This window comes from Alicyclobacillus fodiniaquatilis, from assembly GCF_042678105.1.
Classification (GTDB): Bacteria; Bacillota; Bacilli; order Alicyclobacillales; family Alicyclobacillaceae; genus Alicyclobacillus; species Alicyclobacillus fodiniaquatilis.
In genome coordinates, this window is record NZ_JBHUCX010000085.1 from 1 (window position 1) to 41,380 (window position 41,380).

Genomic DNA, 41,380 nt, shown 5'->3' on the forward strand with positions numbered 1-41,380 from the left:
ACTTTCTGAGCTGTTCTTTTGAAACCTTAGTCACTCTTATGTCCTCCCAATCTCATACTCCCTTTTGGGGATTGGGAGTTTACACAAAATATTTTACACACTCAAATCTGTGCCAGAATCGGTGCTGCGAATGTTCGAAGGAAAGGCATCCAAATGATTTTCAAGGCCATACCAGAACACTTTTCCACCGCACAATGTCGACATTTCTTTAAGCCAGGGATCTTCAAAGCGAAGCGCAGCAACCCCCTCCAAAGTGATCGACTGAAGTAGTTCTGCTTTCGCTAAAGCAATTTCTCTTTGACTGCCAAGCAGTTCAATGTGGCTGTGTCCAATGTTCGTAATCACGCCAGCTGTAGGTTTGGCAATGTTGCAGAGTTCCCTAATCTGTCCTCTCCCTCTCATGCCCATTTCCAAAACCATCGAGCGGTGTTCAGAGGTGCGACGTAGCATGGTCAGCGGTAAACCGAGTTCTGTATTTTGATTGGCTTCAGTTGCGAGACAAGAACCACCTGTATCCAAAACTGTGCGAAGCATTTCCTTCGTCGTTGTTTTTCCATTGCTGCCAGTCACGCCAACGACGAATCCGTGAATCCTGGTCATTTATGATACGTTGTCGTCGGCGCCCGTGCCCACTGTTACATGCCACAACCGATATACCTGACGCTTCAACTCAGTACTTATCTCCCTCGTCGCAAACAAGATTTCAAATGGACTCTATGCTACATACACCCCACTTCATCTTACTGCGTATTGCGCTTCATTTCGCATAGCCTTCTAAAGAAGGAATTTCATTTAATGATGCGAATGAATATCCAAAGGTGGTATATACATGTACCATCTCTCTTCATACAGTAAATGGTCACGCTAGGTTTCATTTGCGCGCCAAAAAAATCGCAAAATTCAAAAACGGATGCATAGAAACTAGCATATACAGCGTGATCGAGCAATCCAAAACTGCGTCATCCTACGAGGTGTTGTGGACATGTCTGTCATTAAAACGTTGTTGATTACCGGAGAGAACAACCACGATTGGCGACGAACATCTTCATTTTGTAAAAATTTGCTGGAGCGTACTGGTTTTTTTCAAGTAGATGTCACAGAAAACCCTGCGCGCGATCTCGCCGATACAGCATCCCTGAGCAATTATCATTTATTCTTCCTGGATTACAATGGCCCCGACTGGGGAGAACCAGCGAAATCCAACCTGGAAGCTGCAGTGCATGATGGTGCAGGGCTGGTTGTATTGCACGCGGCAAATAACGCATTTCCCGATTGGGTGGCGTATGAAAAAATGATTGGCCTCGCTTGGCGTGAGGGTGCAGGGCATGGAGAATTTCACAAGTTTAAAGTGGAAATCACGGAACACGACCATCCGGTTACACAAGGGCTGCAGGATTTTGAGACATGGGATGAATTGTATCATGGCTTGATGCACATGCATCAAGCGCCCTATCAGGTCTTGGCCCGTGCATATTCGGATCCAAAAACCGGTGGCACTGGTCAAGACGAACCCATCATCATTGTGCTCGAATATGGTCGCGGACGTGTTTTTCATTTGATGCTGGGCCATGTTTGGCCAGGGGATGCGAACGGCAGTTACAGAGGCGCTAGTCTCATTGCCCTGGAAAATGAGGGTTTTCAAAGTGCGCTTAAACGCGGTTGTGCGTGGGCGGCGACAGGGGCTATACGCGACGAACAGCGATGAATCCCAAAGGAGGATTTCTGTCTGATGTACAAAGTGGGTGTGATTGGGTTAGGCCATATTGCTGCGATGTATGAAACACCGGAAAGCAAAAATCCCTATTGTCATGTGGGCGGAATATTGAAAAGTAGTAAAGTCAAACTGACCAAAGTGGCGGATATGTCCGAGGAGGCGCGCGTAAAATTTCGCAGCGTCTGGGGAGACTGTTTTTCAGATCTTCAGTATTACGATAGCAGCCAAAAGATGCTGGACAGCAAAGACTTGGATATCATTGCCGTCTGTGTTCGTGGACCGCATCATTTTCAAGTGATGATGGAAGCGCTTGCTGCCAGCCCAAAGGCGGTTTTTCTGGAGAAACCGCCGAGTTGTTCGCTCGCCGAGATGGATGAGATGATGCGCATGGCCGCGGCGAAAAACATCCCGATTACCGTTTCTTATTCTCGTCACTGGAATCTTCATATGCTCAAGATGCAAGAACTCGTGAAAAAAGGATTGATTGGTCAAGTGAAGACCGTTATCGGCTACTGCGGTGGTACAGTGCTGTCTTTTGCCAGCCACACAACCGATTTAATTTGTCAGTTTGCCGGTTACTGCCCTTCTACGGTGTATGCAAGTGGAGAAATTCTGGATCAAGCGCCTGCAGGATTTGAGAGCGAGCCGTCCTTAACCCACATGGTCATTCATTTTGAGAACGGTGTGACGGGCATTCAGGTCGGCGCGAATGGCGAACATGGCGCTTTTTACTGTGAGGTTTTTGGAACAAAAGGCAGTTTGCGCGTTGGCATGTATACGGATACCGTTGTACGGACGACCAATGGGGAACTCGTCGATTTGACCCCATATCACATTTCGGAACGAGAAAGTGTGTTTACAACCGCCTATGATCAAATCGCCAATCACTTGAACGGCGGTCCGCTCCCAGATTGCACAAACGATGATTTTGTCACTGTCAACGAAATTGGATTCGCGGCGATTGAAAGCATTTATACAGGTAAAGTTGTGGAACTGCCCAACCGGGATCGCACACGGAAAATCTTTGCGAATGGTTGATGATGATTCGCACCGGATGGTTTGCGGCTTTTTGCCATTGGTATCAGTGAACGAAAATGGCAGTCATCGATATGGTCAACCCATCATCAATGACTGCCTAAACGTCCACTTATGCTGAACAAGAAGTAATGGTTCGAATCTGCGCTCGAATCGCATCATTTCCGCTCTGCAAGACTCTTCCACATCTTGTAGAAAAGACTGCTTGACGGGTTTTCTACTGCATAACCACGACGGTTATTTGCAGCTTGATCAAGCCTTGCCTGGTAGACGAATTTCATCGCGTTCGTATCAAATTGTTCCATTGTGCAACACCTCTTTCTTCTTGTTGGCTACATTATACGGCTGTGTAACCAGCAATGGTTGGAGGTGAAACGCTTGCATTGTGAACTTTTCTCCCTGTAAACCGCTTGCATTGTGAACATAGAATATGTAATCGTTTCCAATATGCGATCCGCTCGTGCGAGAACCGGACAGCTTTGATGGGCCAATGTAGTATACGGAAACCTACTCTCATATCAGTGTGTGACTTCTCGCCAATTCATTCAGTTCGTTTACAATGTTTTCTTCAACATCTGTGTCCATTGGCATGATTTTGTTTGCAAACGGCGCTACATCATCGTGATGTCCAACCATCACTGCATGCTTTGCATTTTGGAACATGGTGAGATCATTCGCATCGTTACCGAAAGCGATAAATTCCCCTTCTCTGACACCGTGCATTTGTAACGCTTGCCACTTATGCACCCCTTTTGGGCTGATATCTATGACATGCTCGTGTCGGTGTTGATGGATAACAACGTCCAGCTCACGCAATTGTTTTACAACGTCTTCCGTACTGTCCACTGTCAGCAGTAGAATTTTGACAACCGTTTGCAAGGCTTCCACGGGCATGCAGGTGGCTAATTTGGCAGGATCGACATTTTGTAAAATTGGATGGTCTTTTGGACCTGTATAGGCATAATCCCAGTCCCCATCGATTAAATAGGTAGCATGATGGTTTTTGATGATAGACAGAATCGTTTTTATCTGTTCGTCAGCAAATGCTTGCCGGAACACGATATTTCCGTGATTAGCAAGGAGCGAGCCATTGCCGCCGACAAGAGGAAAGGCGTGAAATCGCTGCGGAAGTACAGGCAGCATGTCGCGAATGGGCCGAGCTGAAGCGAAGATGACTTCATGCCCGGCTTCTTTCAACGCATCCAATTGGTTGGCTATCTGTTCGGAAACAGGCTGCCCTTTAAAACAAATTGTGCCATCCAAATCAAAAACAAAAACCATGATTGGCCTCCGATGTTTTTCCAGTGTTCAGGATTTCTATTTTACCACAACCGAGCTAGCTACCAGGGCAGTCACAGCTATCGGAAATCTCAAAGAGCAGATTCCTCAATCTCGAATCCTAAGTCTTGAATCATCTGCCAATCTGCATCTGGCAATTGCCCTTTTGTCGTGAGATAATCACCGACAAAAATCGAGTTTGCGGCATATAGACCGAGCGGTTGCAGGCTGCGCAGGTTCACTTCGCGGCCACCGGCAATCCGAATCTCTTTGGTCGGATTGACAAAACGCATCATTGCGAGGATTTTCAAGCATGTATTTGGCGTTAATTCACTTCTGCCCGCCATCGGTGTGCCCTCAATCGGATTTAAGAAATTACAGGGAATGGAGTCTACGTCAAGTGATTTTAGCGAAAAAGCCATTTCCACCCGCCCCTCCCCCGTTTCGCCCATGCCAAAAATGACACCGGAACAAGGAGAAATCTGTACACCCTTCGCCTGCTCCAGGGTATCTACGCGATCACGATAGGTATGTGTAGTACAGATATTTTGGTAGTTATCGCGGTCTGTATTCAAATTGTGGTTATAGCGATGAACGCCTGCATCTGCTAATTTTTTTGCGTGTTCTGGACTTAGGAAGCCGAGGCAGCAGCAAATTTTCAAATCACTCGTAGCGCGAAGCTCGCGAACAGCGGCTGCGACTTGTTCCACTTCGCGATTGGATGGCCTTCTCCCTGACATCACGATGCAATATGTACCTGCTTTACGGCGCTGGGCTTCTTCCGCGCCTGCCAAAATGGTCTCTTTTGAAAGCAGTGGGTATTTTTCAATCGAAGCGCTTGAAATCGCCGACTGCGAACAATAAAAGCAGTCCTCTGGACACATGCCCGACTTCGCATTCACAATCATGTTCAATTTCATCTTTGTGCCGAAATGCTTGCGTCGAATGACGAATGCTGCATTCATGAGTTCAAGGATGCGAAAATCTGGTTCCTGCAATATCGCGAATGCTTCTTCTTTAGATATCTCATATCCTTGTGTAACCTGTTCGGCGAGCGCGAACCAATCCTGATTTGTGGTTGTTTGCGAAATAGGTCATCCCTCCAGCATGATTGTTAACCTATATTATATAACAGGTTAACAATAGGAGCTAGAAGAGATATCGTTAACAAAACGCAAAAATCGCATGATAATACACTTGTTGGAATTCATTTGCTTTCCCCTACGCTAAGGCACTTATCCGCCCTTGAAAACAAGATAAATACGATTGCCATGGAAATTGAGAAATATCAGATATACGGATAATAATGCGTGAGGAATTGATGCAATCGGCAATTTTTTCTTCAACTTAACTGTAACTTATCACAGAGAGCTTGCGTCTATACATTCGTTAACAGTAACAAAGGAGGCCATTGGCTGCTTATGCAACACACCATTATTGTGGCTGGAGCATTCGTTTTGGCAATGGTAGGAGTCGTTGGTTGCAGTGCTAGTACACAAGGATCGATTCATCTTGCCGCACAGAATAGTACAACAAATACAACTGCAGACTCGAATAATACATCATTAAAAAACACTACTAGTATGATGACTAATAACGATTCGACAACGAAAAATACAACAGCAACGAATACTACTTCAACTGAAACTCCGAATAATACGACCACGACATCAACGACTAAAACGGGTGGAAATGGAGCAACGACAGTTTCCTCTGCAACAGACAGTGTCTATGTATTTTCTCAGGCTACTTTGGAAGAGATGTATGCTGCACTATACGTGCGAACAGTAGGACCAGTCGTTATTCCTAGCAATGTTTCGCAAAATGCACTTTCATACGCCCCTAAGGTCTCACTAAAAATGCTTCAATATGCCCCAGCCAGCGAACAGAGTTTGGATCAACAACTTATACAACAAATTCAAAATTGGAATAACCACAAAGAAATGAAATTGTTACCATCATTGCCTGGGTATCAACTAAATTTCTATAGTCATCCTACGGGTAGTCCTATGCATTTTTGGGATACTAAAAATTGGCCTCAGTGGACTAGTCCAGTACTAAAATAGTAAGAGTAGAGTGATCCGCCCCACGCTTATTACGGATGGATTTATCAGTATAAAGACGCTCCGAGACATCCATTCGCTTACATATACGTCGCCTAAAAAAAGCTTTTGAGGATACTGACATACTGCTGTCAGTATCCGTTTGGAAAATGAGGATGAACACATGAGAGAGGCATGAAAGTGCGACCTTTCTTAACTTCTATATGAATGGGTGGAATACAATCGTGAGTATTGCAAATTGGCAAGTTGATCCGGACCACAGTTGTGTTGAGTTTTCCGTGACACATTTAATGATCAATAGAATCAAAGGGGTATTCGAGCGTTTTCAAGCGAATCTGCGTTTTGATCCCGATGACTTCGCAACCACAGTGATTCAAGCTTCGATTGACGCAGATAGTATGACAACTCGTCAACCACAACGGGATGCACACCTGAAAAGCGAGGAATTCTTTCATGTCACAAAGTATCCTGACATTACGTTTCAGAGTATCGGGTGCGCTCAAGTTGGCGAACGTCAATGTGAACTGACAGGCAATCTCACACTACATGGGATTACAAGGCTCATCACATTTCATACTACTTTTGGCGGACTCAACAAAGATCCTCGCGGGCGAGAACGTGCTGGATTTCTGTCAAAAGCTTCAATTGATCGGAGTGATTTTGGTTTGTCATTTAATTCACCTTTGGAAACGGGTGGTATCGTTGTGGCAAATGAAGTGAAGATAGCGCTGTACATTGAGGCAATCAAAGTAGAATAACAATCATCGCTTGGAAGCGGATCGAGCCAGTTTGATTCAATGAGAAAGACCACCAACGGTGGCCTTTCTCGCTGTTCTGTAATTTGAATCGGCACGTTGGTGCCGCGCCATCCGCGATGCCTCGATTCGATTGACTGGCATTTTCATGATTCTGCTGGGATGCATCACGCATGGCGGTCTATCCTATGCAAAGCTGTCGGTGAAGTTAAATTCTCCGTTGACTTTCACTACCTTAATATCAGGTATCGAGCCCCAATCGAGATAGGTATTGCCCTCGTGGACAACGCCTTGTACCGTTTGCCCGTCAATGGAGAATTTACCGTTACCGAGATACTTATGTGGTATGCCACACTTTAACAAAACGGTCCACAGTAGGTACGTCGAATTTTGAACCGAGATGGCCGGAAAGGCCTTTCCGTTCACATCTACATTGAGATGTGGATATGCCTTCGGCGTCACATCTTGTGCGGCAGTTTCTGCAACACTTACATATTTCTTGTACGATCCGTTCGTGTAAGCGCGCCACGGTTCCCAATTCGTTCCGTGTTCACTGATGGTGTACGCCATTTTTGCGCTAAAGCTGGGGTTCAACAGTGCTGATGGGTCGGCTTCGTCATGGATTTCATTGATTTGCCATAGACCAATCGACGTATCACCTGGACTTGTTGCAGCAGGGTCAAACGTCGATTCGCCGCCAGCCACCGCGACGGCGGTTACCAGACTGTGACCACGGAAACCCGCCTCGTAGGCATACTGTGCGACTTGATTTGGAGATAAAAAAGCCATCGGTTCACCCTTTCTTTATCCTGTCTTCATATGGTGAGATAAACTGCTATAATTGCACAACTGTGCTGTCACGGTATAATGTACGAATCGAATCCGCCCATTTTGAGGGTGGCAGGCGTTTTAGTTTCTTAAAATTTTTTAGTGTGCAATCAACATAAAAAAGCGCCCCGAAGGACGACTGATGGAGGGTTATCTTAACTTTCCGAGTGACATCCGGATCACCTTTGGCAAATGATCATCTATCTTCGTTTTGCTTCCTTTGTTCGACTTCAGCTTTCATTTGCTCCTGAATTCGCTGAATTTCTTGAGTATGCTTCCCAATGTCCGCCAACAATGAAGCTTGATGCTTTATGCCTTCGTCGACTAAAAAGGCAGCCGCCTCTGATTGATTCTGAACAAAACCAGCGGTCACGAGTTCGTTTAAGTAATACAGGGCTTCATCAGAAATACGGACACTGACGATATGTTTTCGCCCCTTTGCATCTGGTGTTTTTTCACCTACTTGTTGTATCGCTTCGCTCAACATTTCTTCGGTGAAAATGCCGTTTTCAACAAAACCTTTTAAAATCTGATGTTGTATCGAGATCCCATCTTGCAACCAAACCATTGCTTCATCTGGAATCTTTGGGAACAACGAAAATGCTTGGTCATCATCCACTGAAATCATCCCTTTGCGCATCATGGTGATCCCACTTTACGCATCATTCCACTTCATCGTGTATGTCCATATCGATGGCAGTAAAGCAAAAAGACAGCCAGCCAAGGCCGACTGTCTTTTTCCATCGTAAACTCAGAAATCTGCTGATCCGTTCTAAAATTACCAGTCCGCCACAGCACCATCATCATCGTGAAACCAGCGCGGCGTATCCCATTCGCCATCATACTGTTTTTCCCGCAGAGCTTCCTCATCCACTTCGATGCCCAGTCCTGGTCCATCGGGGATGACAATATAGCCATTCTCGACGACAAACGGTTGTTTGATATATCCTTCACCGAGATGGACATGTTCCTGCGCCAGGAAATTGGCGACTGTCGCGCTCACGTTCAAACTGGCTGCCAGGTTGATGGGCCCCAACGGGTTGTGCGGCGCAAAAGCGGCAAAGTGCGCTTCGGCGATGGCCGCGATATTGCGCGCCTCCGAAATGCCGCCGCAATGCGCCAAATCTGGCTGGACAATGGCCGCAGCTTGTTTTGCCAGCAATTCGCGGAAAGCCCATTTCGTGAACAAGCGTTCACCGGATGCGACAGGAATAGAGGTCGATCGCGCAATTCGCGCCATCTCGTCCACATTTTCTGGCAGACAAGGTTCCTCAATAAACAGCGGATCCAACCGCTCCAATTGTTTGGCGATCTTAATGGCGAGCGCAGGTTGGATGCGTCCGTGAAAATCCACCGCAAAGTCATTCTCTGGGCCAATCGCCTCGCGAATCGCTTCAAAGCGTTCCAGTTCGCGATGTATCCAGGCGGGTGACTCCAAAAAATGCGCTTTGTTGCCGATACTTGTTTTGACGGCCGTAAATCCAGACGCAACGGCCTTTTTAGCGCTTTCATAGGCTTCATCTGGCGTCGCGCCGCCGACATGGCCATACATGCGTATCCGATGCCTGACCGCGCCGCCCAAGAGTTGTGACACAGGCGCGTTTAGAGATTTGCCAAGAATGTCCCAAAGCGCTTGATCGATCCCGCTGATGGCGCTTGTCAACACGGGCCCGCCGTGATAAAAAGTGCCGCGATACATCGCTTGCCAAAGATGTTGAATCCGTCGGGGGTCTTCGCCAATCAGGTGCGGCTCCAACTCCTTGATGGCCATCTCGACTGTGCGGGATCTCCCTTCGACAATCGCTTCACCCCAGCCTACAATCTCTTCGTCCGTCGATACTTTTAAAAAAGACCAACGAGGTTTGACGTGCAGCACTTCTAGTTTGGTAATCTTCATAGGGTTTTTCCTCCTGCATTTTGCGCGTGTTTGACTGGCAATACTGTGTACGAAATCCGTGTCAATAAATAAGCAAGCAAACTGATACAAAAGAAGGGAATCAACTTTACAAACGTCATCATCAACAAAAGAGCCGCGATGAGATTGGCGATCATCAACAGTGTTTTCAACGGTTTCATGACGCCAATCACAAAAGCGTACTTGATTTGTTGGATGACGTTTGTGTCATATAGCGTGAACACTGGCCCGATATAGACAATCACCACGAGAAAAGCCAGTGCAAGTATATGTGATATATAATTTAGCACAACATTATGAAAATGGCTGATGTCTGCATGAATAAAATAGCCAATCAGCAATAACATGTAGCCAAGCAGATTGGCGCTTAGAAAATCTCGCTTGTATATTTGCCAAAATAGCTTAAATACAGGCTTCTCTTCCCCATCCATCCATTTTCTCGTGATGGTAAATACCGCGCTGGTTGCGGGAAAAATCCCACCAATCACGCATCCCATCATCGTAAATAGCAGCCAGAGCATCTGCAAATACACCAGTTTCGTGATCCATTCCATGGCACGGTAGGTCGTGTTCGCTACAAAATTCAACAATGTCTATCCCTCCGTATGTGCCCTGCGCCCTGTTCCATCATGCCTTCAGACCTGAAGTGACGATGCCCTCGATGAGGTACCTTTGCCCGATAAAGAACGTGATGATGATCGGCAGCGCGAATAGAAGTGTGGCGGCATTGATGACCGGAATCAGTTGAATGTTGGGATTGTTGGGCAATGTATAGTTGGCGCCAATTAGCGCTGTAGCCAGATTCCATTTGTCAGAATCGAGAAACATGAACGGTGTCATGAAATCTCCCCATGATCCCTGAAAGGACATAACGACCACGGTCGTGATGATCGGGATCGAAAGTGGGATAAAAATTCGCCAAAAAATACCGAAGCTCGTACAACCATCAATTCTCGCAGATTCGTCCAAATCTTTGGGGATGTTCATGAAGAACTGACGGTATAAAAAAATGAAGAACGGGCTGCCGCCAATGCCCCAAAACACCCAGGGCCAAAAGTTGTTCGTCAAGCCAATTCGATTAAAGACGACATACGTGGGGATCTGTGTCACGACTGTCGGCAGCATCATCGTCGATAGAATAAACATGAAGAGAAATTTCTTCCCTGGCGCCTCCAACCGAGCGAACCCGAATCCCACGATGCCACTGGAAATCGTCGTCAGTACTACAGTGATTCCCGAGATGATGAATGAATTTCCGATATACTGTAGGTATGGGACAAGTGTAAATGCCATCGCATAGTTGCCCCAGTGAATCGAGCTTGGGATCAATTGGTTGATTGAATAGATGGATCGCAATGAGTTTAAAAATGTCCACAAACCGGGAAACAAGAAGAGCAGGGACAAAATGATCACCACAGTATATAAAATCGCGCGATTCACCTTTCGATTCGTACCGGTTGCCACCATGGTTTACCGCTCCTCTCCTGATTCGTAGTACACCCAATATTTGCTGGTTTGGAACACAATGAGCGAAAGGATCAGCACGACCACGAACAAGACCCACAGCATGGCCAATCCATAGCCGAACCGCTGGAAATCAAAAATCTGCAGCCATGCGTGTACCATATACAGATAGATGGGTTGAATCGGCTCGGATATCAGGCCGTTGTTGCCTGGCGTCAGCAACATGGGTTGCACTAAAATTTGCAGAGATGCGATGATGCCCATGATCACGTTGAAGAAAAGCACGGGGGTCATCAAAGGGACCGTGACATAGCGAAATTTTTGCACGGTCTTGGCGCCGTCGATGGCGGCTGCTTCGTACAGGCTCTGCGGCACGCCCTTCAAGCCAGCCAAATAAATCATCAGTCCACCGCCTGCGCCCCAGAGCAGCATGATGATGAGTGAGCTCACCGACAGGTCGTAACCCAGCCAATCGACCGGATGAATGTGTAATAACCCAAGTAAATTGTTGAGCAAACCGCCTTGCTTGGCGTAAATGGACTTCCACATCAGCCCGGTGGCCACGACGGGGATGATGGATGGCAGATAGAAAATCGTACGATAAATGCTCAGACCCTTTAGGCGATTGTTCAAGAGCACCGCCAGCATAAAACCGATAAATGTCCCCAACGGCACATTGATGACAGTGATGATGAGTGTTCGCCGCAACGCCGCCATCGCATCAGGGTCTGTAAAGACGTCCTTGTAATTCAACCAACCGACAAAGCGCAAAGTCGCGTAGTTGTATCCCGAGTAATCCGTAAAACTCAAATACAGTCCCCATAGTAACGGGATGAGTCCCAAGAGGATGAACACCACAAACCAGGGCGAAATGAACAAGTAGAACTCAGCCGCCCTTTTTCTTTTAATAGACAATGCCAACCCCTCTTTTCTACAACTGTCATAGCAACATATCGTGGTTTATTTGCTGACACCGGCAGCTTCCATACTGGATTGAATCAACATGTCGAGATCTGTGTCGATTTGCTTGGCCGCTTTCGGAACCGTGTCATGCCCCATATAAACCAAGCGCATATATTTATCCAGAATGGTATTCACAGTAGATAAATCGACGTATGGATTGTATTTCAAGTACGGTGTGGCGTATTTCAGTTCTGCATCTTGTGCCGTGATGACTTGTTTGTCAAAGGCAGTTTTCTGTGGCAATTCAGACATTTTCGACTTGAAAGCAGGCAACCCCCAACCACTTTTGGCGCGGTCATCCACAGGCGAACCAGCAAACACGTATTTGAACACCTCCCACGCTTGTTGCGGATGTTTGGTCTTGCTATAGATGATGGCGCCTGTAGCGGATCCGGTCGGATCTACACGCTTGCCGCCTGCCATATAGGGTGCCGGCGCAAGGACATAGTTGCTCAGTTGATTTGGCTTCACTGCTGCGCGCAAATCGCCGGAGTACCAGTAGCCGGAAATCAGCATGGCCTCCTTGTTCGACTGGAAGAGATTCAACGGACTGTTGGCGTCCTCGTTGATATCATTCGGGCCATAATTTCCTTTTACCGCATTTGCCCACATCTGCAGAATCTGCTCAGCAGCAGGGCTTTCAAAGTTTGCCTTCGTGTAATTATCAGACCAAGCGCTTTTCCCCAACTGGTCTAGCTGTAACAAAATCAATGATTCCTCGGCTTGGGTTCCGCCGTTGAAATAGCCGAGCCCATATTGTTGGATTGTCCCGTTCTTGACGACGGTCAGCTTCTTCGCCAGCGCAAACACCTGTTGCCATGTCATGGCTTTGGTCGTGCTCGGCAGCGGTATCCCCGCTTGCTCAAAGATCTTTTTGTTGAACCACAACATGAAATCCTGCGACCAGTCCTTGTCAAATCCGTAGAGGTCCCCTTGACCTTGCACACCTGTCTTCTTGTCAAATCGATACTCGTTCACCACAGGCATGAAGTCGTTTGGATTGAAATCCTTTTTGTCCTTGTCAAAGTAAGGCTGCAAATCCAAAGCGATTCCTTTGATCACGTAGCCAGGAAGTTCTGAAGCGCCTTGCACGCGAATGATGTCCGGCGCGTTGCCCGAAGCGAGCAAAGCCTGTAATTTACCAGGCTGGCTGACATCCACTTCTTTGATCTGAACGTTTTTGTGCGTTTTGTTAAATTGATCGACCTCCGCCGTCGAAACTTCGCCCGATGCGAACCCCAGCGTCACGACAACAGGTTTGTTTCCGCTGTTTTGATTTCCGCACCCAGGAAGTAAAGCGCTTACACACATTGCGATACTGGCGGTGATGGCCCACTTCTTCCCCTTTTTCTTCACGAATTTCCCCCCTGCAACTCATTCGTCGATCCGCTCTGAAAATGAAGTGGCACTTGTGCTGCGCCCACCGCTGATGTTTTGATTGTGATTTTCATGGCGCCGCAGGTGTGCGGACATCATTTTACTGAACACTATGTAGCTGCTTGGCAGTATAGACATGAAAGTTATGTGTTTCGCGGACGAGCGGGACAGCGCCCATGACATTGAAGAAATCATGCATCTGCGATCACGCCAAGCATTTAAAAAAATAAACAGTTTAATTATCAGTTGCATTCTCCGGCAGTAGATCTTACGATGATGATGCGTATTCGCGCAGAAGGAGATGGGCTTTTGGACAGTATGCCTCCAGAACCTGACCGAACAAATGGGGAGTTGTTCATCATCTCGAATCATCTTACACAGCGATTAAATCCTGTGTAGCGTTTTTGAGTGTGTTCAATTCCCCAAAGAAGAGGAGTTGGACACATGGGAAAACGCAATTATTACATCAAACCGCAAGATCAACAAAAGGACACATCCACATTTGAAGGCTTTGACATTCAGATCAACGAGAGTGACGCCAAGCGGATTGACCGACTGGTGGATAACTATGAAAGCCGGATCATGATGCATCTGGATGAAGAGTACATTCGTCGGACCAAGTGGACGGATCGGCTGGCGGATCGCATTGCTTCCTTCGGAGGCAGTTGGCCGTTTATTACGACCTTCGCAATCGCGCTCGCCTTGTGGATTTTGTGGAATACCGTTCTGCCGACTGCGTCCCTGCGCTTTGACAGGCCGCCATTTATTCTACTCAATCTCTGTTTATCATTTATTGCGGCGTTCCAGGCGCCCATCATCATGATGAGTCAAAACAGGCAAGCGGCGAGGGATAAAAGTGAATCCGTTATCGACTTTGCTATCAACTATAAAGCGGAACAAGAAATTGACGACATGCAGAGCCATCTGCACAGAATAGAAGGCAAATTGTACGAAATTGAGAAATTACTTGTGGGCAATGGAAATCAGACTAGGCCGCTGCAGGATGAACAATGAAAGCGTCGATGCAAGCGCAGCGCGTGGTGATGTGACATTGTCAGTGAACGCATCCTAAATCGAAGGAGCCGCTTCATACCCCATCGCACGATGCGGGTTTGAAACGGCTCCTTTTGAGATCCATCAAAAATGAGTTGCAGTGCACATCATTCGATCTCGATGCGACAGATGACGGCGTCTTTTGCAGCGTGTTCTCCTATCGGAACGACAATCTCTTTGAGCACGCCTGTGTGCTCTGAAGGCACTTCAATGGTCACCTTATCTGTGGTGACTTCCAGAAGGGGCTCGTCCTTTTCGACTTTATCCCCCACTTGCTTTAGCCAGGTGGTGACCAAAGCCTTGTCCACACTGTCACCAAGTGGAGGCAACAACACGTCAACCATGGTAATCTGTCCCCTTTATCGCGATATTCGTTTTTAATCTACACGGAAAATGCCCGTGCAGCAAGTGAGCTGCCCTGTTCCTAGCGCAAGTGCAGCGGTTCCGCGTAGATTTTGCGGGATTTCGCTTCGTTGATGACACCTGCGTCGACCATGTTTTCCAAGACAACTTTCTGACGCGCCCTAGCCAGTGTAAGCGAGCGGAACGGATTGTAGGCAGAGGGCGCATTTGGCAATCCCGCCAACAACGTCAATTCCCCATCTGTACACTGATCCGGTGTTTTGCCAAAGTAGGTCTCTGCCGCATTGTAAAGTCCATAAGCATTTTGACCGAAGTAAATCACATTTGTATACAAAGTGAAGACTTCGTGTTTTGACATCGTGTCATAGATGCCGACAGCGTAGAACATCTGCAACGCTTTGCGATGCAACGTCTTCTGTTTGGACAACAACGTATTGTCGACCAACTGTTGCGTGATGGTAGACCCGCCCTCCACATAGCCATCTTTCTGAATGTCCACCCACAAACTGCGGAGTATCCCGACCGGATCTATACCTGGATCATTGGCAAATCGCCGATCCTCTGTAGATATGACCGCTTCGCGAAACGTCTTGGGAATTTGGCCATATGTAAGCGCGTGAATATGGTACGTTTTTATCCGGTCATTGGCGGCGGATCGAACCTTGTTGGCAATGGGATACGTTGTGCGAAAGTAGAGATTTAAGGCGCCAAACGCCAATGCCAACACAATCACGAGCCCCGTGATGAACTTGATGAACCGTCTCAAACCCGCCACCTCAAGTTTTCTTGTCAGTCAACGCATTTTCTCTGTCTGTGCGTCAGACAGCTCAGTCTCGATTTTCGCGCTGAATCTCATGATGAATCAGTGCGAGAATGCCCCGCCTGGTCATCAAGCCTGTAAAAATGCCTTCATCATTTTCAACGCACAAAAACGGCCAATCAATCGACAATTGCAATGCCCGCATAAATGATTGATCACTGGCGATGCGCGCCACTTCTGGATTCATAGCATCGGCGACTGTGTACGTGGACAAAGCCTCAAACTCAATGCGCTCAAGCCCCAATATCTTATCCAAAATCAGTGTCTTGCTGATGGTACCCACGACTTTTCCATCACTGGCGACCACCGGAATTGCGGAGTAGCCAGATTTAATCAAAACCAAAAGCGCGTGTTCTGCAGAATGCGCAGGATGTACGCAAGCTACATCCTCGGCGTCAATCACCATTCGTCTTATATCTTCATGCCGTAATGTGAAATCTCGGATAGATAGCATAGCGGCGTTCGTTGACTCCTTTCACAGTGCGTCCCGTTTGAACAACGCGGTCACGCACACCAATGACATTTTATCATGTACAAAAAACACACGGCAAAAAATGCTTTCGCTCTTTCGTTCACGCACGCAAGGAACTGTTTCTTGTTGGGTACAATACCAAGCGAAAGGATGAGCAGTGATGCAACGTCGCCTGTGCTGTTTTAAAAGCGCAATATGCGCGATTTTGGCCGTTTTATGGCCACTCTGCGCACAAGCAGAGACCAAAAAAGATCGTTTTTATTTCGAGCGGCTGGGTTATGCCTTTTGGCAGGTAAAAACAGAGAAAAAAGTTGTCGCTTTGACATTTGACGATGGACCGGATCCAACCTACACGCCAAAAATATTGCGGCTGCTCGAACGATATCACGATCACGCCACGTTCTTTTTAATTGGCTCAAAAGTGCAGCAATACCCCGAAGTCACACACCAGGTCTTTTCACTGGGCAATGAGTTGGGGAATCACACCTTTTCGCATTGTCATATCGCTGATATGTCCGAACGCGAGCTGAGCCAAGAATTGCGGAAAACAAACGATGCCATTGTCCGCGCAACAGGGTTAAGTCCAAAGTATTTCCGGCCGCCCAGAGGCTTTTATGATGAGAACTCAGTCTTGACGGCGCACCAAAACGGCTACCCAGTCATCATGTGGTCATGGGATGAAGATAGCCACGATTGGCAAGCGCCGGGCGTAGGAAAAATTGTCCAAACTGTGCTGAAGCATGTTCATTCTGGCGATATCATTTTGTTTCATGATGGCACGAACAATAGCAAGCAAACGGTTGCAGCATTAACGACGATTCTTCCGACCCTACAACGGGAAGGTTACAAATGTGTGACCATCTCGGAACTGTTGAGCCTCAGCAACCATAAAGAGGATGATGAGCCTGACGACTGACAAAACGCCCCCTGCTGTCAAGGGCCAATGAGCTTGCTGCCAGAACAGAGCGTCATTTTATGCCTGTTTTTCATAAATAAACGGTGCAACCAGCTTGAGCGATGGCACCATGAACCCCATCAATTGCTCCGTACTGCCGACGAAGAGTAAACCACCAGGACGCAATGATGTGGAGAATTTACCTAAAATCATTTGCTTTGCGTCCTTTGTAAAATAAATCAATACATTCCGGCATACAATGATGTCTAAAGTGTTGGGATAGGCATCTGAAAGCAAGTTGTGCTGGGAAAATGCCACATGCTTTTTCAACGAAGGTCGTATTATGTATTTACTATCAGAAACAGTAAAGTATGAGTTGAGAACCGTGTCTGACAAATTTGCGACTGATCGTTTTTCAAAGATGCCCTTCTTAGCGCTCTCGAGTACCCGGAGATCAATGTCAGTGGCCATGATCTCATCATATTGCAGCCCTGCTTCTTCGAGAAGAATGGCCAGCGAATAAGGCTCCTCCCCTGTCGCACACGCGGCGCTCCAAGCGCGCAATGGGTGTTTTACACCACGTTCCACCAATAATTTGCGGACCTGCGCCCAGCGGTCAGGGTTACGGAAAAATTCTGAGACGTTAATGGTCATTTTGTCGAGCAGTTCATCCATCAAGCTTTTATTTTGTTGTAGCGCCGCAAAATAATTGGAGAAATGCTCATATCCACGACGATTGCGGATGTTTGTCAGACGACGCTCCATTTGCGGTCGCTTATATTGGCCTAAATCAATGCCACTTAGTTGATAAAACGAGGTGACAAACCATAAATACTCATCCACTCAAATCAACTCCTCCCGTAAAATGAGCGTCACCTTGTTTGGCCAATCGCGTGACCGTGATTGACTGAACAATTTCGGTCTACTCGCGCGCAGTTGCAGTGGTTCATCATGCCTTGGGTTGCTTAGAAAGCGAGGGCGGGCGATGATGCATTCCGTTCAAAAACCTTATTTAGGCATTGCGCTCAGCGGCGGTCAACTGAAAGCGGCCGCTCATGTTGGGGTACTTAACGCCTTAGAGAAACTGGGCATTTATCCGGATGTCATCGCTGGCACCAGTGCGGGTTCGCTGGTCACAACGCTTTATGCGCATGGGTATCGCGGTGATCAGTTTCATCGGTTGCTGAATCAGTTTCCAGGTATTCGCATTTTGGACTACGGTTTTCCCTTGTGGTCATCCATGTATTCCTGGACAGCGCAACATCTGTGGCAGCACAAGAAGAAACATGTACCGTTGGTGCCTGCAGGTCTGTTGCGCGGCCGTAAGCTCACGCACTATATCGAGCGCCTCATTGCAAAGCGCCGGGTCCAAATTCCATTCTATATTGTCGCCACTGATTTACTCAGTGGTCAGCCTGTCGTCTTTTCGAGTGAAGAAACACCAACTTCCGAGCGAAGCGACGCGTACGCGCGCCTCCATGACATCCCGCGTGCAGTGGCCGGAAGTTGTGCATTGCCAGGTATTTTTTCGCCCGTTGTACTGGACGATTTTATTTTAGTCGACGGCGCCATGCGACACTATGTCCCTGTGTCTGTGTTGCGCGACATCGGTTGTCAGAAAATCATCGCGGTCAATTTGTATCGTTTGCCAGCGCACTATAGGCCAGTCACACTGGTCGATGTATTGGCGAGATCGTTCGACATTTTATTGCGCGAATCCATTGACAACGATATCGCCAAAGACCCCGATGTGTATGTACTAGAACCTGATTTAAGCGGTATACGCTGGAGAAGCTTTGTGCAAATGCAGGAGTGTCTAAATATTGGGCAGGCGTTGGTAGAGAAACATCGAACGGCGCTTCAATCATTTGTCCGATAGACCATCGTGTGATGCCATCCACCGAAAAAGGGGCTGTCCAGGACGGACAGCCCCTTTAAGCATCTGTGCACAATTATGCGAGCCAAACGTCAACCGCTTTATCGTAAGCAATGGTCTCGTTCGAGAACCACAACTCGATTTCACGCGCAGCGCTTTCCGCTGAATCGGAACCATGAATGATATTCATGCCGATGGTCAATCCGTAGTCGCCGCGAATCGTGCCCGGCGCGGATTCAACAGGGTTCGTCTTGCCCATCATGTTGCGTGCGACACTGATTGCGCTATCGCCTTCAAGTACCATTGCGAATACGGGTGAAGAGGTAATGAATGTCACCAATTCACCAAAAAACGGGCGCTCTTTGTGCTCTGCATAGTGAGACTGCGCCAGTGTTTCCGGTACCTGCAACAGCTTTGCATTCACTAATTTTAAACCTTTGCGCTCAAAGCGGCCAATGATCTCACCGACGAGACCGCGTTGTACACCATCAGGCTTGACCATGACAAACGTCTTTTCGACTGCCACGAAAAACACTCCTTTTTTTACGTTCCTGCCAGCGTTATTTTACGGGACTTGTCTCACAACTTCAACCTAAAAAGCGCGTTCAGCGACAAAGTGAGTCAGAATTGCCAATTCCTCCTGCGTTCGTCGCACGCTCACCTGTCTTAAAACACTCAGCGCTTTATGTAAATAAGTATCGGCAAGTTGACGCGCCAAATCCAATGCGCTGGATTCGACAATCAATTCAATGGCTTCCTCCGCCGCTTCCTCTGGCATTCCCTTGACAATCAGTTTAGAAAGGCGGTTCCCCAGCTTCTTATCACGGGCAGCCAAAAGCGCCGGAAGCGTGATGTTGCCTTGCCGCAAATCGCCACCTACCGGCTTCCCCACAACTTGTTCACTGCCGCTGAAATCGAGCACGTCATCAATGATCTGAAACGCCATGCCCGTATAATGTCCGAATTGGCGCAGTACATTGACATCGGCATATGTCGCGCCAGCCACGTGCGCACCCAGTGAACAACTGAGTGAAATGAGCAACGCGGTCTTCCGCTGAATTCGTTTTAAGTATGTTCGAATGGATTGGTTCCAGTTATAGAAGTCTCGGATCTGTTCCACTTCACCCTGGCACATACGCACCATACCAAGCGACATCTGTCGATGTACCAGCGGATCATCAATTTCAGCCAACAATTGGATTGACCGCGCGAACAGAAAATCACCCGTATACATGGCTGCCAAATTGCCAAATTCACTGCGGACAGTAGGTCGGCCACGCCGCAGTTCCGCATTGTCGATCACGTCATCGTGTACCAATGTCGCCATATGTATGAGTTCCAACGCGGCCGCGACTTTGGTCACGCGCGGTGCCGCATCTGTGTTTTGATGGCTGGATGCGCCGCAAATCAAGGCAAATAAGGGGCGCAAGCGTTTCCCGCCGGCATCAATCAGTTGCTGACCTGCGTGGGATAGCACCTCATGTTGTGCGATAGATCTCTCGTGCAGAATCTGCTCCACTTGATTCAATTGTGTTTGATAACTTGCGTAAATACTGCTAAAATCCAACCAGGTCACGCCTCTCGTTTGTAACCAATATGAAGTGCCGCAATACCGTTCATCAAGGCATCACTTCGCACATTCATCATCCCGCCTCGCTGACACTTTGCCTAAACCGTTCTCCATCCAGATGTCGGTCAGAGATTTAGGCAATCCGCAAAAATGCCATGCCTCGTATATCCGCCTATGTATTGCCGTGTCGCCTTGCATTCATGATTACCGATTCCCCTCTGACACATGTAGATGCTCCACCGTCTGGCGAATCGGTTGAAAGTACTCCACTAAATAAGTGTACAGAGGACCCTCATGTGATGTGGAAGGCATGGTGATGACCCGCTCCATGGAGTCATCCAGCCAGCGGGATGCTTGCTGTATGGAAAAATTACGCGTATAATTCCGCGTCAGAATTTCGTCTTTTACAACATGTGCTTGTACAAGGGAATCCACATGTGTCGTCCATGCGCCGCTTTCACCCAAATAATGACGAGCCAAGGCGCGCAATAACTGTCCACAAACGATTTCACGCAGGCGCAGATATTCCTGCGATGACAAATCCATCCCATTTGCCACAATGGTCACTTTCGCCTCATTGATTTCGGCGACCGCATCGCAAAGTGTATGCATCAAACGACTGTTGTTCAACCGGGCGAGAAGAAAGTAATATTTACTGCTGTCGTAATCACCTGCGAGTACAATCAGCTCTCGCTGCTCTGTTGGACAGATGTCGATTTGATTATGAATGGACAGCCCTTGATCTAGCAGCAGAACAGCCATTAACACCTGTTCAAGCTCAGCTTCGTTCACCTCGGCCGCAGTCAAGATGGCGTACCCGACATCAAAATGAAAGCGACTGACGGATTGGCTAATTTGGCGCGCCGCCAAATAGTCTTGATGCATATGTTGTATTGCAAGACGCTCTACACGTCTGAACAAATTCTCTCTGCAATCCGTCAAGCCTGTGTCATCTCCTTATGTATCACGGGGGCATTCGATTCCACTTTAAGCGCGTGCCAAGCATCCGACATGCACATATTTATACAATATCATGCTTTGACGGGTAAACTGGCGCACGGGATTGTATAAACATGCGCCAAAAGCCGAATTACTTGGGCACGCTCCTAGACAGTATAACACAAACGCGCCGTTTCCCTACTTCTTCTGCTCATCATTGCCATCTGTGCGGATGGTGCCATGTTTTGTGTAGAGGATGGCTTTGCCGCGAATTTTCATCGCGGATGTGTGTTCTGTAAATTGGGCAATCATGATCTCATTTTTATCCAGTTTTTCGGCATGATGAAATCGTGTCTCTGGGCCGCGGGTCATGCCGATGACCTGCACACCGTTGTCCAGGGCACGGATGACAAAATAATCTTCAGTAATAGATGAGTCTGCCATTTTCGAACCTCCCACACTGAAGGTGATGCGCCATCCACCGTGTTGGGCTGAGCCGACATTTTGATTTGACCGATGGCTCAGTCTTCGTCACACATGGCTGGGGCATCTCATGAAAATCAGAAACAGTCGAATAAACAACGAAAACCAGCGTGGTTTACGCTGGTTTATGGTCGGAATGCCGGGATTCGAACCCGGGACCTCTACCTCCCCAAGGTAGCGCGCTACCAGGCTGCGCCACATCCCGCTATATTCCGAGGCAAGGAATATTATAGCGTACGGTTCAGCACATGGCAACGTTTGTTTTCACAATGTTTTTCACCAGAGACAAACGCCCGAGAGATGACCACTCGGACATTTGTCTTTTGTATCCCATATGCTTGGCAGTTCAGATCAAAGGATAATGGCAATCAATCCACCACTGCCCTCGTTGATGATTCGCTGTAAAGTCTCTTTCAGTTTAAACTGCGCATTTTCTGGCATCAGTGACAGTTTGCCTGAAATACCTTCGCGAACAATGGCCGCCAGGGATTTGCCAAAAATATCGCTCTCCCAGATTTTAAGCGGATCTTTTTCAAAGTCTTGCATGAGATAGCGAACCAATTCTTCCGATTGCTTCTCCGTGCCGACAATCGGCGCAAATTCGCTTTCCACATCGACGCGAATCATGTGGATGGACGGTGCTGTCGCTTTCAGGCGAACGCCAAAGCGCGAACCTTGTTTGATGAGCTCTGGTTCATCCAAAGTCATCTCTTCCAGTGACGGTGGCGCGATACCATAGCCGGTGAGTTTCACCATGCGCAGTGCCTCGGCCACTTTGTCGTACTCTTTTTTCGCATAGACAAAGTCTTTCATCATGCGCAGGAGTTGATCCCGACCTGTAATTTGGACACCGACCACTTCCGTGAGCACACGGTCGTACAACTCGTCAGGCGCATCTAAATCGATAACTGCAACGCCTTGCCCCATATCCATGTGGGATAAGCCAGCGCCTGTAATAAATTCGTATTCCGCGAACTGTGCAACGACCCGGTCGATGTCGCGGATACGGCGAATGTCTTGGATGGTATCGCGCACTGAATCGTGGAATTGCGAGCGCAACCAGTGATCGTCGTCCAGTACCATGACCCAGTTGGGCAGATTGACATTGACCTCTTTGACAGGGAACTCGTAAAGTGCCTCACGCAGCACATAATTGATCTCGTGTGTCGTCAGCGTCGCACAGGAAAGTGCGATGACGGGCACATCGTATTTAACCGACAATTCATCGCGCAGATCTTGAGCCCGCGGATGATCCGGATTCACAGAGTTGACTAAAATCACAAACGGTTTGCCAAGTTCCTTCAGTTCCTCGACAACACGTTCTTCCGCTTCTACGTATCCCTCGCGCGGAATTTCGGCAACACTGCCATCGGTTGTCACCACAACGCCAATGGTCGAATGATCAGCAATCACTTTTCTCGTGCCAATTTCGGCTGCTTCTTGAAAAGCGACAGGTTCATCGAACCAAGGCGTTGTCACCATGCGGGGACCTGTTTCATCTTCATATCCGCGCGCACCTTGAACTGCGTATCCAACACAGTCGACGATTCGAATGTTCACGTCCAGCCCTTCAGCCACCCCAACTTCGACTGCTTGGTTGGGGATGAATTTCGGTTCGGTCGTCATAATGGTTCGACCTGCTGCACTTTGTGGCAATTCATCAGTCGCCCGCACACGTTCAGCCTCGTCTTTGATGTTTGGCAAGACAATCAGTTCCATGAACTTCTTGATGAATGTCGACTTGCCAGTGCGCACGGGGCCGACAACGCCGAGGTAAATGTCGCCCCCCGTTCGCTCAGCAATATCTTTAAAGACGTCGAATTTTTCCAATCTTCTCCCTCCTCAAGATGACCGGTGTTAGACTGCGATACGCATGCCTTGCCCCGGCCCACTGACAATCCCCGTAGACTGTCCGGTGTCGGTGGACAGTAGAAAATATATGCGATACGTTCCAGGGTATGCTTACTATCCAAACTCGTCCCTGACGTTGACTATATATACGGCTGATAGACAGGAAGTAGAACGAAAGATTAAAAAAGGACGGCCCTAACGCAGTCGAGCTACGTTAGAACCGTCCTTCTGTCTTTGCTGTTTATTCTTCGATGTGTGCTTTGTATCCATTGGCATCCAGGAGCTGTGATACGGCATCTTCACCCGTAATCTCTACAACAATCATCCATCCATCTTCATATGGACTTGTGTTGACCTTCTCCGGCTCGTCCTGAAGCTGCTCGTTGACTTCCACAATCTTGCCGCTGACAGGTGCAAACAAATCCGAAACCGTCTTGACAGATTCTACCGTGCCAAATGTTTCATTTTCAGTCAATGATGAACCAACTTCAGGTAACTCTACATACACGATGTCACCGAGTTCATCTTGCGCAAAATCTGTGATGCCAATGTAAGCGCGATTGCCTTCCACCCGTACCCATTCATGTTCCTTAGAGTACTTTAAATTGTCCGGAACTTGGCTCATGTTGATCCTCCCATATCCAGATAAAGCATGTCTACACAAGCAGTGTAACAAATCTACATCTACTGACCAAGGTATCCTTGCTAACAAATTTTAAAATCGAACAAGAGTCATGTGAAATCCTTCCGAGCAGATTGATGACTCGAAAACTTTTACACAAGTCTCCTAGCTGAAACGCCAATGATGCGTTAATGGACGTTGACCAACGTCCTCCATTTCATGGCTGCGTTCGCGCTGCATCAGTTCACGCACGGCCGCACCTGGCGTCACATCACCTTTCAGCACACATTTTAGCGCAGTCGTGATCGGCATATCCACCTGATGGGTCTGTGCTAATTCAGCGGCGGCAAATGTGGTGCTCACTCCTTCCACAGCCATGCCGATCTGCTCTAGCGCCTCATTGAGAGCCAAGCCTGTGGCAAGCAATCTGCCCGTGCGAAAATTGCGGCTGTGGTTACTGGTGCAAGTGACAATCAGATCGCCAATGCCCGCCAACCCTGAAAACGTCAATGGTGAGGCACCCAAGGAAACGCCAAGGCGCGTGATTTCCGCCAAGCCGCGCGTCATGAGCGCGGCTTTGGTATTATCGCCCAATCCCAATCCATCTGTGAGCCCCACACCCAGTGCGATGATGTTCTTCAACGTCCCGCCAAGTTCCACGCCGACGACATCTGCCTGTGTGTAGACGCGAAATTGCGCATTCATGAACGCATCCTGAACGGTCTCCGCCGTCGATTGACTGGCGCTCGCGATGACGACCGTTGTCGGCATTCCACGCACGACCTCCTCCGCATGGGAGGGTCCGGAGAGCACAGCCAGACGTTTTTCTACATTTGGCATCACAAGGTTGATGTGTTCACTGATGCGGACATTGTTTGGTCGGGTAAACCCTTTTACTGCATGGACGATCACCGCCGTTTGCGAAATCAAGGCAGAGGCATCAGAGACAAGCACTGGCAACGCCTGTGAAGGCACAGAAAAAAGAACCAACTCAGCGTCCCTGATGGCTCCGGCAAAATCAGTTGTCGCATGCAATAGGGGAGACAAAGCTCCCCCAGGTAAGTATCTTGGATTCAGATGGTCCTTGTTGATGGCGTTTACGACCGCTTCATCGCGCCCCCAAATCACCACGTCGTGACCGTTCGTAGCGAGTACATTGGCAAGTGCGGTTCCCCAGCTGCCGGCGCCTAACACGCACGCCTTCACAAGGATTCACTCGATTTGTGATCAAACAATTTGCGTTCTTGGCCACGAAGAAGTCGAGCGATGTTGGCGCGATGTTGGTAGAAAGACAATAGGGCCAGCACAATGGATGCCCAGAGCGCAGCCCCATGTGACGCCGCCCAAATGGCCAACAAAATGGGAATCAGGACAGTGAGAATGAGTGAACCCAATGACACATATCGCGTCAGCGCGATGACAACCAGACAGATGATGCCCGCAATGATGGTCATCAGCGGGGCAAGCCAAAGCAACACGCCGATGGTCGTTGCGATCCCTTTCCCGCCGCGAAAGCCAAAAAATACAGGCCAGTTGTGGCCAAATACCACGGCGATGGCCGCCAGCGCCAAGGCGACGCCGTTGGTGTTCGTCATCGCCGCGACGATCCACAGCGCAATCATGCCTTTGAGCGCATCACATATCAGAACAACGATTCCCCACGCCGTACCCAACATGCGCAGTGTGTTGGTTGCACCCGCATTCCCACTTCCGTACCGTCGAATGTCCGTACCTGCGACCAAGCGCACAACCAAAGTCGAAGTGGAAATGGATCCGATTAAATACGCGATAACGACTCCTAAAATCACCCATAATACGATCACGTCATTCTCTCCCAATGATTAATCATCTGATGTTTGGGAACGCGTCCGCACGCGAATACGAATCGGTGTTCCCTGAAAATCAAATGCTTCCCGCAATTGATTTTCCAAATACCGCTCGTAAGAAAAGTGCGACAATTCTTGATCATTGACAAAGATCACAAATGTCGGTGGCTTCACAGATGCTTGTGTTCCATAGTATAACTTGAGTTTTCGCCCCTTGCTAGACGGTGGCGCGACAGAAATTTGGGCGTCGGCAAGCACGCGATTCAACGCAGAAGTCTGCACGCGAAACACATGATTTTCAGCGATGCTGCGCGCTAAATCCAATACGCGCGACACGCGTTGTCCTGTCAGCGCAGAAACAAACAAAACCGGCGCCCAGCGCATGAACGGAAAATGGCTGCGAATTTCTTCTTCAAAACGATGCGCCGTTTTGTCGTCCTTTTCGACAGCGTCCCACTTATTGACCAAAAAGGCGATGGCGCAACCGGCGTCCAGCGCATACCCCGCGACTCGCTTATCCTGTTCGGCAATCCCACGCGCCGCGTCAATGACGACAAAACAGACATCCGCCCGCTCCATCGCGCGCAATGCCCGTAAAACGCTGTACTTTTCAATGTGCTCGTACACTTTGCCACGACGGCGCACGCCTGCCGTATCCACTAACACATATTTTTGGTCTTCGTGTTGAATCGGCGTATCAATCGCATCTCTCGTAGTGCCCGCAACATCGCTGACCATGACCCGATTCTCGCCGAGCAAGCGGTTGACAAGGCTGGATTTGCCCACATTTGGCCGACCAATAAAGGCAATGCGAATTGCGTCCTCATCCACTTCTTCAGGCGCCAGTTGCGGCAACTGTTCGACGATGGCATCCAGCACATCGCCTGTGCCCATGCCATGCTCAGCGGACATTGGAATAGGTTCACCAAAACCTAGCTGATAAAACTCATAGCTCTGTGGGTGATGATTGTGATGGTCCAATTTGTTGACAGCAAGCACAATCGGTTTTTTCGATTTGCGCAAGAAATTTGCCACATATTCATCTTGCACAGCGAGTCCATGTTTTCCATCAACGACAAACACAATGACATCTGCTTCATCAATGGCCAATTGGGCTTGCACACGAATCAGATTCTCCATTTCATCTTCTTCGTCCATCTCGATTCCACCAGTGTCAATCAGATCAAACTTCACGCCATTCCACTCGCCTTTGGCATAAAGTCTATCTCTGGTGACACCTGGAATATCTTCAACAATGGAGAGACGTTGTCCCACAATTCGATTAAACAACGTCGATTTTCCCACATTTGCGCGACCTACAATGGCCACGACCGGAGTCGGCATAAATGCTAGTTCCCTTCTCTACTGTAAATGTTACTGCGCACTTGCCACACTGCGCAACGTCGCTTCATAGCGGCGGCGCGGCGGCAATGACTGAGTGTAGCCCAAGGTGCCGTAGACAAGCCCTGTTCCCGTCGCGGGCACGACCGTCACATGCGTCTTTAACTTTTTCTGAATGTCCGAGACACGATAATCATCCAAACAGACATCATCATCGTCTTTCAGCATAATATCAGGCAATAGCAACGTATCCAGATGGGCGACTTTCCCCGCGAGTTGTTCCATGATGTCCGTTGCGGTCAGCAAGCCAGCTACAGAGACATTGTTTCCGTAGAAATTATTCACAATCGGAAAAACCTCATAGTGTAACCCATGGACGGCCGAGAACCGAGTCAACGCTGCGCGAATGGTGGCTGCAGCAGATACACTTGTGATCACACCGACTTTGCGATGCGCAGCGGCCAAATGTTTTGGCGCACGCGGCCACGCTTCTTCCAATTCGTCCAGGAAAGTGCGAATGACGCCGACCCCATTTTCCGTTTGCGAAAAATCGTCGTAGTATTCGCTCGGTGGCACAGCTTCGTTTGCCAGCACGTAAAATTCGTCAGCAGCATGGACAAAAGACGTTCTCAATTCAGGACGCAGTTTCTCTTGCCAAGCACGTACTTGCTTAACCACTTGTCGCGCTTCATCTGGTGTGCAACCACGCAACTTGTGTAAACCACGGCGATGCTTTGTCAGACCGACTGGCACGACCGACAACGTCCTGACCGCAGGATAAAACGGTGCTAACTCGCGTATGGTGCGGTCCAACTCTTCACCGTCATTCCAACCTGGGCACAACACGATTTGTGTGTTCATTTCGATGCCGTTGTCAGCGAGATACTGAATTTGGTTCAGGATTTCGCCAGCACGTTTATTGCCGACCATCCGGACACGCAGTTGCGGATTGGTCGCATGAACTGAGATGTTGAGCGGCGACATTTTCAATTTGACGATCCGCTCCAACTCAGCATCTTTCAGATTCGTCAGGGTGACAAAATTCCCATGCAAAAAAGAGAGACGGTAGTCATCGTCCCGCACGTTTAGCGTTTTTCTCATCTGACCTGGAATCTGGTCAACGAAGCAGAACACACACTTATTGTGACACAAGTGCACGCGATCCACGGTTGGATGCTCCCACTCGACACCCAATCCTTCGTCATAATCTTTATCAACTTCAATTTGCCATAACTCGCCGTCAGCTTTTTTTACTTCCAGCTCGATTTGTTCACCAGCAAGGGCAAATTGTAAATCCACAATATCGTTAATGGTAATTTGATTGATTTTCAATAACTCATCGCCAGGCTGTAAATCAAGCTCCTCCGCCAAAGAGCCCGGCTTCACTTCTTTTATTTTTGGCATGAGTGTTGCCTCCCGTGTAACGTGTTTCTGTACATCTCGTCATTATGCGATATAGACCTGATTCCGTCAAATTATACGCCATCTTGGACATCTTTTTGTACCTTCTTTTGAAAGTACATATATGCAAAAAAAACGATGTGTAACAGTAATTCCATGCTCCAAAACCAAGTGATGGCATCTGCCAACACACCGGTAGGCGCTTCTCTCACGTTCAATCCGAACCATGTCACATACGTCACAGGCCAAACCGCCCATACAAGGCGCCATTCCGGCACAAAGATGAAGAGAAGTACCGTGACCAAACCAGCTTCGATGTAATCCACCGAGTACCCATATAGCGTTGCAAACGGATAAAGGTGTTGGATCCGATGTAAAAGAATCGCGATTGTACAACCATGCACAAAGGTTCGCAATGACAAGTATGATCTCGGCAGGGTAAGGCATCTCAGCAGCACGACGAACAATGGGCCAAGCAATAACCACGCCGTCGAAATTTGAGGGTGAAGAAGTGTCACGCCAACGATTGTCAACGCCAAAACCATGATATAGATATAACGACACCAGGTTCGCAACCCGAAACGGGGAAAAATCAATAGAAGTGCACAGCATGATAAGACGACATGCCAATCCATCCACACACCTCCAATAACTGGAGTATGTGAAAGGAACCTAAAAATATGCGTAAATTGCCAAGCGTGATCGAGGAAATATAGCTTTGTAGATCATGGAGTAAAAAAGAATGCCCCACCGAGAGGTGAGACATTCCGATTCACTGCAATTGTGACTTATTTTTTAAACAAATCACCAAACAAATCGCCCAATGTAGCGCCGGTTCCAGAAGAGGTATCTACCTGACGCTCCGGTTGACGACGTGGTTCGCGGCGGCGTGGTTGCTGCTCGCGTGCGCCACCACCATTGTCTTCTTTCATCGACAATGAGATCCGTTTGCGCTCTGGTTCGACACTCAATACTCTGACTTTCACTTCTTGACCTGGTTCTAGAACATCAGATGCCTGCGCCACATGTTCATTGGAAATTTGCGAAACGTGCACAAGCCCTTCAAGGCCGGGACGCAATTCGACAAATGCGCCGAAATCAACAACGCGTTTGACAACGCCATCAACCACATCGCCAGGGTGGAACTCTGTCGCAAATTCCTCCCATGGTTCCGGTTGTGCGGACTTGATGGAGAGCGAGATCTTCCCTGCGTCTGGATCTACACGAAGGACGCGGACTTTAACGTGATCTCCTTCTTTGACAACGTCTGATGGATGCTCAACATGGGTGTGGGACAGTTCTGAAATATGTACGAGTCCATCTGCGCCACCGACATCTACAAACGCGCCAAAGTCGGTCAAACGTTGAACAACGCCTTCGATGACTTCTCCAGGTTGCAGTTTCTCCATCAGTTCTTGTACGCGCGATTCTTGCTCTTCCTCCAAGACTGCGCGGCGCGATAAAATCAGTTTGTTCTTTTCCGGGTCAAGTTCGACCACTTTTACTTTCAATGTCTGTCCTTTAAACTCTTTCAGGTCTTCGACAAAACGCCTGTCTACCAATGATGCCGGAATAAATGCCCGCACGCCGACGTCGGCGACCAGTCCACCTTTGACAACATCGCGCACTTGAATTTCAAAAGCCGCTTGGCTTTCAAATTGCGCCTGCATGCGTGCCCATGCCTCTGATTGCTCCGCACGGCGCTTGGACAATGCCACTTGACCTGATTCCATGTCCACCTTCGTGACCACAGCGGTTACACTGTCGCCAACTTTCAGTACTTGGGATGCATCGGTGCCAGGTATGGCTGACAGTTCTTGAGCGGAGATGACCCCCTCAAAACCATGTGATAATGCGACTGTAACTCCACTATCATCAACGGATGTAACCTCACCCGTTACGACATCTCCTTCGTGAACCGCGCCATCAGTCAACATTTCGCGTAAATCCTCAGACATAAAGATTGGCCTCCTGTTCCAGTTCAATGAAATTGTATGATGGTCAACGCACGACAAAAGTCGGCGCTAATTCGTTTTCGGTGATAGCCGACGCAAGCGATAAATCAGCCAAGCCACAGCTATAATTAGAATGCCTAAAATCGACAACCACAATCCATCTACTTGCGGCCAGAGCCGATGAGCACACCCAACACCGAATACCATAGTTATGACGCCAACAAGTGCCAAAGTCAAATGCGTGGCCTGCCGCTTTTGGGCATGATTGGCGTTATTTACAGCTTGCAAACGCCCTAGAACGGCAACATACAAAAATATACCTAATAACACTGTAACATAAAGCGCAACACCTTGGACAATCGGGAGAAAATACGTCATACTTTCTCCTTATTTTGCTGCAAGAGGAAAATCATCTGCTGTCGTAGTTCTTCCATCAACTGCTGATTCGGAAATGCAGCGACATCTAACGGTTTGCCGAAGCGAACGAGCATTGGTTTAAACCGACGATAAGAACCAACAATGGCCGTTGGCACAATTTTGCCCCCACCTTTGCGCGCGATATGCGCGATGCCAGGCATAAATTCACCGAGTTCACCTGTTTTCGATCTATGCCCTTCCGGAAACATGACCAGACACCCACCCTTCTGAACAACCTCTATAGCAGTGCGAATGGCGTGTTTGTCCACTTTGCCGCGGTGAATGGGAAAGGCGCCTAACTCTTTAAAAATGTTTCCCAATACAGGGGTGCTAAACAACTCAGCCTTGCCCATAAAGCGGATATATCTCGGCACCACGACCCCCAATAGAGGTGGATCAAAATTGCTGATGTGATTTGAAGCGACAATAATGCCGCCTTCAGTAGGCACATGTTCTACCCCTTCAACCTGAACACGGTAAAAGAGCCGAAAGAATGCTGGCACGACCACACCAGCTAGGCGATAGAGAAATGTCGTGGGTCTGGCGGTTTGATTATCCGACATGGGCATCCTCCACCAATGATAAGATTTCATCTACAACTCGCTCAGCGGATTTCCCCGTAGAATCTATTTGAATGGCGTCACCAGCCGCTTTTAGTGGTGCAATTTCGCGTGAACTGTCCCGCGCATCCCGTTCCGCAACCGCTTGAATAATTTCTTCCAGGGGAACATCATGACCATTTTTACAAAATTCTCGTTGGCGTCTTCTTGCGCGTTCTTCTACATCAGCTGTCAAAAAAATCTTAATGGTTGCATCTGGTAAAACAACCGTCCCAATGTCTCTCCCATCCATCACCACCGATTGCGTCTTGGCAAAGGTGCGCTGCCACGTCGTCAGGCGCGAACGAACTTCATGATGCGCCGCAACCGTGGAAACATGGGCACTCACTTTTGGATCACGCAATTGAACACTGACATCTACATCGTCCACCAACGCTTTGAATCCATCATCACTCATTTGAAATGTGACATCGTGCTGATTGAGCATTTGTATGATGGCCTGTGAATTTGTCGCATCCACACTGTGTGCAATACACAAATAGGCAACGGTACGATACATTGCCCCTGTATCGACATACAAAAAGTTTAAACGCTTGGCAACCATCCTGGCTACTGTGCTCTTACCAGCACCAGCTGGACCATCGATGGCAATGCTGACTGGATACATGAATGGCGACTCCTTCGAAAAGTATTGTCCAACAACACACGAAAAAGGCAGGCTATGACACCCGCCCTCTTAAAAGATTGTAGGTCCTTACCGCGTCATATGCCACTTCGTCAATGGTTGTTGAACATGCTCGTTCTGCCTGTTTGGCTCCCATCCTACCACAGTCATTTATCTGTCAGCAATATTTCTTCAAAACCAGCGTGAACATCAAAGTACGCCCTGTATTAGAACATTTGAATAAGCGTAATCCATAAAAACGCCTGTCTATCCATTGCCAGATGTTTGCGTGGCAGATTGGATAAACAGGCGCATTTCATTTTCAACACTGTGACACGGTCTGCAGCAATCAAATAAACTCAGCGCTGGACAAAGCAGCTGTCGGCGCTGCGCCGCTTAATTCCACCGTTTGCCCCGGAGCCGGAAGCAATAGATTCGCATTATCCGTGTCCACCGAAATGTAGATGGATTTACCGGTGTGATCGACAAAATGGATCTTCTGTCCGTCATGCACCGTAATCCGCATCTGGTTGGTTGTAAACTCACCGAGCGACTGGTTGTCTAGAAAAACTTCTACACCAGTCGCATTCTGCGTTGAACTGGCTGTCAATATCACGACAGCAGTATCTTTTTTGACCGCTGCCGGCACAGCCGTCGCAGGTTGAGCGACGAAACGGCCTTCCACATGATCCATGGCGGCTCGCACCTGCGGCACCAAACTGATGGCTTGGACACACAAGAGCACGGTGAGCACACCAAATGCCATTGGTATGAACCAATCGTCAAACAGGGCTAAGAAGCGGTTTTTCCCACCTGTTTTGGACGACATGGACATCCCTCCATGCCCTTATGCTATGCATCTAGTTGATTTAAATATGTCGCACCAGCCATCATGTTTCAAAGGACAGTCTAAGGAAGCAAAAATTCCTTAAGTGAGCTGGTCCACTTTAACCTCTGATCCGTCCACGGCGCTCAATAAAATGCAGAAGGTGTCATGGTGTAATGTGCCGTAGAAAGCGGCAGCCGGGACATATTTGGAATTTTCATCTTGCACGATAACAGGTTTCGACATCTTGACTTGAAAATCTGGATTTAATTTTTTTTGCAGTTGAGCGACGGTCAATTTTCTGGCTGGCACATTGCCAACTGGTTTCGTGTAAACCGGTGTCGCATTGAAGTCAGTAATTTGCCCGTTGTCCAGTGCGACATGCACCTGAATCGATTGACTGATGACAGGCGCCCCGTTCAATGTCGGCGAAAAGGTAAACAACGCGGTGTGATCATACTGTGCTGCATTGAGTTGTTGCACATTCGCAAATCCATGCTGTGCCAACCAACGTTTCGCATCCTTGCTGGCCGTTGCAAAATCATACTTACTCGCGTTTATGCTCCTATCGTTGTAAAGACTGAACAGTTTTCCACCATGTTGTGAAACTTCAGCAGAAATATGCGCGCCGCCATTGGCTCCATTGACTTGATAATGCGCGGTGGACTTGCCCTTATCCATGAGTTTTGCATGCCAATTCGCGTGGTTTTTCTGACCAACGACGGATGCAACTTGGTTGATGGCTTGTTGCGCCGTGATGGTTGGCAACTGCTGCATTTTTGGATTTGCCGCCGACGCCGGTGTTTGCCGTGTTGGCATCTTCAACGACGCAAAGGACGCCACATGTGTGTTCACGCGTTTCATGCCTTGAGCGGCCAAGGTTGTTGTTTTCGCGTTACTTGTCAGCCAGGCGTTTGTTTTCCCATCCAGTTGACCTTGCATGTCCGACAAATCGGAAACGATGGCCCCAGATGCCGTATAATAATTCTGAATCTGATTTTCCACCGGTCGATCCGACGGTTTTTCATCTGCTTTAATCCATTTGCGCACATTTGTATCGACTTCATGCAGATATGACTGCAAATTGCTGTCTGGTGTGAAATTCGAGGGCAGTCTCCCCAGGTCGGTCTGTGCTGCATAACACAGCCGCGAGACATCGCTCAAATGAGATTGAAAAGCCCCTGCGTCTGAAGACAGCATCGATTTCGCCAGCTCGGATCTCATGTCTCGAATATTGTTCACCATATTATGGAATGATGATGCGTAATTCGTTTCAGCCTGACGTGCATACGTTTCCTTCGCCGTCTTTTCTCCATATCCCCAGTAGCCAACTCCAGCCCCTACTGCGACAACAGCTAAAACAGCGGCCGAAATCCAGGTCGCGCGATGTAACAACAGAAACCCCTCCTTCAAACTGCTTACATGGTAAAAATATGATGCCCAATTGTCGTGATTTCTGGTCGAGACCACATCCACGCATCGTTCGTTTTCGCAGGATTGAAGTAAAATAACGCCCCATGTGTCGGATCCCACCCATCAACAGCCATGACCACAGCCCGTTTGGCTTCATCATTTGGCGTGAGATTGGCTTGCCCATCCGAAACGGCCGTAAATGCGCCTGGACTATATATGATGGACGGGACCGTATTGGGAAATTTACTGCTGTGTAACCGATTCAGTATGACAGCAGCGATTGCAACTTGTCCCTCGAGACTTTCCCCACGCGCTTCTCCATAGACCACATGGGCCATCAGATTCAAGTCACTCTGACTTAAGCCATCGAGTGATTCTGGCAGCGTGGCCGAAACAGCAGATGCTGCGACAGGCGGGTTTGCGGACGACTGATTAGCAGATGATGCATTGCTGGATGCATTGCTGGATGCTTGGCCGCTGCTGGAAGAAGACCCGCTTCCGCTCGACTGACCACTGTTTCCTGACGGCTGGTAGTGCCAATTCGGCGTCGCTTTTACCAGCTTCATTTTCGTGGCCATGTCCACGTAGCCCGTCACTTTCATTCCAAAATTGTATTGGAATGTCCGCACAGCCCAATAGGTTGTCCAACCAAATATGCCGTCAATTTTCCCCCAATAGTAGCCAAGCAGACGCAGACGATTTTGCAATTCATCGACGTCATAGCCCTGACTGCCATAAGTGAGGTCGCGTGCGGTAAACGCATCCGTGCGCGACGGATGAACGACTGGAATGGTCAACGACAATGTCGCAACAGCACATAATACGCGTAATGATAAAAGGAATTTTCGCACCGTACGAGAGCTCCCTTCAGTGGGTTTTTAGGTGACTCATTGTATAGCACGTAGTGTTTGAAACCGAAAAACAAATTATGCCTGCCGGACGAATCCAGCAGGCATCATTCACGTACATAAAGTTTTAAACAACTGTGTATTGCAGCTTAGACGACGATGAAAGTCATTTTAAGCCAAAGGCTCAATATCGAAATCGATCTCGTTATCGCACAGGCACCGTTTAAATCCGGTTTCGATCCGCCCTTTCGCATCCCGTATACCACGAAGGATGAATGTTTCACCGCACTTTTGGCAACGGATATGAACTTTAATGCGATTCGAAATCGAAACGATGGCATCATTTACGGTATGGGCAACCAACGTTTCAGAATGCATACAAAGCCCCCAATTCTAGAATTAGGCGTTACCTCGATACTATGCCTATGTCGTGCATGGCTCATCAATGGATCTGTTGATGGCGGAATACAATACACATGGCGACAATCCTGAAAATGAAATTTGCCGATTGTATTGTGCCATCCGCAATCACACAATGTAAATCGCCCTACAAAATATCATGAACCAAGAACAAGAAATCATACCCATCCGCGCCAACGAATGGCTTCTGCCATACGTTGAACACCCACTATATAGGCCGCTAAACGCATATTGACGTTATATCTTCCTGCCGCATTGTAGACGCGGTGGAAGCTGGTGCGCATCCTTGATGCCAGTCGAGCTTCAACTTCTTCACCATTCCAATAGTACCCTTGGTTATTTTGAACCCATTCGAAGTACGAGACAATCACGCCTCCGGAATTGCCAACCACATCGGGCACCAAAAGCACACCATTTTCCGTCAATATATCTGTAGCAGCGGTTGTCGTGGGCCCGTTCGCCGCTTCAATCACAATAGAGGCTTGGATTTTCTTTGCATTTTCTTGGGTGATCTGATTTTCGATGGCTGCCGGTATCAAAATGTCACATGGCATTTCGAGGAGTTCACGATTGCTGATGGTATTGCGATACAATCGCGTCACGGTGCCAAATGAATCGCGTCGTTCTAACAGTTCGTCGATATCTAATCCTTCTTCTCGATACAAAGCGCCATATGCGTCAGAGATGCCGACCACTTTCGCACCCGCATCGAACATAAATTTCGCAACAAAGCTACCGGCGTTGCCAAATCCCTGGACGATGACCTTTGCATCAGCAAGTGCGATGCCACGGACTTTTGCAGCTTCTTCAATACAAATCGCCACACCTCGGGCCGTCGCACTTTCACGACCGCGGCTACCGCCAAGCACCAAGGGTTTACCCGTAATAAAGCCTGGACTGTCAAACTCGCGAAGTTTGGAATATTCATCGACCATCCACGCCATGTTTTGCGAATTGCTAAATACATCTGGTGCAGGAATGTCCTTTGCCGGGCCGACTATCTGACTCACAGCCCGAACATAAGCACGACTTACGCGTTCGATCTCGGCAAAAGACATATCGCGTGGATCACACTGTATTCCACCTTTGCCTCCGCCATAAGGAAGATCTGCGATGCCGCATTTGATGGACATCCATATTGCAAGCGCTTCTATTTCTTCCTGCGTCACATCCGGGTGAAGTCGTATGCCGCCTTTTGTGGGCCCCACCGCATCGTTATGCTGCGCGCGATATCCTGTAAATACGCGAACCGAACCGTCATCCATTTTCACAGGAAAACGGACAGAGAGCGTCCGCAGCGGATTTTTTAGAATTTCATAAACCTGTTTGTCATATCCCAATGTCTCAAGCGCTTTTAGGATCACTGCCTGTGTGCTCTCAAGAACGTCTGTATTTTCTTTTTCAATCTCATTTGCAATCGAACTTCCTGACGTCACGACATCAAACCACCTTAGTCAAATGAGTGTGCATCACGCATGACAATTTGCCCGCGAGGACACAGCCAAGCGCTATGTAAGTGATGCAAGCTATGTCTACTGGTACACGCAAAACAGTACAATTGTTTGCCAAGATGAATACCCGGACACGCTCCTAGTATACACCCCAGCCTCGCATCTTAAAAGAAAAGGATGGATTCCAATCCAAATGAAAATGGCCTCGCAAGCGAGACCATTTCTAGATGGAATTCAAATTCAAGTTGGAAAGCGCGACACCAGCACAGTGATGGCATCGTTCTCCAATATGGCACTGCCATACTCCTCCAAAACCGCTTCCGTCGCACTGCTCGGCTCTCCGTACTCGGCAAGAACTGAAGCGATGGTCTGGAATGTTTCAACGACCAAAGGATCCGTAATCACCAGATGATAAGTATCATGATAACGGAATAGCGAGCTTTCTAAATCATATCCAACGAGTGTATGACAAACGGCGACTAAATCATCAAAATCAGTAAACGCATAGATTAACTGCGTGTCTATCGACTGCGCATAATTTTGATGACGTTGCACCAAGCTCTCGTCCTCATCATCGTCGTCTTCATCGTCATCCTGAGACACTCCAGGAATGCTGGGAATTCGCGTAACAATTACGACGACACCCTCGGTCGGCATGGTGAACGCCTCAACGGAAATGGGACCAGCAATCTCAAAACCAACTTCCATATACGCGGTCTCCATCATATCCCAGAACAAGTCTTGAACCTTTTTGCCGTTATGCCAAATTTCATCTCGGTCAATGCCGCGTTCCTCTAAATCGTCATAGCTGATAAAAATGCGGACTTTGTCTTTGGCAATTCGTTCAACTCGCATCGGGCGTTCCCTCCCTTTCGCACAACTGCGGTGATCGCCAATGAAGGAAAGTACTGTACTTACATTATAGCGTATTCGCTAATCGTGTCATGGCTTCCGCGTATATTTCTATACAGGTTAAATAATCCTCAATCGCCCAATTCTCATCCACCTGGTGAGCCAATTCTGGACGCCCGGGCATCAACGCGCCAAACGCCACAGCATTTGGAATCGCGCGCGCATACGTTGCCCCGCCAGTGGACTTCGGCTCTAAATCTTCGTCAAAATACGCTTGGTAAACATCCATTAAGGTGGAAACCAAGGGCGATGTCGGATCTATGTACAATGAAGGCAAATGCTCTGTCAAGGTTACACGCCATTTATCAGACAGATAAGACTGCGCATTTTGCAACAAATCGTCGACAGTCAACCGGATCGGAAAACGGACATTCACAAAGAAATGATAAGCGCCATTGCTCAAATCTGCCATCCCTAAATTTGCTGTCAGCGGACCAGTTTCATCGTCTTCAGAATCAATCCCCAACCCTTTGCCTGTTGTATCCCAGGCACCTATGGTTCGCCACATGGAGGAATTTGAGACGGTTCCACTGCCTAAAAGCTGCGCCAGTTGCGTGATGGCGTTGACTCCAGAATTCGGCCGTGACGCATGGGCAGACATTCCTTCAACTGTCACTGTCACCTGACAATCAGCTATCTCCACTGTCGCACGGATCTGAGCATCCTTGGCCAGCTTTCGTATGCGCAAGGCAAACTCACTGGCTGCAGTCGCTGAATGACAATCCACCGTTGCCGAAGCATGCGCAGGCACCATGTTTAACCGCTCCCCGCCTTGAAAGGAAACAATTTGAGCAGCCATGGATTCAGCATCCGCCTGAACGTCGATCCGAAGCGTGGCAAGCCCCTTTTCCGCAAAAATCAGGGGAAAAGACGCATCAGGTGTAAATCCAGCGATTGGTTTCGGTTCATGCTTAAAGTAGTAATCCATGCATTTCCAATCACTCTCTTCATCCAATCCAAAGATAAGCCGAATTTTTTTCTTTGGTTGGATACCAGTTGCCTTTAACGCAATCAGTGACCACAAAGTGCTCATCGCAGGCCCTTTGTCGTCAATTGCACCACGCGCGTATACCTTATCTTGATGAATCTCTGCATCGTACGGGGGATAGGTCCATCCATCTCCGGCCGGAACAACGTCGAGATGGCTTACAACGGCAATGTATTCCTCGCCTTCGCCATATTCAACATGTCCAGCATAACCATCCACATTTTTTGTGGTTAGACCATAGCTTGAAGCCAAGTCTAAAACATAGTCCAAAGCTCGTGATGGTCCTATCCCGAACGGTCCTCCATGAACCGGATGCCCCTTTACACTTTCGATGCGAAGCAACGCTTGAAGCGTCGAGATCATCACCGCACGATTCTGTTCAATGTATTCCTTAACCACGAGACCATTCCCTTAAGTTGAAATGCAATTAAGTGGACTTTCGCTCCACAATGTTATGTAAGAGTGTAACAGAATAGTTGTCAACAGGTTCATCGCGCAGTAATTTTGTCAACAAGCGCATCGACACTGCGCCAAAATCGTACATTGGCTGCGCAATGACGCTCATTTCGGGACGAACCATGTTGGCCAGGCGCGTGTTGTCAAATGCGATGACTTTTACATCCCCAGGCACAGTACGTCCCATATCCTGCACCGCATGTATCGTCGCCAACCCCAATTCATCTGACGCCGCGATCACGCTGTCCAGATTATGTTGCTCAAAATATGCCCTGATGATTGGCAATGCCACTTCATATCGGCCGCCACCGGTGCGAATGACATGGAGTGTCTTGTCTTTCATTCGACTGATGGCACCTTGAAGCCTTCTGTCGGCAACAACTGACTCGCCTTCATCCGTCGTCACAAAGCCGATATTTTTACACGACTTGTCTAACAAAAAGTTGATTGCATCTTTCCCTGCTCTGTAATTGTCAATGTTGACAGAGGGAATACGCCGCTCTGGATCTTCTGTTGAACAGAGAACGACGGGAATTTGAGCTTCTTCAAACGCATTGATCTGCTCTTGGCTCAGGACATTGGTCATATACAAAATGCCATCGACCTGTTTTTCCCACATAGTTCCAACCAAACTCACTTCGCGCTCCACTTGTGAATCAGAGTTCACGAGAATGATGTGGTAATCGTACATGGTTGCAATATCTTCAATTCCGCGAACCATTTCTGCGACAAAAGCCGCCGAGACGTCCGGCACAATCACACCAATAGTCCGGGTGCGCTTGCTTGCCAAACCACGTGCAACAGCATTTGGCCTATATCCCAATCTTGCAATTGCGTCCTGTACACGCTTCTTGGTTTCATCCTTTACGACTGCGGTGCCATTGATGACGCGGGAAACCGTCGCCATGGATACTTTTGCTTCTCGCGCAACGTCGTATATTGTCACAGGCATCGCGCCCACCTCCAATTCAAGAACATGGACCCAGCACAAAATCATCATAAACAAATTGTTGGGCTTGCTCATATTATAATCAAAAAAGGACGGCAAAGCCGCCCTTTTTCATATTCGCGTATTTTATGGTGCGGGTGAAGGGACTCGAACCCCCACGGTTTCCCGCCAGAACCTAAATCTGGTGCGTCTGCCAATTCCGCCACACCCGCAAATATAAATCACGCGCCTGGCAACGTCCTACTTTCCCAGGAAGTCTCCCTCCAAGTATCCTCGGCGCTGGAGGTCTTCACGTCCGTGTTCGGTATGGGTACGGGTGTTTCCCCTCCGCTATGGCTACCAGACTCGGGTGTTCGCTCAAGCGGCTTCGCTTCGCCAAACCCAGGCTCCGCTGCAGATGCTTTCGCTCCCACCACTCGTCTTCGGTTCAGATTACGTATTCGTAACCCTTCACCTGACTAAGCGTCTTGCTTTTTGTACCGTAGCTTTCACTACAGTCTGCCCTTGCTTCTGACTATGGAACAACCTCTCTTACTGCTTCCTTACTGCGGGTGAAGCCCTCGACCGATTCGTATCTGTCCGCTCCACATATCACTACGCTTCCACGCCAGACCGAT

At 48.4% G+C, this 41,380-nt stretch carries 45 protein-coding genes, 2 tRNA genes and 1 rRNA gene; 7 read left to right on the top strand and 41 right to left on the bottom strand.

The features are described from left to right. Positions 1 to 93 precede the first annotated feature (93 nt). Positions 94 to 600, bottom strand: coding sequence for a Mur ligase family protein (locus tag ACFSB2_RS20695; RefSeq protein ID WP_377945011.1), 507 nt, complete (start codon positions 598 to 600; stop codon positions 94 to 96). A 382-nt stretch (positions 601 to 982) separates the two neighbouring features. Here ACFSB2_RS20695 and ACFSB2_RS20700 point away from each other — a divergent pair, with 382 nt between their 5' ends. Next, positions 983 to 1,705 (top strand): ThuA domain-containing protein, encoded by a 723-nt coding sequence (locus ACFSB2_RS20700; protein WP_377945012.1) that lies wholly within the window; start codon positions 983 to 985, stop codon positions 1,703 to 1,705. A gap of 24 nt (positions 1,706 to 1,729) precedes the next feature. After that, positions 1,730 to 2,752, top strand: a complete 1,023-nt coding sequence (locus tag ACFSB2_RS20705; protein WP_377945013.1) for a Gfo/Idh/MocA family protein — start codon at positions 1,730 to 1,732, stop codon at positions 2,750 to 2,752. A gap of 155 nt (positions 2,753 to 2,907) precedes the next feature. Here ACFSB2_RS20705 and ACFSB2_RS20710 read toward each other — a convergent pair whose 3' ends face one another. The 3 genes from ACFSB2_RS20710 to bioB form a co-directional block, all read right to left on the bottom strand. Then, complete coding sequence (locus tag ACFSB2_RS20710; RefSeq protein WP_377945014.1) at positions 2,908 to 3,054, bottom strand: hypothetical protein; 147 nt, start codon at positions 3,052 to 3,054, stop codon at positions 2,908 to 2,910. 208 nt (positions 3,055 to 3,262) lie between these two features. Continuing rightward, entirely contained in the window at positions 3,263 to 4,030 is a 768-nt protein-coding gene (locus ACFSB2_RS20715) for an HAD-IIB family hydrolase (protein WP_377945015.1), read from the bottom strand. Positions 4,031 to 4,119: 89 nt separating this feature from the next. Then, on the bottom strand, positions 4,120 to 5,118 hold the full coding sequence (bioB, locus tag ACFSB2_RS20720; RefSeq protein WP_377945054.1) for a biotin synthase BioB: 999 nt from the start codon (positions 5,116 to 5,118) through the stop codon (positions 4,120 to 4,122). A gap of 330 nt (positions 5,119 to 5,448) precedes the next feature. Here bioB and ACFSB2_RS20725 point away from each other — a divergent pair, with 330 nt between their 5' ends. After that, on the top strand, positions 5,449 to 6,093 hold the full coding sequence (locus ACFSB2_RS20725) for a hypothetical protein (RefSeq protein WP_377945016.1): 645 nt from the start codon (positions 5,449 to 5,451) through the stop codon (positions 6,091 to 6,093). Positions 6,094 to 6,314: 221 nt separating this feature from the next. Then, positions 6,315 to 6,848, top strand: coding sequence for a YceI family protein (locus tag ACFSB2_RS20730; RefSeq protein WP_377945017.1), 534 nt, complete (start codon positions 6,315 to 6,317; stop codon positions 6,846 to 6,848). 183 nt (positions 6,849 to 7,031) lie between these two features. On the opposite strand, the gene ACFSB2_RS20735 is transcribed toward ACFSB2_RS20730, so the two are convergent. The 7 genes from ACFSB2_RS20735 to ACFSB2_RS20765 all read right to left on the bottom strand — a co-directional run bounded on the left by ACFSB2_RS20735 (position 7,032) and on the right by ACFSB2_RS20765 (position 13,371). Beyond that, on the bottom strand, positions 7,032 to 7,634 hold the full coding sequence (locus ACFSB2_RS20735; protein WP_377945018.1) for a transglycosylase SLT domain-containing protein: 603 nt from the start codon (positions 7,632 to 7,634) through the stop codon (positions 7,032 to 7,034). A gap of 235 nt (positions 7,635 to 7,869) precedes the next feature. Next, the gene (locus ACFSB2_RS20740) at positions 7,870 to 8,316 is read right to left on the bottom strand and encodes a hypothetical protein (protein ID WP_377945019.1); all 447 of its coding nucleotides are present in this window, start codon (positions 8,314 to 8,316) and stop codon (positions 7,870 to 7,872) included. Positions 8,317 to 8,451: 135 nt separating this feature from the next. Then, complete coding sequence (gene dgoD, locus ACFSB2_RS20745) at positions 8,452 to 9,570, bottom strand: galactonate dehydratase (RefSeq protein WP_377945020.1); 1,119 nt, start codon at positions 9,568 to 9,570, stop codon at positions 8,452 to 8,454. Next, positions 9,567 to 10,178 (bottom strand): YesL family protein, encoded by a 612-nt coding sequence (locus ACFSB2_RS20750; RefSeq protein WP_377945021.1) that lies wholly within the window; start codon positions 10,176 to 10,178, stop codon positions 9,567 to 9,569. Before ACFSB2_RS20750 ends, dgoD begins: the two co-directional genes overlap by 4 nt. Positions 10,179 to 10,215: 37 nt before the next feature. Further along, positions 10,216 to 11,055: a carbohydrate ABC transporter permease gene (locus tag ACFSB2_RS20755; RefSeq protein WP_377945022.1), complete on the bottom strand. Its 840-nt coding sequence runs from the start codon at positions 11,053 to 11,055 to the stop codon at positions 10,216 to 10,218. A 3-nt stretch (positions 11,056 to 11,058) separates the two neighbouring features. Beyond that, positions 11,059 to 11,967, bottom strand: coding sequence for a carbohydrate ABC transporter permease (locus tag ACFSB2_RS20760; protein ID WP_377945023.1), 909 nt, complete (start codon positions 11,965 to 11,967; stop codon positions 11,059 to 11,061). 45 nt (positions 11,968 to 12,012) lie between these two features. Further along, positions 12,013 to 13,371, bottom strand: a complete 1,359-nt coding sequence (locus ACFSB2_RS20765) for an extracellular solute-binding protein (protein ID WP_377945024.1) — start codon at positions 13,369 to 13,371, stop codon at positions 12,013 to 12,015. A 465-nt stretch (positions 13,372 to 13,836) separates the two neighbouring features. Here ACFSB2_RS20765 and ACFSB2_RS20770 point away from each other — a divergent pair, with 465 nt between their 5' ends. Then, on the top strand, positions 13,837 to 14,406 hold the full coding sequence (locus ACFSB2_RS20770) for a DUF1003 domain-containing protein (protein WP_377945025.1): 570 nt from the start codon (positions 13,837 to 13,839) through the stop codon (positions 14,404 to 14,406). A 146-nt stretch (positions 14,407 to 14,552) separates the two neighbouring features. Here the strand turns inward: ACFSB2_RS20770 and ACFSB2_RS20775 are convergent, their stop codons facing one another. The 3 genes from ACFSB2_RS20775 to cbpB form a co-directional block, all read right to left on the bottom strand. After that, complete coding sequence (locus ACFSB2_RS20775) at positions 14,553 to 14,789, bottom strand: biotin/lipoyl-containing protein (protein WP_377945026.1); 237 nt, start codon at positions 14,787 to 14,789, stop codon at positions 14,553 to 14,555. Positions 14,790 to 14,869: 80 nt separating this feature from the next. Further along, positions 14,870 to 15,574, bottom strand: coding sequence for a transglycosylase domain-containing protein (locus ACFSB2_RS20780; protein WP_377945027.1), 705 nt, complete (start codon positions 15,572 to 15,574; stop codon positions 14,870 to 14,872). Positions 15,575 to 15,635: 61 nt separating this feature from the next. After that, the gene (cbpB, locus tag ACFSB2_RS20785) at positions 15,636 to 16,082 is read right to left on the bottom strand and encodes a cyclic-di-AMP-binding protein CbpB (RefSeq protein ID WP_377945028.1); all 447 of its coding nucleotides are present in this window, start codon (positions 16,080 to 16,082) and stop codon (positions 15,636 to 15,638) included. Between the two features lie 178 nt (positions 16,083 to 16,260). Here cbpB and ACFSB2_RS20790 point away from each other — a divergent pair, with 178 nt between their 5' ends. Next, complete coding sequence (locus tag ACFSB2_RS20790) at positions 16,261 to 17,016, top strand: polysaccharide deacetylase family protein (RefSeq protein WP_377945029.1); 756 nt, start codon at positions 16,261 to 16,263, stop codon at positions 17,014 to 17,016. A gap of 57 nt (positions 17,017 to 17,073) precedes the next feature. On the opposite strand, the gene ACFSB2_RS20795 is transcribed toward ACFSB2_RS20790, so the two are convergent. Then, positions 17,074 to 17,838 (bottom strand): CheR family methyltransferase, encoded by a 765-nt coding sequence (locus ACFSB2_RS20795; RefSeq protein ID WP_377945030.1) that lies wholly within the window; start codon positions 17,836 to 17,838, stop codon positions 17,074 to 17,076. A 142-nt stretch (positions 17,839 to 17,980) separates the two neighbouring features. On the opposite strand from ACFSB2_RS20795, the gene ACFSB2_RS20800 reads away from it, so the two are divergent. Beyond that, a complete protein-coding gene (locus ACFSB2_RS20800) occupies positions 17,981 to 18,874 on the top strand; it encodes a patatin-like phospholipase family protein (RefSeq protein WP_377945031.1) in 894 nt (297 codons plus the stop codon). A gap of 73 nt (positions 18,875 to 18,947) precedes the next feature. Here the strand turns inward: ACFSB2_RS20800 and ndk are convergent, their stop codons facing one another. The 26 genes from ndk to rrf form a co-directional block, all read right to left on the bottom strand. Continuing rightward, a complete protein-coding gene (gene ndk, locus ACFSB2_RS20805; protein WP_377945032.1) occupies positions 18,948 to 19,397 on the bottom strand; it encodes a nucleoside-diphosphate kinase in 450 nt (149 codons plus the stop codon). A gap of 66 nt (positions 19,398 to 19,463) precedes the next feature. Continuing rightward, positions 19,464 to 20,438 carry a polyprenyl synthetase family protein gene (locus tag ACFSB2_RS20810; protein ID WP_377945033.1) on the bottom strand — a complete coding sequence of 325 codons (975 nt, stop codon included), beginning with the start codon at positions 20,436 to 20,438 and terminating at the stop codon, positions 19,464 to 19,466. Between the two features lie 207 nt (positions 20,439 to 20,645). Further along, positions 20,646 to 21,383, bottom strand: a complete 738-nt coding sequence (locus ACFSB2_RS20815; RefSeq protein ID WP_377945034.1) for a heptaprenyl diphosphate synthase component 1 — start codon at positions 21,381 to 21,383, stop codon at positions 20,646 to 20,648. A 195-nt stretch (positions 21,384 to 21,578) separates the two neighbouring features. Continuing rightward, positions 21,579 to 21,824, bottom strand: a complete 246-nt coding sequence (gene mtrB / locus ACFSB2_RS20820) for a trp RNA-binding attenuation protein MtrB (RefSeq protein ID WP_377945035.1) — start codon at positions 21,822 to 21,824, stop codon at positions 21,579 to 21,581. A gap of 167 nt (positions 21,825 to 21,991) precedes the next feature. After that, positions 21,992 to 22,068, bottom strand: a tRNA-Pro gene (locus ACFSB2_RS20825). A gap of 146 nt (positions 22,069 to 22,214) precedes the next feature. Continuing rightward, entirely contained in the window at positions 22,215 to 23,693 is a 1,479-nt protein-coding gene (gene spoIVA / locus ACFSB2_RS20830; RefSeq protein WP_377945036.1) for a stage IV sporulation protein A, read from the bottom strand. Positions 23,694 to 23,955: 262 nt separating this feature from the next. Beyond that, positions 23,956 to 24,339 (bottom strand): glycine cleavage system protein GcvH, encoded by a 384-nt coding sequence (gene gcvH, locus ACFSB2_RS20835; protein WP_377945037.1) that lies wholly within the window; start codon positions 24,337 to 24,339, stop codon positions 23,956 to 23,958. Between the two features lie 162 nt (positions 24,340 to 24,501). Then, positions 24,502 to 25,542 (bottom strand): NAD(P)H-dependent glycerol-3-phosphate dehydrogenase, encoded by a 1,041-nt coding sequence (locus ACFSB2_RS20840; RefSeq protein ID WP_377945038.1) that lies wholly within the window; start codon positions 25,540 to 25,542, stop codon positions 24,502 to 24,504. Continuing rightward, the gene (gene plsY, locus ACFSB2_RS20845) at positions 25,539 to 26,156 is read right to left on the bottom strand and encodes a glycerol-3-phosphate 1-O-acyltransferase PlsY (protein WP_377945055.1); all 618 of its coding nucleotides are present in this window, start codon (positions 26,154 to 26,156) and stop codon (positions 25,539 to 25,541) included. Before plsY ends, ACFSB2_RS20840 begins: the two co-directional genes overlap by 4 nt. A 21-nt stretch (positions 26,157 to 26,177) precedes the next feature. Next, positions 26,178 to 27,506, bottom strand: a complete 1,329-nt coding sequence (der, locus tag ACFSB2_RS20850; RefSeq protein ID WP_377945039.1) for a ribosome biogenesis GTPase Der — start codon at positions 27,504 to 27,506, stop codon at positions 26,178 to 26,180. Between the two features lie 30 nt (positions 27,507 to 27,536). Then, a complete protein-coding gene (locus ACFSB2_RS20855; protein WP_377945040.1) occupies positions 27,537 to 28,907 on the bottom strand; it encodes a DUF512 domain-containing protein in 1,371 nt (456 codons plus the stop codon). Between the two features lie 71 nt (positions 28,908 to 28,978). Beyond that, positions 28,979 to 29,539: a hypothetical protein gene (locus tag ACFSB2_RS20860; protein WP_377945041.1), complete on the bottom strand. Its 561-nt coding sequence runs from the start codon at positions 29,537 to 29,539 to the stop codon at positions 28,979 to 28,981. Between the two features lie 153 nt (positions 29,540 to 29,692). After that, on the bottom strand, positions 29,693 to 30,862 hold the full coding sequence (rpsA, locus tag ACFSB2_RS20865) for a 30S ribosomal protein S1 (RefSeq protein ID WP_377945042.1): 1,170 nt from the start codon (positions 30,860 to 30,862) through the stop codon (positions 29,693 to 29,695). A gap of 66 nt (positions 30,863 to 30,928) precedes the next feature. Beyond that, positions 30,929 to 31,237 carry a hypothetical protein gene (locus tag ACFSB2_RS20870; RefSeq protein ID WP_377945043.1) on the bottom strand — a complete coding sequence of 103 codons (309 nt, stop codon included), beginning with the start codon at positions 31,235 to 31,237 and terminating at the stop codon, positions 30,929 to 30,931. Beyond that, entirely contained in the window at positions 31,234 to 31,839 is a 606-nt protein-coding gene (locus ACFSB2_RS20875; RefSeq protein WP_377945044.1) for a lysophospholipid acyltransferase family protein, read from the bottom strand. The genes ACFSB2_RS20870 and ACFSB2_RS20875 overlap by 4 nt, the downstream gene beginning before the upstream one ends. Then, entirely contained in the window at positions 31,829 to 32,503 is a 675-nt protein-coding gene (cmk, locus tag ACFSB2_RS20880) for a (d)CMP kinase (RefSeq protein ID WP_377945045.1), read from the bottom strand. The genes ACFSB2_RS20875 and cmk overlap by 11 nt, the downstream gene beginning before the upstream one ends. Positions 32,504 to 32,849: 346 nt before the next feature. After that, complete coding sequence (locus ACFSB2_RS20885; protein WP_377945046.1) at positions 32,850 to 33,329, bottom strand: hypothetical protein; 480 nt, start codon at positions 33,327 to 33,329, stop codon at positions 32,850 to 32,852. Between the two features lie 99 nt (positions 33,330 to 33,428). Beyond that, the gene (locus ACFSB2_RS20890) at positions 33,429 to 34,721 is read right to left on the bottom strand and encodes a PepSY1/2 domain-containing protein (protein WP_377945047.1); all 1,293 of its coding nucleotides are present in this window, start codon (positions 34,719 to 34,721) and stop codon (positions 33,429 to 33,431) included. 23 nt (positions 34,722 to 34,744) lie between these two features. Continuing rightward, positions 34,745 to 35,590 carry a spore cortex-lytic enzyme gene (gene sleB / locus ACFSB2_RS20895; protein WP_377945048.1) on the bottom strand — a complete coding sequence of 282 codons (846 nt, stop codon included), beginning with the start codon at positions 35,588 to 35,590 and terminating at the stop codon, positions 34,745 to 34,747. A 168-nt stretch (positions 35,591 to 35,758) separates the two neighbouring features. Beyond that, positions 35,759 to 35,965 carry a hypothetical protein gene (locus ACFSB2_RS20900; protein WP_377945049.1) on the bottom strand — a complete coding sequence of 69 codons (207 nt, stop codon included), beginning with the start codon at positions 35,963 to 35,965 and terminating at the stop codon, positions 35,759 to 35,761. A gap of 200 nt (positions 35,966 to 36,165) precedes the next feature. Then, complete coding sequence (locus tag ACFSB2_RS20905; protein ID WP_377945050.1) at positions 36,166 to 37,443, bottom strand: Glu/Leu/Phe/Val family dehydrogenase; 1,278 nt, start codon at positions 37,441 to 37,443, stop codon at positions 36,166 to 36,168. A 255-nt stretch (positions 37,444 to 37,698) separates the two neighbouring features. After that, positions 37,699 to 38,313, bottom strand: coding sequence for an adaptor protein MecA (locus ACFSB2_RS20910; protein WP_377945051.1), 615 nt, complete (start codon positions 38,311 to 38,313; stop codon positions 37,699 to 37,701). 64 nt (positions 38,314 to 38,377) lie between these two features. After that, a complete protein-coding gene (gene pepV / locus ACFSB2_RS20915) occupies positions 38,378 to 39,757 on the bottom strand; it encodes a dipeptidase PepV (protein WP_377945052.1) in 1,380 nt (459 codons plus the stop codon). A 28-nt stretch (positions 39,758 to 39,785) separates the two neighbouring features. After that, entirely contained in the window at positions 39,786 to 40,766 is a 981-nt protein-coding gene (locus ACFSB2_RS20920; RefSeq protein ID WP_377945053.1) for a substrate-binding domain-containing protein, read from the bottom strand. Between the two features lie 126 nt (positions 40,767 to 40,892). Then, positions 40,893 to 40,975: transfer RNA gene (locus tag ACFSB2_RS20925), tRNA-Leu, on the bottom strand. Positions 40,976 to 40,990: 15 nt separating this feature from the next. Beyond that, positions 40,991 to 41,107: ribosomal RNA gene (rrf, locus tag ACFSB2_RS20930) — 5S ribosomal RNA — on the bottom strand. Between the last annotated feature and the right edge of the window lie 273 nt (positions 41,108 to 41,380).

Excerpts from the sequence above, each read along its gene's own strand:
- ACFSB2_RS20740 (WP_377945019.1), bottom strand. The coding sequence starts at position 8,316 with ATGATGCGCAAAGGGATGATTTCAGTGGATGATGACCAAGCATTTTCG.
- ACFSB2_RS20860 (WP_377945041.1), bottom strand. The coding sequence starts at position 29,539 with ATGGATTGGCATGTCGTCTTATCATGCTGTGCACTTCTATTGATTTTT.
- ACFSB2_RS20775 (WP_377945026.1), bottom strand. The coding sequence starts at position 14,789 with ATGGTTGACGTGTTGTTGCCTCCACTTGGTGACAGTGTGGACAAGGCT.
- ACFSB2_RS20885 (WP_377945046.1), bottom strand. The coding sequence starts at position 33,329 with ATGTCGTCCAAAACAGGTGGGAAAAACCGCTTCTTAGCCCTGTTTGAC.
- cmk (WP_377945045.1), bottom strand. The coding sequence starts at position 32,503 with ATGTATCCAGTCAGCATTGCCATCGATGGTCCAGCTGGTGCTGGTAAG.
- ACFSB2_RS20770 (WP_377945025.1), top strand. The coding sequence starts at position 13,837 with ATGGGAAAACGCAATTATTACATCAAACCGCAAGATCAACAAAAGGAC.
- gcvH (WP_377945037.1), bottom strand. The coding sequence starts at position 24,339 with ATGAGCCAAGTTCCGGACAATTTAAAGTACTCTAAGGAACATGAATGG.
- ACFSB2_RS20695 (WP_377945011.1), bottom strand. The coding sequence starts at position 600 with ATGACCAGGATTCACGGATTCGTCGTTGGCGTGACTGGCAGCAATGGA.
- ACFSB2_RS20710 (WP_377945014.1), bottom strand. The coding sequence starts at position 3,054 with ATGGAACAATTTGATACGAACGCGATGAAATTCGTCTACCAGGCAAGG.
- ACFSB2_RS20735 (WP_377945018.1), bottom strand. The coding sequence starts at position 7,634 with ATGGCTTTTTTATCTCCAAATCAAGTCGCACAGTATGCCTACGAGGCG.
- ACFSB2_RS20705 (WP_377945013.1), top strand. The coding sequence starts at position 1,730 with ATGTACAAAGTGGGTGTGATTGGGTTAGGCCATATTGCTGCGATGTAT.
- ACFSB2_RS20855 (WP_377945040.1), bottom strand. The coding sequence starts at position 28,907 with ATGCCAAAAATAAAAGAAGTGAAGCCGGGCTCTTTGGCGGAGGAGCTT.
- cbpB (WP_377945028.1), bottom strand. The coding sequence starts at position 16,082 with ATGCTATCTATCCGAGATTTCACATTACGGCATGAAGATATAAGACGA.
- ACFSB2_RS20790 (WP_377945029.1), top strand. The coding sequence starts at position 16,261 with ATGCAACGTCGCCTGTGCTGTTTTAAAAGCGCAATATGCGCGATTTTG.
- ACFSB2_RS20700 (WP_377945012.1), top strand. The coding sequence starts at position 983 with ATGTCTGTCATTAAAACGTTGTTGATTACCGGAGAGAACAACCACGAT.
- ACFSB2_RS20900 (WP_377945049.1), bottom strand. The coding sequence starts at position 35,965 with ATGCATTCTGAAACGTTGGTTGCCCATACCGTAAATGATGCCATCGTT.
- ACFSB2_RS20715 (WP_377945015.1), bottom strand. The coding sequence starts at position 4,030 with ATGGTTTTTGTTTTTGATTTGGATGGCACAATTTGTTTTAAAGGGCAG.
- rpsA (WP_377945042.1), bottom strand. The coding sequence starts at position 30,862 with ATGTCTGAGGATTTACGCGAAATGTTGACTGATGGCGCGGTTCACGAA.
- ACFSB2_RS20875 (WP_377945044.1), bottom strand. The coding sequence starts at position 31,839 with ATGTCGGATAATCAAACCGCCAGACCCACGACATTTCTCTATCGCCTA.
- ACFSB2_RS20800 (WP_377945031.1), top strand. The coding sequence starts at position 17,981 with ATGATGCATTCCGTTCAAAAACCTTATTTAGGCATTGCGCTCAGCGGC.
- ACFSB2_RS20870 (WP_377945043.1), bottom strand. The coding sequence starts at position 31,237 with ATGACGTATTTTCTCCCGATTGTCCAAGGTGTTGCGCTTTATGTTACA.
- ACFSB2_RS20725 (WP_377945016.1), top strand. The coding sequence starts at position 5,449 with ATGCAACACACCATTATTGTGGCTGGAGCATTCGTTTTGGCAATGGTA.
- dgoD (WP_377945020.1), bottom strand. The coding sequence starts at position 9,570 with ATGAAGATTACCAAACTAGAAGTGCTGCACGTCAAACCTCGTTGGTCT.
- der (WP_377945039.1), bottom strand. The coding sequence starts at position 27,506 with ATGCCGACTCCGGTCGTGGCCATTGTAGGTCGCGCAAATGTGGGAAAA.
- mtrB (WP_377945035.1), bottom strand. The coding sequence starts at position 21,824 with ATGGCAGACTCATCTATTACTGAAGATTATTTTGTCATCCGTGCCCTG.
- ACFSB2_RS20920 (WP_377945053.1), bottom strand. The coding sequence starts at position 40,766 with ATGCCTGTGACAATATACGACGTTGCGCGAGAAGCAAAAGTATCCATG.
- ACFSB2_RS20755 (WP_377945022.1), bottom strand. The coding sequence starts at position 11,055 with ATGGTGGCAACCGGTACGAATCGAAAGGTGAATCGCGCGATTTTATAT.
- ACFSB2_RS20910 (WP_377945051.1), bottom strand. The coding sequence starts at position 38,313 with ATGCGAGTTGAACGAATTGCCAAAGACAAAGTCCGCATTTTTATCAGC.